Origin of the sequence: Kitasatospora sp. NPDC059973 (assembly GCF_042737525.1) — a bacterium.
Classification (GTDB): Bacteria; Actinomycetota; Actinomycetes; order Streptomycetales; family Streptomycetaceae; genus Kitasatospora.
The window spans coordinates 15,664-61,298 of the sequence record NZ_JBHWUI010000029.1 but is presented as its reverse complement, the minus strand read 5'-3'; the positions used below and the strand labels follow the sequence as shown (position 1 = coordinate 61,298).

The following is a 45,635-nucleotide window of genomic DNA, read 5'->3' as shown; positions in this document are numbered from 1 at the left end:
TCATCTTTCAAAAAAACACCCCCAACCCGGGGGGGGGGGCGCCCCGGGGCCCCCCCCCCCCGACGGCGTGGGGTCGCGGAGGCGATCAGGAGACGCTGAGCGCGGCGTCGTCGATCACGAAGCTGGTCTTGAGCGAGGCGTCCTCGGTGCCGGTGAACTTGACCGTCACCGTCTGGCCCGCGAAGGCCGACAGGTCGAAGGACTTCTGGACGAAGCCGGTGGCCGCGTTGGCGTTGGACAGGGTCGCCAGCGTGGTCGAGCCGGCCTGGACGGTCAGCTTGTCGTACGCGGTGGAGCCGGACTCGGCGGTGTCGACGTGCACCCAGAAGGAGAGCGTGGCCTTGCAGCCGGCCGGGATCGACACGGTCTGCGCCAGGGTGTCGGTGTGGGCGCTGCCGTAGCCGTCCAGCCAGGCCTTCCAGGAGCCGGCGTGCGCGGCCTCGCCGGAGGCGTTGTCGACGACGCCGGTGGACGCCGTCCACGGCGCGGCGGTGCCGGTCTCGAAGCCGCCGTTGCCGATCAGCTGGGCCGCGGTGCAGCCGCCGGTGGGCGGCGTGGTGGTGCCGCCGAGCAGCGCCGCGTCCAGGGCGTCGGCGATCGGGCTGCCCCAGCCGGTGACCTGGTCGTAGCCGGCCTTGGTGGAGAAGTCCTGGTTCTTGCCGGTGGTCACGTCGTGGAACGTGGTGCCGTAGCCGCTGCCGTTGGCGACGGCGTACAGCCGCGGGCTGGCCTCACCGAGGACGGGCTGCCCGGCCGCCTTGGCCTTCTGGTTGAACTGCGCCGCGTAGCCGGACCAGAGCGGGGCGGCCGCGCTGGTGCCGCCGTAGACCTGCCAGCCGCCGGCGGTGTAGATGGCGAAGCCGCTGGCCGGGTCGGCGTTGGAGGAGACGTCCGGGACGGTGCGCATGGTGCCGCTCACCCCGGTGCCGGTCTGCCAGCTCGGCTTGGCGAAGACGGTGGAGACGCCGCCGCCGGCGGTGCTCCAGGCGCTCTCGGAGGAGTAGGCGCTGCCGGAGACCTTGAGGTTGGTCCCGCCGACGCCGGTCTGGTGCGGGCTGGACGCGGGGAAGTCGACCGCCTTGACGGAGGAGCCGCTGGTGGAGCGGGTGCAGTCGCGCGAGCCGTCGTCGCCGGAGGCCGAGAAGATCGAGATGCCCTGGGCGGCGGCCTGCTTGAAGGAGTTGTCGACCGCCGTCATGGAGGAGGCGGTGGTGTCGGGCTCGCAGGAGCCCCAGGAGATGGAGATGACCGAGACCCGGTTGTCCGCGACGATCTTGGCGGCCATGTCGATCTCGCCCTGGTCGCTGTTGGGGGCCTCGTAGACCAGCTGGGTCGCCTTGGGGGCGACGCCGCGCACGATCTCGCTGTCCAGCTCGACCTCGCCCTGGCCCTCGCCGGGGGAGGAGTCGTAGTTGGCGCCGTCCACCGACACGGTGGAGACGGCCGGGCCGGTGAGCCCGTACTGGCTGTCGTAGGTCTTCAGGTTGGTGGAGCTGTAGCCGTCGAACTCCCAGAGCGCGACGCTGACGCCGGTGCCGTCGGCGCCGGTCTTGTTCAGGTTGTACGCGCCGTCGTACTGGCTCGGGCCGAAGCCGCTGGGGGCGGCGGTGACCGCGTTCGGTGCGGCCGGCGTGGACGGCTTCACGTTGCGGGTGGTGCGGACGGTGTGGTTGTTCAGGCCGGATATGCCCTGCACCACGCCGGCGAGGTCGGCCGGCACGGAGGCCGCCGCGTCGTTGGCGAAGAAGGTGCGCTGCTGCTGCGGGTCCAGGTAGGCGCTCTCGTGGGTGCCGAAGGCCTTGGCGATCTGCTCGGCGGTGCCGTGGGCGTCGACCACCTGGCGGTTGTCGCTGACGGCGGAGACGGTCAGGCCCTGGGCGGTCAGGTAGCCGCGGACCTGGTCGACGGCGGCCTGGGTCGGACCGAACCGGTCGGTGAACTGCTGCGGCGTCAGGTGGGTGCCGAACTCGGGGGCGCCGGGGGTGGCGATCGCGGCGAGGAAGCGGTCCAGCTCGGCGGTGTCGCGCAGCTTCAGGCTGACCGCGACGGAGAGCTGCTGCTCGGCGGGGACGTCGCCCTTCTTCTCGGAACGGGCCACCGCGGGGGTGACGGTGTTCGGCAGCGAGACGCGCGGCGCGGCGGCGTTGGGGGCCGGGGCGGCCTGCGCGGCGGTCACGCCGAGCGAGACCGCGGACAGCGGCAGGACGGCGAGTGCCGCGACGAGGGCGAGGGAGCGAGGGCGCACGGAATCCTCCTCTGGCCGGCATGTGGGGGCCGGCAGGGGCCAGGGCGTCTCTGGGGTGAAACGCTGGCTAGAACATGACAGAGCGGTTCCGGGAATTGGCTTATGGTCAAGCAATTCGTTGCTAAAGAACAGTCAACTGTGGAGAACGGAATGGAGGCGTCTTCATACAGTTAACGGCCGGAATTCACGCTCCGGACGGCCCCGATTCGGCGGCCGCGGGCGACGTAGAATCGGGTACCGGGCGAGACCGAGGGAGTATCCGATGACCGACCGGACGGCAGACCCGCGCGACCCCCGCCCGCTGACCGGCGAGCCGCTCGCGCTCGACCTGCTCAACACGCGGTGGGCGGGCAGCCCGGTGAACGACCTGCTGGACCGGCCGGACGGCTTCGGGATCTGGCTCTCCTCCGCCGGGCTGGCGGACCGCTGCCAGGCCGACGACGCGGGGCTCGTGGCGCTGCGGCAGGCCCGGGAGGCGCTCGCCGCGGCGGTCCGCGACCTGGACGCCCGGGGGGAGGTGACGGCGCCCGCGGCGGTCGGTCTGAACGAGGTGCTGCGGCACGGGCGGCTGCGGCGCGAGCTCGGTCCGGCGGGGCCGGCGGCGCACGTCGAGGTGGACGGGCCGCAGTGGCTGGCGGCCTGGCTGGCGGTCGACGACTTCCTCGACCTGCTCGCCCGGGGCGCCCTCCGGATCAAGAAATGTGCCCACGAGGCCTGCATTCTGCACTTCTTCGACACATCGCAGAACGGCCGCCGGCGGTGGTGCTCGATGGCGGTGTGCGGAAACCGCGCGAAAGCGGCCCGGCATTACGAGAAGGCGCGCGCCTAGGGTCGGCGGCGGGGGCGGTGAACCGCCCCCGCACGCGGTCCTCAGCTCTGGTCGGGGGCGCCGAGCCACTGGGTCAGTGCGGCGCGGACCTCGCCCTGGCCCGGGTCGACGGCGGCCCAGGCGGCGTAGCCGTCGGGGCGGACCAGCAGCACGGTGTCACGCAGCTTGCCGTGCGGGTCGGCCGGCGCGACGGTCTGCAGCCGGCCCGCCCACGGCTCGGCGGCGGGCAGCTGGTCATTGCTGACCAGCACGAACGTGCCCGCGCGCAGTGCCTCGTAGAGCCGCTCGGGCGCGGCCGGCCCGTCCTCCCGGGCCTCCTCCAGGGCGGTCAGCCGCAGGTCCGGCACGCGCCGGCCGGCCAGCGGGTGGGCGTCCTTCGGCGCCGCGTAGCGGATGCCGATCCCGGACACCGTCCGGGCGCCGCGCTCGGCGACCACGTCCAGGTGGTCGGCCAGCGTGGTGAGGGCGCCGCGCAGCACCCGGGTGGGCGCGGACTGGGCGAGGGCGAGCCGGATCAGCGCGCCGGAGGTGCGCAGCACCGACTTGCCGACCGGGTGCCGCTCGGTCTGGTAGGTGTCCAGCAGGGCGTCGGTGGCGTGGCCCCGGACGGCGGCGACGAGCTTCCAGGAGAGGTTGGCGGCGTCCTGGAGGCCGGTGTTCATGCCCTGGCCGCCGGCCGGGGAGTGGCAGTGCGCGGCGTCGCCGGCCAGGAAGACCCGGCCGGAGCGGTAGTTCGGCACCTGCCGCTCGTCGCTGTGGAAGGTGGAGCTCCACCGGGCGTCGTGCAGCCCGTAGTCCTCGCCGAGGGCGGTGCGGGTCATCTCGGCGATCCGCTCCAGCGAGGGCGGGGCGCCGTCCGCGTGCTGCTCGGCGCGGTCCCAGGCGATGACCCGGTACCAGCCGTCGCCGAACGGCGCGAGGAAGGCGAAGCCGCCCTCGCCGGCGCCGACGGTCAGCAACTCGTCGGGCGCGCGGTCCAGCCGGACGTCGGCCAGGACGACGGAGTTGACCACCGACTCGCCGGGGAAGGGGATGCCGAGCAGGTCGCGGACGGTGGAGTGGACGCCGTCGGTGCCGACCACGTAGGCGGCCCGGTGGGTCTCGGTGGTGCCGTCCGCGGGCGCCTCCCCGCCGCGGGCGCGGGGGCGGGTCTCGACCGTGACGCCCTCGGCGTCCTGCCGCAGCCCGACCACCTCGGCGCCGCGCAGGAGGGTCGCGCCGGCCTTCAGCGCGCGCTCCTGGAGGAGGCGTTCGGTGTGGTACTGCGGGGTGATCAGGACGAACGGGAAGCGGCTCGGCAGGGCGGCGAGGTCGACCCGGAGCCGGTCGAAGAGCCGCAGCGAGCTGAGCGGGCGGCCGGTGGCGATCAGGTCGTCGGCCAGGCCCCGGGCGTCCAGCAGCTCCAGGCTGCGGGCGTGCACCGCGAAGGCCCGGGTGAGGTTGGACTCGGTGTCGCGCTTCTCCAGGACGGTGACCCGGATCCCGGCGGTGGCGAGGTCCCCGGCCAGCAGCAGGCCGGTCGGTCCGGCCCCGACGATCAGGACGTCGGTGACGGTCTGCTTCGCGGTCATGTGTCAGCTCCCGGTGCTCGGACGGAGGTTGGACGCCGGTCCGGGCGCCCTCCCGGCCTCCATCATCGCTGGCGCGGGCGGGGCTGTGAATTCCCGCGGGACGGAACCGGGCCCCGGCGTGGCACCGCCGGGGCCCGGAACCGGATCGGCTCAGCTGTGGCGGCGGATCTCCACGGTGCGGAACCGGTTGGCGACGAAGGCGCCGTCGCAGTAGGCGGCGTTGGCGGCCGGGTTGGCGCCGGTGCCGTGCAGGTCGGAGAAGGCGGCGGTCTGGTTGGCGTACACGCCGCCGGTGAGGTTGAGCGAGAGCGAGACGCCGGAGTCGAGCGCGGCCTCGACCAGCGCGGCCTCGACCTCGGGCGAGGTGGTGTAGCCGGAGGCGGTCATCGCGCCCTGGGTCCGGACGGTGTCGCGCAGCAGCTCGACCGCGGCGGCGGTGGACTCCACCGCGACGGCGAAGGAGACCGGGCCGAAGCACTCGTCGCGCAGGACCGCGCGGTCGTCCGGCTTGTCGGCGTCCAGCTTGACCAGCGCGGGGGTGCGGATTGTCGCGGCGGGGAACTCCGTGGAGGTCACCACCCGCGGGGCGAGGGCGAGTTCGCCGTACTCGCCGCCGGCCGCGGCCACCGAGCGCTGCAGCACACCGGGGTTGACCACGGCGCCGAGCACGGCCGTGGCGCGGGCGTCGTCGGAGAGCAGGCCCTCGATCGCGCCGGCGAGGTCGGTGACCACCTCGTCGTAGGACTTGGCGCCCTGGTCGGTGTCGATGCCGGTGCGCGGGATCAGCAGGTTCTGCGGGGTGGTGCACATCTGGCCGCTGTAGAGCGAGAGCGAGAAGGCCAGGTTGCCCAGCATGCCCCGGTAGTCGTCGGTGGAGTCGACGACCACGGTGTTCACGCCGGCCTTCTCGGTGTACACCTCGGCCTGGCTCGCGTTCTCCTCCAGCCAGTCGCCGAAGGCGGTCGAGCCGGTGTAGTCGATCAGCTTGACCTCGGGGCGGACGGCGAGCGTCTGGGCGACGGTGCCGCCCTCGTGCTCGGCGGCCAGGCAGACCAGGTTCGGGTCGAAGCCGGCCTCGGCGAGCACCTCGCGGGCGGTCCGCACGGTCAGCGCGAGCGGCAGCACGGCGCGCGGGTGCGGCTTGACCAGCACCGGGTTGCCGGTGGCCAGCGAGGCGAACAGGCCGGGGTAGCCGTTCCAGGTGGGGAAGGTGTTGCAGCCGATCAGCAGCGCGAGGCCGCGCGGGACGACGGTGAACTCCTTGGTCATCACCAGCGGGTCGCGCTTGCCCTGCGGCTTGGTCCAGCCGGCGCTGGCGGGCAGCCGGGTCTGCTCGGCGTAGGCGTAGGTGACCGCCTCCAGACCGCGGTCCTGGGCGTGCGGGCCGCCGGCCTGGAAGGCCATGCCGTAGGCCTGGCCGGTGGTGTGCATCACCGCGTGCGCGAACTCGTGCGAGCGCGCGTTGATCCGGGCCAGGATCTCCAGGCAGACGGCGGCCCGGGTGAGCGGGGTCGCGGCGGCCCAGCCGGGCCGGGCCGCGAGCAGCGCGGCGATCAGCGTGTCCGCGTCGGCGTGCGGGTAGCCGATGCCCATCTCGACGCCGTACGGGGACGCCTCGCCGCCGATCAGGTCGCCGTCGGCCGGGTGGCCGTCGAGGGCGAACGGGAGGTTCAGCAGCGCCTCGAAGGCGGCCTTGCCGTCCGCGGCGCCGCTCTCGCCGTAGGCCTTCGGGAACTCGGGGTAGGGCGACCAGTAGTCGCGGGACGCGGCGGCGGCGAGCGCGGCGTCCAGGGTGGCCTGGTGGCGTTCGACCAGCTCGGCGACGAGGGGGTGGGTGACCGCTGCGGACATGGTGTGCGCTCCTCAGAGGGGAGGACGGGACACGTCACAGAGTAACCGAACGATCGGTCGGCTCAAGAGGGTGTGCGGATCGGATCCGGAGAACGCCCCGGGGGCGCGTCCGCAGCGGACGCGCCCCCGGGGCGGAGCGGGGTACCGGTCTACGGGATGCCGAGCTCGAAGATGACGTACCCGGCGTACCAGCCGGAGGCGATCGCGCCGGTGCCGAGCACCGTCGCCAGCACCGGCCAGCTCAGCCTGCGCATGGCCACCGCCAGGGCGATCAGCAGCGGGAAGGCCGGGAGCAGGTAGCGCGAGGTGTTGCCGAAGATCCCCAGGCTGCCCAGCACCGAGACGATGGTGGCCAGCGTGTAGGCGGTCAGCACCAGCGGCGGACGCAGCCGGACCAGCAGCACGATCAGCACCGGCAGGGTCAGCACGATCAGGGTGGCCAGCAGGTCGGTCACCGGCCAGGCGAACGGGTAGTCCGAACGGCCCAGCAGGACGCCGCGGATCGCCTCGAAGGTGCCATGGCCGAAGTCGAAGTAGTGCAGCCAGGCGTCGTGCTGGAGCTTGAAGTAGCCGCCCCACTCGCCCGTCCGCCAGCCCACCCAGCCGACGTAGCCGAGCAGGCCGAGCGGGGCCAGCAGCATCGCGGCCACCGGGCGGGCGACGCCGCTCCCCCGCCGGTACAGCTCGACCAGCGCGGCCAGGCCGACGGCGCCGATCAGGGCCGCCGAGGTCGGCCGGTTGAGGCCGGCGACCAGCGTGATCACACCGGCGGCGATCCACTGCCTGGTCATCACGCAGTAGCAGGCCCAGGCCGCCAGCGCGACGAACAGCGAGTCGGAGTAGAGCGCCCACTCGGCGCCGGAGCCCGGGGCGATCGCCCAGAGCCCGGCCGCGATCACGCCCGCGCGCGGGCCGGCCAGCTGGTCCACCACCGCGTAGATCCCGGCCGCCGCGAACAGCGAGGCCACCACCGAGACCAGCATCCCGGCGCCGTACAGGCCGAGCCCGGTGCCGTCCGAGACCAGCCGCATCAGCCCCGGGTAGAGCGGGAAGAAGGCGGCCGAGTTCTGCTCGACGGTGAAGCCGGGGAGGCCGCCCGGGACGGGGACCAGCGCGGGGTGGTAGCCGAACTGGGCGATCTGCTGGTACCACCAGCCGTCCCAGCTGGCCAGCACGTCCCAGGGGTTCGCGCCGCCGCCGAACCGCGGGTGCTTCTTGACGTAGTCGCCCGAGAAGGAGAGCAGCTTCATGAAGACGGTGAAGCCGATCAGCTTGAGCACCGCGTAGCACCACACGGCCGGCCCGAAGCGCAGGACCAGGGCGCGGCCGCGCTCGCGCCAGTCGGCCCGCGCCGCGTCCCCCGGCTCCTCGCTGCGCTGCTCGGGCACGTCGGAGGCGACTGCCGGTATTGCGCTCATGAGACTGGACCCCACCCTGCTGGCCGTGGACGCTGGTCCGCAGATTCTAGGCCGTCGGCCGCGCTGTTGGTGCGGACCAATGGACCCGGGCGCATCGGGCGCAGCGGGGCCGGGGATACTCGGAGGATGGCCGATCACACCACGCGTACCGCCTACACCGTGGAGTCGCTGCTCGCGGTGACCGTCGACGTCTTCAACGAGCGCGGCTACGACGGCACCTCGATGGAGGACCTCTCCCGGGCGGCCGGGATCTCCAAGTCCTCGATCTACCACCACGTCCGCGGCAAGGAGGAGCTGCTCCGGCTGGCCGTCGGGCGGGCCCTGGACGGGCTCTTCGGCATCCTCGCCGAACCGGGCGCGGTCGAGGGCCCCGCGGTGGAGCGGCTGGAGCACGTGGTGCGGCGCACCGCGGAGGTGCTGCTCACCGAGCTGCCGTACGTCACCCTGCTGCTGCGGGTGCGGGGCAACACCGTGACCGAGCAGTGGGCGCTGGAGCGCCGCCGGGACTTCGACCACCAGGTGGCCGAGCTGCTGAGGGCCGCCGTCGCGGACGGCTCGCTGCGGGCGGACGTCGAGCCGCGGCTGGCCACCCGGCTGCTCTTCGGCATGATCAACTCGATCGTGGAGTGGTACCGGCCCGGCGTGAAGGCGGCCGACGGCGTCGCGGACGCGGTGGTCCACCTGGCCTTCGACGGCCTCCGCGCCCGGTAGCACCGGGAGGGGCCGGGGCCGGAAGGTACCGCGCCAAAGGGCCACCCACCCGTCCCGAAAGGGCACCCGGCTCGGGCCCTCATCGGGCCCGGGGGACGCTTCACCGGTCCCCCAACGGTCACCCCGCCCGGGCACTGCCCGGGCCCGGGGGACGCTCCGCCGGGCCCTCAACGGTCACCCCGCCCTGGCACTACCCGGGCCCCGGGGACGCTCCGCCGGGCTCCCAGCCGGCACCCCGGCCCAGTGCGCCCCGAGCCAAAGGGGCGCGCCGGTGCCGAAAGGGAGAAGCGAGGACGCCCCGAGGAACGAGGGGCGTTGGAGCGCCGACCGTCGGCGCCGGGTCGAAGCGCCTCGGAGGCGAGCGGGCGAGGACACTGAGCGCCGACCGTCGGCGCCGGGTCGAAGCGCCCCGGAGGCGAGCGGGCGAGAACACAGCCCCGGAGGCGAGCGGGTGCCCGATCAAAGGGGCGGCACCTGGTCGGTCTCCTCGAAGACCAGCATGGTGCGGGTGCCGAGCACCTGGGGGATGGACTGGATGCTGCCCAGCACCAGTTCGCGCAGCGCGTGGTTGTCGGCGGTGTGCACCAGCAGCAGCACGTCGAAGTCTCCGCCCACCAGCGCGATGTGCGCGACGCCGGGCAGCTCCAGCAGCTGCTCGCGGACCGTCCGCCAGGAGTTCTGCACGATCTTCAGGGTGACGTAGGCGGATGCGCCCTGACCTGCCTTTTCGTGGTCCACGCGGGCGGTGAAGCCGCGAATGACGCCGTCCTCGACCATCCTGGATATCCGGGCGTACGCATTCGCCCGGGACACGTGCACCCGCTCGGCCACCGAGCGGATCGAGGCGCGACCGTCCTGCTGCAGCAGCCGCAGGATCGCCCGGTCGACACGGTCGAGTCTGGACGTCTGTTCAGCCGACATGACCCCCCACCCCCACGGATTGGACGCACTGCCACCAGTCGACCGCCACCCGGGCCGATTGTCCACCACCTTGTCACGCTTCTGGTCAAGATGAACAGACGACCGAACAATCGGTAGGGAGCCCCCGCTACCCCTGGAGGTGCCCGAGATGACCGTTCTCGATCACAGACACCACACGGCGGTGCCCGGTTGGCTGCCCGGGGCGACCGCCCCGCGCAGCGACCCGGCCCCGTTGCTTCCGGACGCCTCACCGGTCCGCGTGCTCGGCACCCCCGAGCTGGAGAAGTACGACCCCGCGCTGCTCCGCGAGCTGTACCGCCGCCTGGTGGTCGGCCGCCGCTACAACCAGCAGGCCACCACCCTCACCAAGCAGGGCCGGCTGGCCGTCTACCCGGCGTCCACCGGCCAGGAGGCCTGCCAGGTCGCCGCCGCGCTGGCGCTCGGCGAGCAGGACTGGCTCTTCCCGAGCTACCGCGACACCCTCGCGGTGGTCTCCCGCGGCGTCGACCCGCTGGAGGCGCTGACCCTGCTGCGCGGCAACGCCCACACCGGCTACGACCCGCTGGCCACCCGGACGGCGCCGCTCTGCACCCCGCTGGCCACCCAGGCCCCGCACGCCGTCGGCCTCGCGCACGCCGCCCGGCTCGGCGGCGACCCGGTGGTCGCGCTGGCGCTGCTCGGCGACGGCGGCACCAGCGAGGGCGACTTCCACGAGGCGCTGAACTTCGCCGCGGTGCTGAACGCCCCGGTGGTCTTCCTGGTCCAGAACAACGGGTACGCGATCTCCGTCCCGCTCACCGCGCAGTCCGCCGCGCCGACGCTCGCCCACAAGGCGGTCGGCTACGGGATACCGGGCCGGCTGGTGGACGGCAACGACGCGCCCGCCGTGCACAGCGTGCTGACCGAGGCGGTCGAGCGGGCCCGGACCGGTGGCGGCCCGACCCTGGTCGAGGCGCTCACCTACCGCGTCGAGGCGCACACCAACGCCGACGACGCCACCCGCTACCGGGACGACACCGAGGTGGCGGCCTGGCGGGAGCACGACCCGGTCCTTCTGATGGAGCGGCACCTGCGCCGGATCGGCCTGCTGGACGACGCCCTGGTGCAGGAGTCGGCCGACGAGGCGGAGGCTCTGGCGGCCCGGATGCGGGCCGAGTTCCACGCCGACGCCGAGCTGGACCCGATGGCGCTGTTCGCCCATGTGTACGCCGAGCCGACCCCGCAACTGCGGGAGCAGGAAGCCCAGTTGTCCGCCGAGCTGGCCGCCGAGGCCGAGGTGCAGCACCCATGAGCAACACCGCCCAACCGTCGCCCGCCGCCACCCTCGGCCGGCCCGCCGCGCGACCCGCCCCGGCCGGTCCGCGCACCGCCACCATGGCGCAGGCGCTCAACTCCGCGCTGCGGGACGCCCTGCGCGCGGACCCGGCCGTGCACGTGCTCGGCGAGGACGTCGGCGCGCTCGGCGGCGTCTTCCGGATCACCGACGGCCTGACCGCCGAGTTCGGCGCCGACCGCTGCCTGGACACCCCGCTGGCCGAGGCCGGCATCCTCGGCACCGCGATCGGCATGGCGATGTACGGGCTGCGCCCGGTGGTCGAGATGCAGTTCGACGCCTTCGCCTACCCGGCGCTGGAGCAGCTGTTCTCGCATGTCGCCAAGATGCGCAACCGCACGGCCGGGCGGCTGCCGCTGCCGATCACCGTGCGCATCCCGTACGGCGGCGGCATCGGCGGGGTCGAGCACCACAGCGACGCCTCCGAGGCCTACTACACCAGCACTCCCGGGCTGCACGTGGTCACCCCGGCGACGGTGGCGGACGCCTACGGGCTGCTGCGGGCCTCGATCGCCTCGGACGACCCGGTGGTCTTCCTGGAGCCCAAGCGGCTCTACTGGGGCAAGGCGGAGTTCGACCCGGCGGCGCCGGTCGAGCCGATCGGACGGGCCGTCCTGCGGCGGACCGGGACGTCGGCGGTGCTGATCACCTACGGCCCCTCGCTGCCGGTCTGCCTGGAGGCTGCCGAGGCGGCCAAGGCCGAGGGCTGGGACCTCGCGGTGCTCGATCTGCGCACCCTGGTCCCGTTCGACGACGAGACGGTCTGCCGGGTGGTGCGCTCGCTCGGCCGGGCCGTGGTGGTGCACGAGGCGACCGGCTTCGGCGGCACCGGTGCGGAGATCGCCGCCCGGGTGACCGAGCGCTGCTTCCACCACCTGGCGGCCCCGGTGCTGCGGGTCACCGGCTTCGACATCCCGTACCCGCCGCCGATGCTGGAGCACCACCACCTCCCCGGGGTGGACCGGATCCTGGACGCGGTCGCCCGGCTGCAGTGGGAGGCCTGAGGATGATGCCGGTCGTACGCGAGTTCACGCTGCCCGACCTCGGTGAGGGGCTCACCGGGGCGGAGGTGGTGCGCTGGATGGTCGAGGTCGGTGAGGTGATCGCCGTGGACCAGCCGGTGGTGGAGGTGGAGACCGCCAAGGCGGTGGTCGAGGTGCCCTGCCCGTACGGCGGGGTGGTCACCGCCCGGTACGGCGAGCCGGGCGAGGAGGTGGCGGTCGGGGCGCCGCTGGTGACGGTCGCGGTGTCGCCCGCCGTGGGCGCGCCGTCCCCGTCCGCCGAGGTGGAGCGTCCGCTGGTCGGGTACGGGGTCGCGGAGCCGGACAAGGGCGGCCGGCGCCGCCGGGTCGGGGCTCCGGCCACCGCTCCGGCGCCTGTTCCGGCGGCTGCTCCGACGGCCGTCGCCGCGCCGGTGGCCGTGGTGGCGCCCGCCGCTCCGCCGGCCGTGGCCGTGGCCGTCGCGCCGGTGGTGGTGCCGGTGATCTCGCCGCTGGTCCGGCGGTCGGCCCGGGAGCACGGGATCGATCTGGCGGCACTGACCGGCAGCGGGCCGGACGGTCTGATCATGCGCGCGGACGTCGAACGGGCGATCGCGGCGCTGGCCCCCGGCGGTACGCCGGCGGCGGTGCCGGTGTCCAACGGGGCGACCGCGCCGGCCGGGGCCGAGGTGGTGCCGCTGCGCGGTCTGCGCAGGGCGGTGGCCGAGAAGCTCACCCGCAGCCACCGGGAGATCCCGGCGGCGACCTGCTGGGTCGACGCGGACGCCACCGAACTGATGGCGCTGCGAAGGCAGTTGAATGCCACCCCCGGTCCGAAGGTGAGCGTGCTGGCGTTGCTCGCCCGGATCTGCACGGTGGCGCTGGCCCGCTTCCCCGAACTCAACTCCAGTGTCACCGAGGACGGTTCGGGCATCCTCCGGCACTCCGCGGTGCACCTGGGATTCGCCGCCCAGGGCGAGCGGGGCCTGGTCGTTCCGGTGGTGCGCGACGCCCAGCGGCTGAGCACCGAGCAACTCGGCGCCGAACTGGCGCGGTTGACCGAGTCGGCTCGGACCGGGGCGCTCACCCCGGCCGAGCTCACGGGTGGGACCTTCACCCTGAACAACTACGGGGTGTTCGGGGTGGACGGCTCCACCCCGATCCTCAACCACCCCGAGGCGGCGATGCTCGGGGTGGGCCGGATCGTCGCCAAACCCTGGGTTCACCAGGGCGAGTTGGCGGTGCGCGAGGTGACCCAGCTGTCCTTCACCTTCGACCACCGGGTCTGCGACGGCGGAACCGCGGGCGGCTTCCTGCGGTTCGTCGCGGACTGCGTCGAGCAACCGGGCATGCTGCTGCGGCAGTTGTGACCGGCGTCCGGGCGGTCGCCTTGGGTGGCTGCCCGGACACCCAGGGCGACCGCAGATCGAGCGAGAGTAGCGCGTACGGGGGGCGGGTGTCCGGCCTTCGCGCGATTTGTCGGATGAGCACTTCGGGCGTGCCACGCTGCCTAGGCGTCAGCAGGAACAAGCCAGGTGGTGGCACAGGCCGGCCGGAGGCGAAACGATTCTCTTGGGTACTCGAAACGTTGCGGTGAAGTCACGCAGAACTCTCCTGGTCCGCACCGGACACGGCTCGGCGGGAGCCGCGGCCGTCCCGGGGATGCCGGACTCCGGTCCGGAGCCGGCCCCGGACACCGTGCCGACCGCGGCGGCGCACGCCCCGGCGGCCGTCCCGCCGATGCCGCTGGACCCGCCGGACCTCCCGCCGGTCTCCGCCGCCCCGGCGCCGGTGGCTCCGCTGGTCCCGGCCCCCGCCGCGGCGCCGCGGGTGGCGATCCCCGACCCCCCGGCCCGGCCGCCCGCGGTCCCGGCGCCGTCGACGCCCGCCGGGCCGCCGGTGCCCGCCATCGAGCCGCTGTTCACCCGGGCCCCCGGCCTCAACTGGACCGCCGTGGGCGGCGATCCCGCCCGGCCGCCGGTCGCCCCCGCGACCGGCGGGGCGACCGCACCCGAGCCGGTGCCCGCCGCCGTGTCCGGCCCCGGGTCCGCCGCCGCGCAGCAGCCGCCCACCGCCCGGGACATCGAGCTGATCCGGGCCAGCCTGGCCGTGGTCGAGCCGGTCGCCGACCGGGCCACCGCGCACTTCTACGCGCTGATCTTCCTGCACCATCCCGAGGTCCGCGCGCTCTTCCCGGCCGCCATGGACGTCCAGCGCGACCGGCTCTTCCGCGCGCTGCTGATGGCCGCCCGCAGTGCCGGCGACCCGGAGGGCCTGCGCGGCTACCTGAGCGCCCTGGGGCGCGGCCACCGCCGGTACGGCACCCTGACCGGTCACTACGGACCGGTGGGGGAGTGCCTGGTGGCGGCGCTGGCCCGGTACTCGGGCAGCCGCTGGGACGCCGAGACCGAGCTGGCCTGGCGGCGGGTCTACCGGCTGGTCTCCTCGATCATGATCGAGGCCGCCGAGGACGACGCCCGCACCTCGCCGCCCTGGTGGCAGGCCGAGGTGGTCGGGCACGAGCTGCGCACCCCGGACGTCGCGGTGCTCACCCTCCGCCCCGACCAGGCCTATCCGTACCGGGCCGGGCAGTACACCAGCCTGGAGACGCCCTGGTGGCCGCGGGTCTGGCGGTACTTCTCGTTCGCCTCCGCGCCCCGGCCGGACGGTCTGCTGACCCTCCACGTCAAGGCCGTCCAGGCGGGCTGGGTGAGCAACGCGCTGGTGCACCGGGCCGCACCGGGCTCGGTGCTGCGGCTGGGCCCGGCGGCGGGCACGATGACCGTCGACCACACGTCCGGGGCGGACCTGCTCTGCCTCGGCGGCGGCACCGGGATCGCCCCGATCAAGGCGCTGGTGGAGGAGGTGGCCGAGTACGGCGCGGCGGGCCGCGCGGTGAACGTCTTCTACGGGGCCCGGCGGGCCGCCGAACTCTACGAGCTGGCGGCGCTGCGCGGGCTGGCCGAGCGCCACCGCTGGCTGTCGGTGCACCCGGTGCTGTCCGGGCCGGGGCCGCAGGCCGGTGGTCCGGTGCCGGGCGGCGGGCTGCTCACCGGTGAACTGCCCGAGGTGGTCGGCCGGTTCGGACCGTGGGCGGACCGGGAGGCCTTTCTTGGCGGGCCGGCCGCGATGGTGCGGCGCGGCGCCGGGGTGCTGCTGCGGGCCGGGGTGGCGCCCGAGCGGATCCGGCACGACCTGGTCGGCGATCTGGCGGCGGGCTGAGCCGGGAGCCGGACCGCCCGGCTCCTGCTCCGGCTCCTGCCCTGGGCCCTGGGCTCTGGGCTCTTCAGTCGAAGTCGGGGGCGAGCAGGGCCCGGACGCCCTCGATGTTGGCCGCCAGGTACGCCCGCAGGCTGGGCGGGACGACGTTGACCGAGGTGACGCCCTCCCGGGTGAAGGGCACCCGGACCACCTCGTACTCGCCGTTGGGCTCGTCCACCTCCGGCCCGTGCCGGCGGTCGAGGTCCATCGAGGCGAGCCGGCAGACGAAGAAGTGCTGGACCTTGACCCCGTGCGGGTGGAGCAGCGTGCCGTCGTCGTGGTGGGTGTGGCTGATGGTGTCGACGAAGGCGGGGACGAGGTCCACGACCTTGCCGCCGAGCTCCTCGTCCACCTCGCGGTGCAGGGCGTCGGTGACCGTGCGGTCCTCGCTCTCGACCCCGCCGCCGGGGGTGATCCAGTACGGGTGCGGGGAGCCGGGCCGGGTGCGTTTGATCAGCACGATCGAGGCCGGTCCGTGGGGATCGGCCGGGTCCAGCTCCAGCAGGATCGCCCGCGCGGTGCGTTTGACGACGGGTCGGGGCGGGGTGCGCATGGCCACCTCCGGGGCTGGAGCGTTGTGCGGGAGTCTCCCGCACGCCGACCGGCCCGAAACTCGTACTGCTCGGGTGCGTCCGTTCGGGGCGTGCTCACAGCGCCGATGGATCTTGGATAGCCAAGGTGGACGTTCACCTGATCTTCAAAATATCGAGCTGATCTCCATTGATACCTTCAATCCAAAGGAATTTGCCGATCGAACGGTCGGAGAGTGATTGCAGCCGCGCCCGGCCTGTGCTGCGATGAGCGACCAGCCACCCGGCCGGGCAGAACGAGAGGTACTGGCGCCATGCAGCACAGCACAGTCCAGGGCCACCTGGTGATGAGCCTCGTGGTCTCCACCGAGCTCTCCTTCCGCCTCGTGGTCGAGCTGGAGTACGACCCCGCCGACCCGTTCGCGGTCCGCCTCACCTTCCACCTGCCCGGCGACGCCCCGGTCACCTGGGTCTTCGCCCGGGAGCTGCTGTTCGACGGGGTCGACCGGCCGACGGGCGAGGGCGACGTGCACGTCCACCCGGTCGGCGAGGAGCTCTCGGAGGTCTGCGTCGTGCTGCGCTCCCCCGAAGGACACGCCCGGTTGCGCGCCTGCGCGGCGCCGCTGACCGCCTTCCTCGCGCGGACCGACCGGCTGGTGCCGAGGGGGCGGGAGCTGACCGGCGGCGAGATCGACGCGCAGCTCGCCGACATCCTCGGAGCCTGTGAGCGGTGACCGGTCGCCCGCCGGCGACGGTGGCGCGAAGGGGCCCGCCCCGGTGCGGAACCGGGTGCGGGCCCCTCTCGCGTGCCCGGGCACGCGGACGGCGGCGCGTCACTCAGTCGTCGTCGCCGAGCGCCAGGTTGAGGCCCCAGGAGACCAGGCTGATGATGAGCGCGCCGAACAGCGCCGCCCAGAAGCCGTCGACGTGGAAGTCCAGGTCGAGCTTGTCCGAGGCCCAGGAGGTCAGCCAGAGCATCAGGGCGTTGATGACGAAGGTGATCAGGCCCAGGGTGAGGATGAACAGCGGCAGCGAGAACAGCTTGACCACGGGCTTGATCAGCCAGTTGACCACGCCGAAGATCAGTGCGACGGAGATCACCGTCAGGGTCTTGCTCTGCCAGTCGTCGCCGGTCAGCGTGATCCCGGAGACGATCCAGGCGGCCACCCAGATGGCGGCCGCGTTGATAAGTGTCTTGATGACGAAACCCTTCATGGGGCCAGCGTCCCAGGCCGGTCGGGGCGGGGGAAGCGCCCGACCGGCATGTTTGGTGTTGAATGCCCCCTGGACCCGGGCCAAGGACGAGGAGGGGCACCCCCGATGAAGCTGTTCCGACTGGACGAACTCGACGCCGAGCGCGCCGCCAACGACGGTGCCTATCTGCGCTTCCTGCGCGAGCCGCGGATGTCCGCCGGGCTCTACGCGCTCTCCCCCGGCGCCACCGACCCGCAGACCGCGCACGCCCAGGACGAGATCTACCAGGTGGTCAGCGGCCGGGCCGAGTTGACCGTCGGGAACGAGACCACCACGGTGGCCCGCGGCACCGTGGTCTACGTCCCGGCGGGAGTGCCGCACCGGTTCCACCACGTCACCGAGGAGTTGCGGGTCCTGGTGGTGTTCTCCCCGCCGGAGGACTGACGGCCGGGGCCCGCGGCGGTCCGGCTAGGGTCGGGGCATGAGCCTGAGCCTGACGGAAGAACTCTGGGCGGCGATCGAGCCGATCTACGCCGAGATCCTCGACCACCCCTTCATCGGCGGCCTCACCGACGGCACCCTGCCGCGCGAGGCGTTCCGCCACTTCGTCGTCCAGGACTCGCACTACCTGCGCGACTACGCCCGCGCGCTCGCCGTCTGCGCCGCCAAGGCGCCCGGCGAGGAGGACGTGCGGGCCTTCGCGGACGACGCGGTCGGCGCGCTGGCGGCCGAGCAGGGCATGCACGCGGAGTTCATGACGGCCTTCGGCGCCGACGCCGAACAGGCCGCCGCCGAGCCGGTGCTGCCCACCACCCGGGCCTACACCAGCTACCTGCTGGCCACGGTGTACGGCGGCTCCTTCGCGGAGGCGGTCGGCGCCGTGCTGCCCTGCTACTGGATCTACGCCCGGGTCGGCGACCGGCTGCTGGCCGAGGGCTCCCCCGACCCGCTGTACGCCAAGTGGATCGCCACCTACGGCGACGAGGCCTTCCAGTCCGTGGTGCGCCGCGTCCTCGCGCTGGCCGACCGGCTCGGCGAGGAGATCTCCCCGGCCGAACGCCGCCGGGTGGTGGAGCACTTCACCACCACCTCGCGGTACGAGTGGATGTTCTGGGACGCCGCCTGGCGCGGCGAGACCTGGCCGGTCTGACACCCTCCGGGGCCGGCGTCCGGGCCGTTCCCCGAGCCGTTCCGGGGGCCTTCCCGGGTGCCCTTTCGGGCGCCCTCCCCCGGGTCTCCCCGGGGGCCGGAGTAGGGGTGATCTCCGGGTTCTCTCCGGGCCATCGGCCCTCGTTCCGACCCGTGCGTCACCGTACGATCGAAGTATCGAAGCAAGCGGGATGCGGCACCGGACGGCAGCCGGCCCGAGGGGAGAGAAGGAACGGACATGGCTGAGTTCTGGAAGTCGCTGCCCTCGTGGGTGCGCAACATCGTCGTTCCGGTGCTGGTGCTGATCCTGGCCTGGAACATCATCGGATTCGTCTTCGGCGTGGTGGGCGCGCTGCTGAGCCTGGTCATCAAGCTGCTGGTGGTGGTGGGGATCGCGGCCGCCGTGGTGATCCTGGTGAAGAAGGCCGCCAGGAGCTGAGCCGCCGGTCCCGGACGCCCGTACCCCCTCGGGGGTGCGGGCGTCACTCGTCGGCGGACGCGCCCCGGGCGGCGGTTCTGCACGGCGGTCAGGCTGATCCGGACGTCGCCGCCGGGGAGCAGCAGCAGTCCGTGCCGCACCCGTGCCAGCAGTTGGGGCGCGAGGTGCGGATCGCCCGGCCCGTAGACGGCGCGTGGGCGAAGGACGACGGCGCCCGCCTCCAGCGCGAGCCGTTCGGCGGCCGCCTTGGTGCGCCCGTAGGCGTTGAGGTGACCGCCCTCGGTGGGGTGGTGCTCCATGATCCAGGAGCGGCCGATCCGGGGGTCGTAGACGCTGGCGCTGCTCACCTGGACCACCGGACGGCCGGCGGCGGCGCGCAGCAGCCGGGCGGTACCGGTGACGTTCACGGCGTACTGCCCGGCCTCGCCTGCGGAGCCCCGGGGGAGGTCCGCGACGGCCGCGGCGCAGTGCACCACCAGGTCGGCGCCGGTCAGGTCGGGGTCGCCGGTGGTGGCGTCCCAGTGGACGTGGCGGCCGACCGGGCCGGCGCCGCCGCGCCCACCTGAGTACGGGTACTCAGGTGGGCGCGGGCGGCTACTCGACCGGGCCGGGAGCCGTCACTCCTCGACCGGGATCTGCTGGACGGGCACCACGACGGCCGCGCCGCCCGCGGCCGTCCCGGCCACCGACGGTACGGCGGCTCCGCCCGGCGCCGCGGTGTCCGGCGCCGGGCCGGGCTGCCCCGGCCCGTGCAGGGTGGTAAGCAGCTGGCGGGCCAGGCCGAGGCCGGTCCCGCCCATGGTGAGCGCCTTGGCGAACAGCTCGCCCACCCCGTCGGCGCCGTTGAGCAGCACCATGTGTTCGACGTTGCCGAAGGACTGCGCGGCGGCCAGCACGATGTCCGGCCACTTCTCCGCCAACTCCTGTGCCACCACGGCGTCCTGGTTCTCGGCGAGGGCGGCGGCCCGGGCCTGGATGCCGGCGGCCTTGGCGAGCCCGATCGCCTTGGCGGCCTCCGCGTCCGCCAGCCCGCGGGCCTCGGTGGCCGCGGCCTCGGCCTGCCCGGTGGCCCTGGTCGCCTCGGCCTCGGCCAGGGCGCGCAGCCTGGTGGCGTCCGCCGCGGCCTGGGCCGCGATCCTGACCTGGCCGGCCTCGGCGGCCGCCTTCAGCTCGGTCTCCTGGGCCTGGGCCTGCGCCGCCGAGATCCGCGCGTCGCGGTCGGCGTCCGCCCGGGTGCGGGTCTCGTACGCCTTGGCGTCGGCCGGCTTGCGGACCTCGATCTGCAGCTGCTGCTCCTTGCGGCGCGACTCCAGTTCGGCGACCTTCGTCTCCTGGACGACGACCTCCTGCCGGGAGGCGGCCTCGGCGAGCGGCCCGGCCTGCTGGGCGCGGGCGTTGGCGGTGTCCCGTTCGGCCTGGTAGGCGGACTGCTGGATGGCGCTGTTGCGGGTCGCCTCGGCCTTGCGGGCGGCGGCCTCCTGCTCCGCCTCGGTGGCCATCCGGTCGGCCGCGGCCTGGGCGATCCGGGCGTCCCGCTGGACGGCGGCGGCGTGCGGGATGGCGAGGTTCTTGATGTAGCCGGTCGGGTCGATGATCTCCTGGATCTGCAGGGTGTCGATGATCAGCCCGAGCTTCTCCATCTCCAGCCCGGAGGCGGCCCTGGTCTCCCCGGTGAGCCGCTCGCGGTCCCGGATCATGTCCTCGACGGTGAGCCCGCCGACGATCGAGCGCAGGTGGCCGGCGAAGACGTTGTGGACCCGCTGGCTGATCAGCTTCTGCTGGTCCAGGAATCGCCGGGCGGCATTGGCGATGGAGACGTCGTCGTCGCCGATCTTGAAGATCACCACGCCCTTGACCCGGACCGGGATGCCCTGCGTGGTGACGCATTCGACGTCCAGCTCGGCCTCGTTGAGGTCCAGCGAGAGCCGGCGGACGCCCTGCAGCCCCGGCGTGACGAAGGTCCCCCGCCCGGTGACGATCCGGAAGCCCAGGCCGTCCCCGACCCCCTCGGTCCGGTGCCGGGAGCCGGAGATGATCAGGGCCTCGTTGGGCTCGGCCACCCGCCACATGAGCTTGAAGAGCGTGACACCCACCAGCAGTACCCCGGCGGCGGTCCCGATGATGACGAACACCATGGTTCAACTCCCCCTTTCGGCACATGAGATGCGCCGACTCGGATTGTCCGCCCGGGACAACCGGAGGAGAAGGGATCGCACATGACCGTCCGTCACAACCCTGTCACGGCAGGATCGGTGCCACGTAGACGGTCCGGGGCGGGTGGTACTCGATCACCACCACGGGCGTGCCGACCGACAGCCGGTCACCCGGCACGGCGAGATAGGCGAGGAACGCCTCCGTGCCGCGGCGCTCCGGGACGTGCACCATCACCTCGCCGACCAGTCCCGCGCCCACCGCTCCGCTGACCCGCCCCGTGCTCCCGATCACTGCGCTCCTCCTTCGCCGCCCGCCCCGCGTGACTGCCAGTCTGCCCGCCCCGGAGCGCCGCGGCGCCCCGTCGTCCGGATCGCCGCCCGGGGACCCCCTCTGGACCAGCGGCGATCCGCTCGCTACGGTGTTGGACGTCATGCGCAGGCAACACCGCCTGCGGACACGGGAGCTCGGAGCACCGGGCTGAGAGGGCGCTGACCGGGACGTCGCTGGACGTGCCGACCGCTGCGCCGACCGCAGGAACCTGACCGGGTAATGCCGGCGTAGGGAGTAGAGGGTCTGATGACCACGTTCGACGCACAGCCGCAGTCTGCCCGGAACCAGGCCGCCGGAAGCGCGGCCACCGGCTACCCGACCCCGGCCTGGCGCAAGGCCTACCGCGAGGGGTCCCGCCCCGACCTGCGGGTCCCGTACCGCGAGGTCGTCCTGACCAACGGCCGGACCGTCCCGCTCTACGACACCTCCGGCTCGTACACCGACCCCGCCTACGAGGCCGACGTGCGGCGCGGCCTGCCGCCGCTGCGGGACGCCTGGATCCGCCAGCGCGGCGACGTCGAGGAGTACGACGGCCGCGAGGCCCGCCCGGAGGACGACGGGATCAAGCACACCTCGCCGCGCGGCGGGAACCTGCGCAACCTGGACGCCGTCTTCCCCGGCCGCCCGCGCCGCCCGTTGCGCGGCCGGTCCGGCGCCTCCGTCACCCAGCTCGCCTACGCCCGGCGCGGCGTGGTGACGCCGGAGATGGAGTTCGTGGCCCTGCGCGAGGGCCTGGACCCGGAGTACGTCCGCGCCGAGGTGGCGCGCGGCCGCGCCGTCATCCCGGTCAACGTGAACCACCCCGAGGTGGAGCCGTCGATCATCGGCACCAACTTCCTGGTGAAGATCAACGCCAACATCGGCAACTCCGCCGTCACCTCCTCGATCGAGGAGGAGGTGGAGAAGATGACCTGGGCCACCCGCTGGGGCGCCGACACCGTCATGGACCTCTCCACCGGCCGCAACATCCACACCACCCGGGAGTGGATCCTGCGCAACTCCCCCGTCCCGATCGGCACGGTGCCGCTCTACCAGGCGCTGGAGAAGGTCGACGGCCGGGCCGAGGAGCTCAGCTGGGACGTCTACCGGGACACCATCGTCGAGCAGTGCGAGCAGGGCGTCGACTACATGACCGTGCACGCCGGCGTGCTGCTGCGGTACGTGCCGCTGACGGCCCGTCGCAAGACCGGCATCGTCTCGCGCGGCGGCTCGATCATGGCGGCCTGGTGCCTGGCCCACCACCGGGAGAACTTCCTCTACACCAACTTCGAGGAGCTCTGCGAGATCCTCGCGAGCTACGACGTCACCTTCTCGCTCGGTGACGGCCTGCGCCCCGGCTCGATCGCCGACGCCAACGACGAGGCGCAGTTCGCCGAGCTGCAGACGCTGGGCGAGCTGGGCCGGATCGCCCGGGAGCGGGACGTCCAGGTGATGATCGAGGGCCCGGGCCACGTCCCGATGAACAAGATCAAGGAGAACATGGATCTCCAGAAGGAGATCTGCGACGAGGCGCCGTTCTACACCCTCGGCCCGCTGACCACGGACGTCGCCCCCGGCTACGACCACATCACCTCGGGCATCGGCGCCGCGATGATCGCCTGGTGGGGCACCGCGATGCTCTGCTACGTCACCCCCAAGGAGCACCTGGGCCTGCCCAACCGGGACGACGTGAAGACCGGCGTCATCACCTACAAGATCGCCGCCCACGCCGCCGACCTGGCCAAGGGCCACCCCGGCGCCCAGGCCTGGGACGACGCCCTCTCCGACGCCCGCTTCGAGTTCCGCTGGGAGGACCAGTTCAACCTGGCCCTCGACCCGGAGACGGCCCGTGAGTTCCACGACGAGACGCTCCCCGCCGAGCCCGCCAAGACGGCCCACTTCTGCTCGATGTGCGGCCCGAAGTTCTGCTCGATGAAGATCTCCCAGCAGATCCGCGCCGAGCACGGCGACGGCTCCTCCGCCGTCGCCTCGGACTACGACGCCGAGGCCCTGGCGGGCATGCGGGCCAAGTCCGAGGAGTTCGCCGAGCAGGGCAACCGGGTCTACCTGCCGATCGCGGACTGACTCTCCACCGACTGCACCGGCCCGCGTCCCGTGGGGGGAGTCGCGGGCCGGTGCGCTTTCACGTCGTCGGATGTCGTCGGACGTCCCGGGGGGGCCACGATCGGCGCCGGCCGGGTCGTCCGCCGTCGCCGCGAGATCCGCGGGGTTTGCCGGGTTTCGTCGGGGTCAGTGCCGTCGGCGGGCCGCGGCTCGTCCGCTTCGCCTCACCAGGATGACGAGTGCACCGCCCAGGGTGAGGGCGGCCGTCGAGCCGACCAGGAGGCCGATCGATCCACCCGAGCCGGTGGCGGCGAGTGCCGGCCCCGACTCATCCGGGTGCTGCACGGGACCGCCCTGCACGGGAGCGCCCGGTGCGTTGCCGCCCTGACCGTTGCCGACCTGCACGGAGCCGCCCGGCACGTTGCCGTGATGGCCGTGGTCGTTCCCGTGATGACCTTGCTCATGACCACCGTGACCCTGGTCGCCGTGCCCCGGCCCGCCGTGACCGCCGTGGCCGCTTGGAGACTGGGACGGCCCTGCCGGTCCTGCCGGTCCTGCCGGGCCTGTCGGGCCTGCGGGTCCTGCCGGTCCTGCGGGGCCGGGAGAACCGGGTGCGCCGGGTGAGCCGTTGGCTCCGGGTGAGCCGTTCGCGCCGGGTGAGCCGTTGGCTCCGGGTGAGCCGTTCGCGCCGGGGAGTCCGTTGGCACCGGGTGAACCATTGGCACCCGGAGCACCAGGTGCACCGGGAGCTCCTGGGGCGCCGTTGGGGCCGGGGGCACCAGGTGCACCAGGGGCGCCGGGTACGCCGGGAGCGCCGTTGGGGCCGGGCGAACCAGGTGCACCGGGAGCTCCTGGGGCGCCGTTGGGGCCGGGGGCACCAGGTGCACCGGGAGCTCCTGGGGCGCCGTTGGGGCCGGGGGCACCAGGCGCACCAGGGGCGCCGGGTACGCCGGGAGCGCCGTTGGGGCCGGGCGAACCAGGTGCACCAGGGGCGCCGGGTACGCCGGGAGCGCCGTCGGGGCCGGGCGCACCGGGCGAGCCGGCCGGACCGGCGGGTCCAGTCGGACCGGTGGGTCCGCTCGGACCGGCAGGACCGCTCGGACCGGCAGGACCGCTCGGACCAGCAGGACCGCTCGGACCGGCAGGACCGCTCGGTCCGGGCGGGCCGACGGTGCAGGCCGCCCTCGTGATGGTGTTGTCGTCCAGCGTGACGGCCCCCGTGCGGGCCAGGGCACGGCCTTCGATCACCGAGGCATGGTTCACGGTGATGGACGTCATGGCGAGGATGTTGCCCTTGAAGAAGGAGCTGACGTCGATGGTGGCGGAGCTGCCCACCTGCCAGAACACGTTGCAGGGCTGCGCCCCGTTGACCAGGCTGACGACGCTCGACGGCGCCGTGATCAGGGTGGAGGCGATCTGGAAGATGAAGACGGCACTGGGGTCGCCCAGGGCGTCGAGGGTGACGGTCCCGGTGAGGTTGAGCGACGACGTGGCCTTGTAGACGCCGGGCGTCAGCGTCAGTCCGCCGATGTCGCCCGGAGAGGTCAGGCTGGCGGTGGGGGCCCGGCCCGCGGCGTCGTTGTAGGCGATGACCAGGTCGGACTGGGCCTGTGCGGCCTGGGCGTCGTTGACGTGCTGGACGCCGTTCACGATCCCGGGCGGAAAGCCCGTCACGCTGGTGCCCGGGCTGAGGCCCAGGTCTCCGTTGATCACGCTGGGGCCGGTGTTGGTGACGGTTGAGGCGGCCAGGATCGCGTAGCTGGTGTCGGTCCCCAGCGTCACCGGTGCCGTGGCGGCGTGCGCGGGGCTCGCGACCAGACCTGCTGTCGCCAGCAACGTGAGTCCGGAGAGCAGGACGAGCGCCCCCGTGAGGCGGGAGCGTCGGCGCCCGCTGTCGGGTGGGGCGGGCGGAATGGCATCGACTGCCATGGGACGGGACCCTTCTTGTCGTTGTTGAGCTCCGTCACCCGGAAAGAGGTGTTTCGGAGCGCTGATGGTGAGTTCTGGTCGGCCCACAAGCCCTCGTACGTGCGCCGGGGCGCCACGGGCGTCACCCCGGGAGGGCCGCAGAGCGACAGTTCGCCAGGGATGGTGATGCACCGTCACCAACTCAGTACACCGTGCAACAACAACATGAGAAGGAAAGAATAATAAAGATGCAAAAGGGTGAAGTGATGGCGCCGTCGGGGTATCTTCACCTCTGCCCGGCGAGTCGTTTGCCTACGTACTCAACGCCGCGTACAGAGCCGTGGCTTCAGCTCCGGTCGGTTCCTCCGGATCCGGCTACGCTCACGGAGTCCGACGTCGTCCCCGCGTGGGGCCGGTGGACCCAAATGCCGTCGTAATCCTCCCCTGCGTGGCTTCCACGCCTTAGCAGTACCGTTTTTCCTCTTGGCCGCGCCCAGGGTGGTGAAATGACGTATCGCTCGGGGGATCGAGTCGTTGGCCTGCATATGAACGACCCAATGAATCGGCAGGGCGGGCTGCTCGCGGCGACCGAGGGCGACGCCGGTACCGTGGCCGAACGTTGCCGCCTCGCCGGCGGCCTGCTCCGAGTCACGCTCGGAGAGCTGCGCGAGGAACTCGGATACCGCAGGCTCGGCAAGTACGTGCTGGACGAAGTGGCCGAGAGCCTCGCGGCGGAGGGTCTCGGCTGGTTCCCGGCCTGGCGGCTGTCGCCGAGGGAGAACGCCGAACCGCGCAAGGAGCACGAGCTGTGGGTGTTTCTGCGGGACGACGGTCTGCGGTGCCAGGTCATCGACGCGATCCAGGCCCCCGACGGGTTCGACGTCCCCACCGTCCTGAACGGTCTGCTCGCCGACCGCCCCCGGGGCCTCTCCCCGGAGCGCAAACTCGGCCTCATCCGCGAGATCCTCGGGCTCTGAGCGGCCGTCACTCCGGAGGTCGGCGGGGCGGGGCCGGAGGGTACGCCCGCCGGGGTGACCGCGCCGCGCCGACCCGTCCGGACGGTCAGCCGACGGGGTGGGGGGCCGTCAGGCCGGCCACGCGGTCGGCGGTGAGGATGCCGAGGAGGTAGCCGTCATCGTCGATGACCGGCCAGATCGCGAGGGACTTGATCCTCATCGTCAGCGCCGCCAGGCCGAGGGCCATCCCGGGCCAGGCGAACGGGCCCCGCTGGTGCGCGGTGTCGCGCAGCGCGGTCCGCTCGGCGTACCAGGAGCGGGTCCGGAACGAATCGAGACCGGCTCGCGTCACCAGCCCCTCGCAGCGGCCGTTGTGGTCGCGGACCAGCAGGTAGGCGACGCGGGCACCGCGGAAGATCTCGTTGGCCCGGTCGACGGTGATGTCGTCGGCGATCTGGTACTCGTAGGGCTCCATCGCGTCCGACACCGTGAGGCCGTGGCTCGCGGACTGTGCGTACTGGGTGGTCATGACGTCGACCCGACCCGCCTCCGGGCGGTTCTGCGCCGCCCGGCGCTGTCCTGCACCCAGAACGAAGCCGGAACGGGGACCGGATGCGGAAGGCCCTGGATGAAGCCCAGGTTACTCCGGTCGGGCCCGGCCCGGCGGGGTCCGGAGCAGTCTCGGGAAGGGGCCCAGGACGCCTCGCACACGTGGGGCGCGGCGGGGAACCACACGCGGGCGGAGGAGCCACTCAACCTGGGCCTGCCCGACCGGGACGAGATCGCCGCCCACGCCGCCGACCTGGCCAAGGGCCACCCCGGCTCCCAGGTCTGGGACGACGCGCTCTCCGACGCCCGCTTCGAGACCCGCTGGGAGGGCCAGTTCAACCTGGCCCTCGACCCGGAGACGGCCCGTGAGTTCCACGACGAGACGCTGCCCGCCGAGCCCCCGAGACGGCCCACTTCTGCTCGATGTGCGGCCCGAAGTTCTGCTCGATGAAGATCTCCCAGCAGATCCGCGCCGAGCACGGCGACGGCTCCTCCGCCGTGGCCTCGGACTACGACGCCGAGGCCCTGGCCGGCATGCGGGCCAAGTCCGAGGAGTTCGCCGAGCACGGCAACCGGGTGTACCTCCCGCCGGCGGACTGAGCCCACCGACCGCGCACCGTTCCGTGACCCGAAGGGGGAGTCGCGGACCGTGCGCTTCCGCGTCCGGGCGACCGCACCGGGATCGCGGTGCCCGGGCTCGCCGTCGGGGCGGAATGCACTTGACAGCAGCATGTTGATCACACGAACGTGTGCTCCGCCGTTCTGGCGCCATCGCGTGAATCATGGGGGAACCACCGTGCGAAGAGCACGTATTCCGGCTGCAGTCGTTCTGGTCCTGTCGGTCACCGGGGCGATCACCTCGGTCGCCACCGCGAGCGCCGACGCCACCGACCTGTACGTGGACAACAAGTCCGCGTCCTGCTCCGACTCCGCGCCCACCGCGGGGGGCCAGGGCACGCCCTTCTGCACCATCGGTGCCGCGACGGACGCCGTCCGGCCGGGGCAGACCGTGCACATCGCGGGCGGCGACTACAACGAGCCGATCGCGCTCACCCGCTCCGGGACGCCGACGGCGCCGATCACCTTCGTCGGGACGCCCTACACCGAGGACCCGGCGGGCCGGGGGACGGTCCTCGGGGAGTACGGGGGCCTCAGCAACGTCGTCGCCCTCACCGGCGTCCACGACATCGTGGTCCGGCACCTCTTCGGGCGCTCCGGCCGGGAGGCCGTCCTGGTCACCGACTCCAGCCGGGTCAGCCTCGACGACCTGGTCGTCTACAGCTCCGGCTGGGACAGCACGGTCGACACCGGGTACCCGAGCGCGCGGATCACCGGTGCGAGCAGCGACGTCACCCTGAGCCGCAACGACATCAGCGCCTCGCACGCGGGTGGCGTCCAGGTCGACGCCGGAGTGCGGCACGCGGTCCTGACGACCAACTACCTCAGCTCCAACTCGGGCGTCGGGGTGCGGATCACCGACGCTCCGGACGCGGTGGTCACCGGCAACACCGTCCAGGCCTCCTGCGGGCCGCTGGTCGAGCTGGCCGGGGCGTCCACGGGCGCGACGATCGAGAACAACGTGCTGGACGGGGACGAGAACGGCCGTCCGAGCTGGGGCGGCTGCGCGTCCACCGGACACGAGGACCTCTCGGTGTCCGCCGGCTCGACCGCGGGGACCAAGGCGGACTACAACCTCGTCACCACGCTGACGCGGACGCCGTACAGCTGGGCGGGCCGGACGTACACCACGGTCGCGCAGTTCCAGCAGGCCTCCGGCCAGGGCGCGCACGACCTGTCCGCCTCCCGCGCGGACCTGCTGCGGCCCGACTCCCCCGCCGTCGACTCGGCCGACGCCACCGCGCCCGGCACGCTCACCACCGACGGGCGCGGCAGGCCGCGGGCCGACAATCCGCTGGTCGCCGACACCGGGACGGGTGTCGGCTACTACGACCGGGGCGCGGTCGAGGCGCAGGACCCGCTGGCCGTGTCGCTGAGCGTCCCGTCGGCCCCGCCGGCCGGCCAGCCGCTGACCGCCGTGATCAACGGCCGGGTCGATTCGCCCTGGTCCCCCGCGACCGCCACGCTGGACTTCGGCGACGGCAGCGCCCCGGTCGGCCCGGTCACCTTCCCGGCGCGGCACGACTACGCCCCGGGGACCTACACCGTCACGCTGACGGCGACCGACGGCCTGGGCCTGACGAAGACCACGTCCAGCCGGGTCACGGTCGCCGCTCCCGGCCCGGTCCGGCCCGCCCTCGCGCTGTCGCCCTACAACACGGGCGGCCAGGAGGTGCTGGCCGACGGCACCGCGACGGTCAGCCCGTGGCCGGTGGCCACCCGGAGCTTCGACTTCGGTGACGGCACCGCGCCGGTGGTGGGGAGCGCCACCACCGCGCGCCACTCCTACGCGAAGCCCGGCACGTACACCGTCACCCACACGGTGACGGACGACCACGGCCGCTCGGCCTCGATCACGTACCCGGTCTCCGTGGCCACTCCGATCGCCGGCCGCTGGACCACCGGGCAGCCCGCCACGGTGGCGTTCTACCGCAACGGCGCGCTGACCCCGCTGACCACCAACGCGCCGACCGGCCAGGGCGAGCGGATCTACCTCGGCCAGGCCGGTGACACGCCGGTCGCGGGCGACTGGGACGGCACCGGGCACGACCAGGCGGGCATCTACCGGCCGGGTTCGAGCACCTTCGGCCTGCGACACCAGGACGGCAGCGTCACCGCCGTGCCGATGGGCGACCCGGGCGACGTCCCGGTCCCGGGCCGCTGGGACGGCAACGGTCACGCGCAGCTGGCCGTCTACCGTCCGAGCACCGGGGCGTTCATCGTGCGGCACGACGACGGCAGCTTCAGCAGCGCCGTCTTCGGCGACGCCGGCGACCTGCCCGTGGTGGGCGACTGGGACGGCGTCGGCCACACCCAGCTGGGGATCTACCGGCCGGCCGAGGGCCTGAAGGGCCTCGGTGTCTTCGCGCTGCGGCACGACGACGGCAGCGTCTCCACCGCCGGCTTCGGCGCGCCCGGCGACCTGCCGATCGTGGGCGACTGGAGCGGCACCGGCCGCACCACCTACGGCGTGTACCGGCCGTCCGAGGCCCGCTTCCTGCTCAGCCGCGCGTACACCGGGCAGTCCGACATCGACTTCGTCTACCCGAACGTGTAAGGCGGCACGGCCGGGGCCGCCATCGGCCCCGGCACCCCCGCCGGATGTCGGCCGAGGGCACGCCGGACCCCTGTACCGGCGTGTCCTCGGCCTGTTCGTGGGCCGGGTCCGGCGCTCAGGAAGCGTCCTCGGGGTACCAGCGGAGTTCGACGGTGTTGCCGTCCGGGTCCTGCACGTAGACCGAGGTGGCGCTGCCGCGGGCGCCGTAGCGGGGGACGGGGCCTTCGAGGACGGTGAACACGCCGGAGTCGATGACCTCCTGCCAGTCCAGGGGGTCGACGGTGAGGCAGATGTGGTCGACGTTGGAGCCGCCGCGCTCGCGGGCGGTCAGGTCGATGATGGTCTCCGGGCTGACCCGCACGGAGGGGAACGAGACCTTGCCGGCCCGCCACTCGTCGACGCGGACGGGGGCCAGACCGAGCAGGCCGGCGTAGAAGTCCAGCGAGCGCTCGACGTCCCGGACGTTGAGGACGAGGTGGTCGAAGGCCTTGACGCGGACGGCGCTCACTGGGGACTCCCGGGGTGGGGCGGGCGGGTTGACGTGCTTCCATGATCGGACCGCCCCGGGCGGGGGATCAACGCTCGATCGGTCCAGGATCGTTCACCGGAAGTAAACGATGGGAGCCGGCCGTGTGGGAGCGCCACGAGATCGAGGCGCTGCTGACGCTCGCCGAGGAGCTCCACTTCGGGCGGACCGCCGAGCGCCTGGGAGTCAGCACCGGCCGGATCAGCCAGGTGATCGGGAAGCTGGAGCGGCGGATCGGCGCCCGGCTGTTCGAGCGCACCAGCCGGACCGTGCGGCTCACCGCGATCGGGCAGCGGCTGGCCGGGGACCTGGCGCCGCTGGCCGCCGGGATCGACGCGTCGGTGCGCCGCGCCGTCGACGCCGGGCGCGGGGTGACCGGGGAGCTGCGGGTCGCCTTCCTCGGCGAGTGGACCGCGCCGGTGCTGCTCAGGGCCGTGCGGCTGTTCACCGAGCGCCACCCGGGCTGCCGGGTGGACGTCCGGGAGGTGCAGCTGTTCAACTCCCGGGCCAGCCTGCTGGACGGCTCCGTCGACCTCCTCATCGCGGCCTTCCCGTTCGACGGGATGGCCCGCGGGCCGGCGCTGATGGAGGAGCGGCGGGTCCTGGCGGTGGCCGCCGGGCACCCGCTGGCCGGGGCGGAGTCGGTCTCGCTCGAAGTCCTCGCCGAGTACCCGGTGGTGCAGTACCCGGCGGTCACCTCGGTCGAGTTCAAGCGGGACCGGACCCCGGACCGCACGCCGGCCGGTCTGCCGGTGCCCAAGGGGCCGGTCGGCAACACCTTCTCGGAGATGCTCTCGCTGGTGGCGATGGGCCGGGGCGTCCTGCCGGTGGGCGAGCACTCCCGGCGGTACTACCCCCGCCCGGACGTCGCCTACGTGCCGATCCGCGACGCGTCGCCGATCGAGCGCGGGCTGGTCTGGTTGGAGAGCAACACCACCGAGCGGGTCCGCGCGTTCGTCCGCGCCGCGACGGACGCCGGCGCGGGGGCGGACGCCGGCGCGGGGGCGGACGCGGGGGCGGACGGCGGTGCCGGTCCCGTGACCGCGCCGGCGAACTGACGCCGAGTGGGCCGGCCCGCCCGTCCCCCGGGGTCAGACCTCGTCCGGCCCCGTGAAGCCCGGCCCGGTGTAGCCGGGGCCGGTGAAGTCCGGGGTGCTGAAGGAGGCCGTGCGCGGCTCCCGGCCCTGCGGGTCGGTGAGCCCCTCGGCACCGGGGCTGGTGAAGCCCGGACCGCTGTAGCCGGGGCTGCTGAAGTCCGGGCGGGCGGTGTCCGGGCGGGCGGTGTCGGGTTCGGCGCCCGGTCCCGGTATGCCCGGCGCCGTCGTGGGGTCGGCGCGCAGGGCGGTGTGCAGGTAGGGCAGCAGCGCCCGCTCGCGCAGCGCGCGCTGCCAGTCGCGCCGGGCGTCGGCGAGTTCGGCGGCGAGGTCCGGGTCGGTGCCGGGGGGCGTCGGGGTGCCGGCGCCGTCCCGCAGGGCGGTGAGGATCAGCCCGACGATGCCCACCGCCATCGCGACCACGCCGGCCGCCAGCGCCAGCCAGCCGGCGGTCAGCAGCGAGCGGGCCAGCCGCAGCTCGGGGTCGGCGGCCCGCAGGGTGTAGCCGATCAGCAGCAGGACGAGTGCGGCGGCCCAGGCCAGGATCGGGGTGAGCACGGTGAGCACCGGGAAGAGCCCGGCGCCGCCGTTGGCGGAGCGCAGCTGGGTGAGCAGGCCGGGCGCGCTGGGCTCGCCGCTCCGGGCGGGCGGTGGTGTCTCCCGCAGGCTGTCGCGGAGCCGGAGGTAGTGCGTGTACTCGGTGGCCGCCGCGGCCGCGACGCTGTCGGCGGCGCGCAGGGCCTTGATGCGCAACTGGTCGGCGGTGAGTGCGCCGGGCGTGCGCAGGGCGGTGAGGACGGTGCCGTCACGCAGTGCTTCGTCGAGGAGGCGCTCGTAGTCAGGGCGGTCCTCGGCGAGCAGGTGCGGGGCGTTGTTCATGGGGACCCCGTTCATGCCAACCCCGTTCGCTCCGTCGCGGTGCACGGAGACGGGTAGGGAGACGGGCCGTCACACGGGCGGCCGGGTGTGGTGTGCCCTCGATGGTAGGGGTGGTCACGGCCGCGCAGACAGTAAGTTTCCGGAATTTCGCGCCCCGGGCCGCGCGTGCGCTACGGCCCGGGCGCCGGGAACGGGTGTTCGCCCTGGGGTCGGTGGGGCGGCCGGGGGGTCAGATCGGCAGCCGTGCGACGAGCAGTCGCCCCTCCATGGTGACCCCGCCGTCCATGGCCACGGCGAGCTCGTCGGCGTAGACGTACGGGCCCGGGATGTGCGGCGGCGCGCCGTCGTCGGCGTGCACCGCGCCGGTCAGGTACGGGATGGGGCTGTGGCCGTGCACGATCCGCGCGCCGCCGTAGGTGTCGAGCAGCTCGTGGGCGGCCGTCGGGCCGCCGTCGCCGCGGAACGCGAAGCGCTTGGTGAACCGGCGGAAGCAGTCCCACCACTCGTCGACGCCCTCGTCCGCGAGCAGGTGGTGGACGGCGTCGTTGACCTCGGCGATGGAGTCGCCGTACTCCAGGTACGCGGTGGTGTCGGAGTGCAGCAGCAGGTGGCCCTCCTCCAGCGCGATGGCGGGCAGCCGGGAGAGCCAGCTGATGTGGTGCGTCTCCAGGCGGTCCAGGTCGTGCTGCTGGCCGCCGTTGAGCCGCCAGGCGGCCAGGAAGGAGGCCGTCCCGGCGGTGGACTGGACGGGTTCGTCGCCGTACCGGGCGGCGCCCAGGAAGAGCAGTTCGTGATTGCCCATCAGGGCCCGGCAGTAGCCGCCCGCGGCGGCGGCCTCGGCGGCGAGCTGCATGACCAGGTCGATGACGCCGATGCCGTCGGGGCCGCGGTCGGTGAAGTCGCCGAGGAACCAGATCCGCGAGCGCCCGGCGGCCCAGTGGCCCTCGGCGTCGATCAGGCCCTGGTGGCGCAGTTCGGCGAGCAGCTCGTCGAGGTAGCCGTGCACGTCGCCGACCACGTAGAGCGGGCCGGGCGGCTCGTTCGGGGCGGGCGCGGGGTACGGGTGGTAGGGCAGGCCGGGCTCGGGCAGCGGGGGGCCGAGCTCGATGGTCGGCGGGTCGTCGTTCTGGTGCGCGGGCGAGGGCCGGTCCGGCAGGGTCGGCTCGTACCCGCCGTGCTCGGTCTGCGCGGCGTGCGGGTGCCCGACGTCGTGCGGGTGTCCGGCGGCCGGCCAGTGCTGTTCGAGGTACCGGGCGCCGCCGTAGCCGCTGTAGGTCTCCGACTCGTAGGCCGCCTCGGCGTACCCGGTCGGCTCGGGTTCGTAGTAGGTGCCGAAGGGCAGCACGTCGAGGTCCGGCTGGTGGCGGGGGCCTGAGTCGGGGTGTTCAGGCCCGGGGAAGCGGTCCTCGGGTGTCATTCGCCCATCATAGGAAGACCACTCTCCCGGCGTCGTCACCTGGTGGGTATCCAATCCTCCGGAGCGTCAGCCGGGCGGTCCGTCAGGTCCGTTTTGTCCTGGCTAGGTATGGTCTAGACCGCAAGATGATCACCTGCGGCCGTCCGTGGCGATGCGTGCCGGTCCGTGACAGGATCATGCCGAGCCAGGAGCCCGGGACCGGCCGCCGCACCGGTGCTCGGCCCACGCACCGGCCCGGGCACCGGCTCGGGCGGGCTGCCTGACCGCCCGGGCCGGTCCGCGCACCACCGTCGGCCCCTACACCTCGCCCGGCGGGCGCGGCGGGCTGACGGTGGTGCGCGGACTCCGCCGTTGGGAGGACGCGCGGACGATCAGCTCGGTGGGCATCAGCGTGCCGGGCGGCGGCCCCGTCCCGGCGGTGCGGAAGCGGGGCGGGAAGAGCCGGGCGATGTCGACGCCCGTCCCGGAGTCCACCCCCTCGATGGCGTCGATGAGCAGGTTGACCACCGTCGTCCCGATCCGCCGGGGCTTGAGCGAGAGCGTGGTGATCGGCGGTTCGGTGGTCGCGTACACATCGCTCTCGCTGCAGCAGACCAGCAGCAGGTCGTCCGGCACCCGCAGGCCGTACCGCCGGGCGGCGGCGAGCAGGTCGGTGCCGTTCGGGTCGAAGAGCCCGTAGACGGCGTCGGGCCGGTCCGGGCGGGCCAGCAGCCGGTCGGCGGCGACGGCCCCCGCGGCCGGGTCGTGCGCCGGGTAGGTCTCGTAGACCGGCTCCTGGCCGACCTTGGCGCACCAGCCGAGGTAGGCCTCGGTGGAGAGCCGGGTGTAGGTGTCGGTGCTGGTGCCGGTGAGCAGGCCGATCCGGCGGGCGCCGGCCTCGGAGAGGTGGTCGAGGATGCCGAGCACGGCGGCCTCGTGGTCGTTGTCGACCCAGGCGGTGACCGGGCAGTTGCCCGGCTTGCCGTCGCTGACCACCGGGACGCCGGACCGGTACAGCTCGCTGACCAGGGGGTCCTGGTCGGGCGGGTCGATCACCACGGTGCCGTCCAGGGCGATGTTGCCCCAGACGTCGTGCCGGGAGGAGGCGGGCAGCACCACCAGGGCGTAGCCGCGGCCGAGCGCGGCGCTGGTGGCGGCGCGGGCCATCTCGGCGAAGTAGGCGAACTCGGTGAAGGTGAACGGCTCTTCGCCGTAGGTGGTGACGGTCAGTCCGATCAGGCCGGAGCGCCCGGTGCGCAGGGTTCGGGCGGCGGCCGAGGGGCGGTAGCCGAGGCGCTCGGCGACTTCGCGCACCCGGCTTCTGGTCTCGTCGGGCAGGCGGCCCTTACCGTTGAGCGCGTCGGAGACGGTGGTGATCGACACTCCTGCGGCTGCTGCCACATCCCGGATGCCGGCCCGCTCCAGACGCCGCGAGGTGGTGGGTCGCCGACCGCTCTGGTTGGCTGCTGCTGTCATGGCGGACCGATCGTATGGCTCCTGACAAGGGTCTGTGACCGGCGCATCGGGGGTCCTTGGAGATACGTTTCTCCAAGAGTGAGCCCGTGTGCGCCCCTTCGATACCCGCACGAAACCAGCCGTCTTACCTCTGACATGTGCCAAAGGAACCCTGCAGAATGGCTGATCTGCGCCAGTAACCCGACCGGGCATCTCACTCCTACGGGTGAGCCGCGGTCGGTATCGTTCAGGGCACCCGACCGGGGTGGTCCGGTGCGTTGCGAGATCCCGGGCACGGCGGCGATCCCGTCCGGCGCGGGAGCGGACGCACCAGCGGGCCCGACGCAGTGGGCCCGACGGAGAGAGAAGGAGAAGGACCGTGAGTGGAACGGCAGCGCAGGGGCCTCGGCTGAGGTCGAGCCTGGACGGCATCCCCACCTACAAGCCCGGCAAGCCCGCCGGCGCCGACGCCTACAAGCTGTCCTCCAACGAGAACCCGTACGAGCCGCTGCCCGGCGTGCTCGAAGCGGCGGTCGCGGCGGCCGGCTCGCTCAACCGGTACCCGGACATGGCGGTCACCGAGCTGACCGCCGAGCTGGCCCGGCGCTTCGACGTCCCGGCCGAGCACATCGCCACCGGCACCGGCTCGGTCGGCGTCGCCCAGTCGCTGATCCTCGCCACGGCCGGCCCGGGCGACGAGGTGATCTTCGCCTGGCGCTCCTTCGAGGCCTACCCGATCATCACCCAGGTCGCCGGCGCGACCCCCGTCCCGGTGGCGCTCACCGCGGGCGGCGACCACGACCTGGACGCGATGCTGGCCGCGGTCACCGACCGCACCCGGCTGATCTTCGTCTGCAACCCGAACAACCCCACCGGCAACGTGATCCACCGCGCCGAGCTGGAGCGCTTCCTGGACGCGGTGCCCGCCGACATCCTGGTGGTCGTCGACGAGGCGTACATCGAGTTCATCCGCGACGCCGACGTCCCCAACGGCATCGACCTCTACCGCGACCGCCCCAATGTCTGCGTGCTGCGGACCTTCTCCAAGGCGTACGGCCTGGCGGGCATGCGGGTCGGCTTCGCGATCGCGCACGAGCCGGTGGCGAACGCGCTGCGCAAGACGGCGGTGCCGTTCGGCGTCACCCAGCTCGCGCAGAACGCGGCCGTCGCCTCGCTGCGGGCCGAGGAGGCCCTGATGGTCCGGGTCGACGCACTGGTCGAGGAGCGCACCCGGGTGGTCGCCGGGCTGCGCGCCCAGGGCTGGGAGATCCCGGACTCGCAGGCCAACTTCGTCTGGCTGGCGCTCGGCGAGCGCTCCCAGGAGTTCGCGGCGGCCTGCGCCGACGCCGGCGTGATCGTCCGTCCGTTCCCGGAGGGCGTCCGGATCTCGATCGGCGAGGTCGAGGGCAACTCGATCTTCCTCACGGTGGCCGAGGCGTTCCGCAAGACGATCGACGGCTGACCTCGTACGGACACCGGCTTCACCAGGGGCGCACCGCTCGGCGGTGCGCCCCTGCGTCGTCCTGTCCGGGTGCTGTCCTGGTGCTGGCCGGGTGCTGCCGGGTGCGGTCCCGAGTCGGTGCCGGGCAGTGCTCGGGAGCGCGGTCGAGCTCGTGCTGGACTCCGCCGGCGAGATCTCCGAGATCGTCGAGGCGGGCCGGGTGAAGCAGGTCGTGACGCCGTCGTCCGACGGCAGTGGCGGAGTGGGGAGTCGGCGGGTCCGACTTCCCACTCCGCCGGTCGGGCGGGGCACTCATCCCCGCCGCAGGAAGAGCGCCGAGGCGAGGGCGGCGAGTAGCACCAGCGCGGTGTTCACGGCGATCGCCCAGGTGACCCCGGTGAGCACGGTGGTCCCCGCGGCGGCCGCGGTGGCGACCGCGCTCATCACCGGGGTGCCCAGGGTGATGCCGACCTGCTGGGTCATGGTGGCGACCCCGGTGGCCAGCCCCTGCTCCTCGTCCGGCAGGCCCGAGGTGGCCGTCACCATGAAGCCGACGATCGCCAGCATGTTGCCGACCCCGCCGACGAAGGTCGCCGCCAGCAGCAGGCCGAGCCAGGCCCGGTCGGCGCCGAGCAGGAGCAGCGCGGCGGTCGCGGCGGCCTGCACCAGGAATCCCGCGAGCAGCGCGCCCCGGCTGCCGAGCCGCCCGATCAGCCGCGGCGCGACCACACCGCCGAGCACGGTGCCGGCACCCAGGACCCCGAAGGCCAGGCCGGTGGCCAGCGCGGAGAAGCCCAGCACCCGCTGGAGGTAGAGGGTCAGCAGGAAGACCAGCGAGGTCTCGGTGGCGAAGGCCAGCAGGCCGGCCGCGTTGCCCCAGACCACCGTGCGCCGCCGCAGCACCCGGACCGGCACGAGGGGCGAGGCGGCGGTCCGCTCGACGAACCAGAACGCCACCAGCAGCGCCGCGCCCAGCCCCAGCGAGCCGAGCGCGAGCGGGTCGCCCCAGCCGTGCTCACCGGCCGCCGTCAGTCCGTGGACCAGGGCGAGCAGGCCGCCGGTGACGGTGACCGCCCCCGGGAAGTCCATCCGGACCTTCCCGGCCGGCCGGCTCTCCGCGATCAGCCGGGGCGCCACCAGCAGGACGGCCAGGGCCACCGGCACGTTGACGAAGAACGCCCAGCGCCAGCTCAGCAGGTCGGTGAGCAGCCCGCCGAGCACCGCGCCCGAGGTGAAGCCGGCCGACATCAGCGCGCCGTTCAGGCCCAGCGCCCGCTCGCGCAGCGGGCCCTCCGGGAAGGCGGTGGTGAGCAGCGCCAGCCCGGCCGGCGTGACGGCGGCGGTGGCCAGGCCCTGCGCCACCCGGGCGGCCAGCAGCAGCTCCGGGGTGGTGGCCAGCCCGCCGACCAGCGAGGAGACGCCGAGCACGGCCAGGCCGATCAGGAACACCCGGCGCCGCCCGAAGAGGTCGGCGACCCGTCCGAACAGCAGGGTGAAGCCCGCCGCGCTCAGGGCGAAGGCGGTGGCGATCCACTGCAGGCTGCCGAGTCCGAAGCCGAGACCCTGGCCGATCACCGGCAGGGCGACGTTCAGGATCGAGAAGTCCACGGCCAGCATGAACTGGGCGGCCAGCAGCACGACCAGGACGAGTCGCTGCCGGCCGGTCATACCGGCTGGTGTGCGGGGGAGGGCTGGTGCTTCGGACAGGGTGGCGGTCATCGCTCCGCTGCCTTTCGCTCGACGGGGTGTTCCGGGTACGGCAGCAGCCTGCTGGGCCGCGCCGGGGGTACCCAGACCCCCGCGGAGGGTGGCACTGGCAGGGACAGGCTCGGCGCCGCCCGGCGGTGTTCACTGGAGGCATGACCGCACCCGAGACACCGTCAGCGCAGCAGCCCCGGTCGGCGGAGAGGCCGTCGCCGGCCCTCTCCTCGGCGTCGTCGGCCTCCCTGGCGTCGTCGGCGGGGGCGGAGAAGCCGAGCGAGCTGGGCGAGTTCCTGCGCACCCGCCGCGCCCGGCTGCGACCCGAGGACGTCGGGCTGACCACGTACGGCAGCCGGCGCCGGGTGCCCGGGCTGCGGCGCGAGGAGCTGTCCCAGCTGGCGGGCGTCAGCATCACCTACTACACGCGGCTGGAGCAGGGGCAGAGCCGCAACGTCTCCGACGAGGTGCTGGACGCCATCGCCCGGGCACTGCGCCTCGACGGCGACGAGCACGCCCACCTGCGCAACCTGGCCCGCCCGGGCCGGCCGGCGAAGGGCCGCCCGGCCGAGCGCTTCGAGCGGGTCCGGCCGGCGGTGGGCCGGCTGATCGCGGCGATGGCCGACGTCCCGGCGGTGGTGGTCGGCCTGCGCAACGAGGTGCTGGCCTGGAACCCGCTCGGCCACGCACTGCTGGCCGGGCACCTGGACGCGGCGGCGCCGGACTCGCCGGCGGCGCGCCCCAACCTCTCCCGGCTGCTCTTCCTCGACCCGCGGACCCGGGAGCTCTACCCGGGCTGGGAGACCGAGGCCCGGGCCCAGGTCGCCTTCCTGCGGCTGGCCGCCGGGCGGCACCAGGAGGACCGGCAACTGGCCGAGGTGATCGGCGAGCTGTCGATGAAGAGCGCGGAGTTCGCGGCGCTCTGGTCGCGCCACCCGGTGCACGACTGCCTGTTCGGCACCAAGGAGTTCCACCACCCGGTGGTCGGGGACTTGACGCTGGACTTCGAGGCGCTGCCGCTGCCGGAGGCGTCCGGGCACCGGATGCTGCTCTTCAGCGCGGTGCCCGGCTCGTCATCGGAGGCCGGTCTGCGGTTGCTGGCGGCCAGTGCGGCGGCCTCGGGGTGGGCGTCGGGGTGGGTGTCGGGTCGGGCCTCGGCGGACCGGGAGCCGGTCGAGGACTGAGCCCGTCGTCACCCGGGAACGACGAGGGGCCCTGCCTCCGCACCGCCGTGCGGGGGCAGGGCCCCTCTGGTGCTCCGTGGGCCGGTCAGCGCTGGGGACGCAGCCGGCGCACGGCGATCAGGACGCCCGCGCCGAGCGCGACGAAGGCGGCGGAGGCAGCGGCGAGGAAGCCGTTGGGGGTGCCGGCGCCGGTCTGGGCGAGCTCGGGGGTGCCGGCCGGGGCGGTGGTGGCGGGGGCGGTGGTGGCGGGGCCGGTGGTGGCGGAGGCGGTCGGCGTGGCCTTGGGGGTGGCGGGGGTCTGGGTCTTGTCCTCGACGGGCGCGACGGGGGCGGCCGACTTCGGGGCGGCGGGCTTGGCGGTCGGCTTGGCGCTGGTCGTGGGCTTGGCGGCCGGCTTCGCGGTGGTCGCCGGCTTGGCTGGGGCGGGGGTGCGGAGCACCTTGTAGGTGTGGGAACCACTCTGCTCGATGGGGTAGCCGTCGGCCTTGCCACCGAGGTAGACCTGGAAGCTCTTCAGGTCTGCGGCGGCGTTCGCCGAGACGGAGACGCGGAAGGCGAAGTGGGTGGCGTGGCCGTCGGTGAGCTGCTTCGTCTTGAGCGAGCTGGTGTCGGCGATGATCGTGGGGTCGCAGCCGTGGCGGAGGGTGAGCTTCTTCCAACCGCTGTGCTCGCTGGCGGCCTCGACGGTGAAGTCCTCCAGCCGGTTGGAGCCTTCCGGGTTGTAGATCGCGATGACGGGGGCGACGTTCTCGTAGGGGGCGCCGGTGAAGTTGCCGACCTCAAGGCCGATCTCGGCCTTGGCTCCGCCGGCGGTGATGCTCTGGCCGTCGGGGGTCATGAAGAACCCGGCGCCGAGGGTGCCCTGGTGGGCGGAGGCGGGGGTGACCGGCTTGGCCTCGGCGGCGGCCGTGTTTCCCGAGCCGCAGGCCCAGGAGGCCTCGGCGGTCATCAGCTGGACGGAGCCGGCGAGGACGACGGTGGCGGCGACGGCGGCGAGCCGGCGGCGGCCCGAGGTGGCGGTGACATTCTTCGCGAAAGAGGGCATAACGGACTTGCGCATGACGTGTTTCCCCAGGGTCATGGTGCTGACGGTGTGTGAAGACGACCGGCCCCGCTGTCAGCGGTAGCGCCCCCCGGCCTCGCCGGTCTCGCTCTCCGTGCCTTCATCCGTATAGACGCGCATCCCGGCCGGTGGTTGCAGGTGGGTTCGGAGTTATTTTCGGAACCTTTCGCGCGGGCCGGTGACGGGCGTGGAGTACCGGCGATCACTGCGGTCGAAGACCGGAGAGGCTCTCGCCCGGTGGGCGACGAGGGCCTCAACGTGCCGGCTCGGGCGGATGTGCGGTGCCGGCCGGGGTGGGGTCGCTTCGATGGCGGATATCGGGGCCGTGGCGGCCGGGCCGGCCACCGCCCGGGGCGTGTGCTCCCGCGCCTACCGCTTGACGATCCGGTCGAGGACGGCGGCGAGGCGTTCCTTGACCGCCGCCCCGTGGGGGAGGGCCTCCGGTGCGGCATCGGTGTTCGGTGCCCGCACGCCGCGGTCCGCGAGGACGTAGAGCAGGCGCAGCGTGCGCAGGCAGTTGCTGAGGTGGGCGGGCACCGGGGTACTGAGGCGGTCGGCCCCGAAGCGGGCGGCGACCGGGTCCAGCCACGTGGTCGCGTCGGACTCGCTCAGATCGGGCCGGGTGAGCACCCGGGCGACCGCCCGCGCCAGCCGGTCGTCCTCCAGCTGGTCGAACACGTGGTCGGTGGGCGCCGTCAGCCGCGCGGCGGCGAGGTGAAGCATCCGCACCGGATCCACCTCGGGGTGTCGGCCGAACCGGTCCAGCAGGTCCGCGCCGTGCGCGACGGCGTGGAGCCAGCCGAGCTTCTCGTCATGGCCGCGCAGGTCCGTCTCCGCCGGGTACCACCGCTCGAACGCGTCCACCCAGCCGGCCTCGAAGTCCCCCTTCTCCACCAGCATGTCGAGGACGAGGGGGGCGAAGGTGCGGGCCTGGATCTGCGGGTCGAGGAAGCGGGCGGCCATCTCGTCCCCCAGCGCCAGCCGCCGGGGCCCGTCGATCACCCCGCGCTCGATCCAGGTCGCGAGGACGGCGTACGGCGCTCCGTCCCGGACGTCCGGATCGGGGTCCGCCAGGGCGCCGGAGAGTTCGCGGACCAGCTCCTCCAGTGGCCGGTCGGCGGGTACGGCACAGTCGGTGGCTTCGATCCTGCTCCAGTCGGTCACGGCGGGCAGGATAGGTCCGAACCGGCTCGCCGCACCGGGAATTTCCGTGCGGTGGCGGCGAGGCCCCTGCCCGGGTGGGCGGGGGCCTTCGCTTTGCCGCTGCTAGGTGGGTATGCGGTGTCGGCCGGGGGTGGGGGGTTGCTGTCGGATTTCGGGGCCGTAGTGGCCGGCCTGGCGGGCGATCCAGGCGTATTCGGTGGTGCCGTCGGGGCGGGTGCGCAGTTCCCAGCGGCCGTGGGGGGTGATGGGTTTCGGCGCGAGGGTGTGCTGGTCGTCGTTGACCTTGAGGGCGGTGATGACGCCGAGGGTGACGGTGGTGAGGGCGAGGGCGAGGAGGGTGAGGAGGGCGGCGCCGATGAGGAAGTCGGCGGTGCCGGTTCTCATCGGCGGATTCCCAGGACGCGGTGGCCGAGGTGGGCGGCGAGGTCGTGGAGGAGTTCGTGGGCCTGGTCGTGGGTGAGGGGGAGGGCGAGGTGTTCGCCGGGGCCGGTGTGGATGTCGAGGTCGACGGCGAGGCGGAGCTGGACGGTGGCGTCGGGGGCGTGTTCGACGCTGAGGTAGGCGACGGTGGTGCGTTCGGTGTGGATCGCTTCGGTGACGAGGGGGATCAGGACTCCCACGGCTCGTTCCTCTCGGTGTCGCGGAGCAGGTGGAGGAGGTTGAGGAGGGTGGCCACGGGGGCGTTGCCGAAGTCGACGAGGATGCGGCCGTCGACGGTGCCGCCCACGGTGGTGGCAGAGCCCCACTGGATGCCGAACCTGGCGCCTCGGGTGTGGAGTTCGCCGAGGAGGGTGGTGATCTGGGCGTGGGTGTAGTCGCGCATGCGGGGGTCGTCGGGCGCGATCGGGGTGCGGCGGGTGGTGCTCACGCGGCGGCGTCCAGTTCGAACCAGACGCGCTTGCCGTGCTTGCGGGGGTCGGTGCCGAAGCGGTGGGTGAGGGAGCGGACGAGGTGCAGGCCCCGGCCGGAGAGGGCGTAGGGGTCGGCGGGGGTGCGGGGTTCGGGGAGGTGGGGGTTGTCGTCGGCGACGGAGACGCGCAGGGTGTGGTCGCGCAGGAGGACGACGACGAGCGGGGCGGGGCTGCCGCCGTGGCGCCAGGCGTTGATGTAGAGCTCGCAGAGGGCGAGTTCGGCGTCGTGGATGAGGTCGTCGGGCCAGCCGGCGAGGTCGAGGGCCTCGCGCAGCTCCTCGCGGGCGGCGGACCAGTCGGGCGGTTCGGGCAGGGTGAAGGCACACATGAGGGACCTCCGAAGAGAGGCGGAGTGGAGTGGGGTGGGGCGGAACCGGCGGATACGTCGCCGTGAGCCAGGCCGGAACGGGACTGGGAGTGCCGCGTACGGCTGCTCTGCGGTGCGCGGGCAGCAGGCGCCTACTGCCCTGGGAACAGGCGTTACTGACGATCCATCGGATCGATGTGAGACGACCGTAGCGCACAGGAACCTAAATTTTGGTAGTTCGCGAGGAAGTTCCCCCTCCCGTGTGATCGGTTGACTCTGCGCGCGGGTCACACGGCACACTGGTCTCACGAAACGCCGAGAGGACGTCATGCCCGGTCGCCCCAACCCGACTCTCCGCCAACGCCGTTTGGGTGCCGAGCTGCGACGGATGCGCGAACAGGCGGGCCTCGGCGGCAGTCAGCTTGCTCGTGTACTCGGCGTGAGTCCCACCCAGGTGACGCAGATGGAGAGCGGGAAGACCAGCGTCAACGTTGATCGGCTCCACACGATCACGGCAGCCTGTAACTACACCAATCAGCCGCTCATCGGCGCGCTTGCCGAAATCATTGCCTCACGAGGGAAGGGTTGGTGGGAGGAGTATCGCGGCCTGATCCCCAGTGCCTTCCTTGAATCTGCAGAACACGAAGACTTCGCTGCAGGGACCGTCAAGGTTTGGACGTCCGTATTCCTTCCAGGACTCCTGCAGACCAGTGAGTATGCGCAAGGTATGTTCACTCGGAAGATTCCTGGCCTCACACCTCATGAGATCGAGCTGCGCACCTCCTTTCGCAGAAAGCGGCGAGACACCTTCCTTCAGAGTCCTGGTAAGAAGCTGGAGGTGTACGTCCACGAGTCCAGCCTGCTCACGCGCTTCGGCGGCACCGATGTGCTGCGAGAGCAACTCTTTTGCGTGGTCGATGACTCTGCCAGGGCCAACGTGAGTGTCCGTGTGGTCCCCTTCGGCGTGCACACCCACCCAGGCCCGATCGAGAGCATCCTCTACAGCTTCGGAGCGGTTTCCGAACTCGATACAGTTGAAATGGAGTCCTCGCGAGGCCCCATGTTCTTCGATGCCCCAGATGAACTCGAATCATATCGCAGCACTTTTGACCGCATCGAGAGGGCGGCTCTCACTTGTGAAGAATCGCGAGATCTGATCCAACGTACAGCGCGAAGCTTGAAGGACTAAAGATGTCCCAGAATCAATGGCAGAAGTCTTCGTTCAGCAGCTCTAGTGATAACTGCATGGAGGTGCGCACCGTCGACGGCATGGTCGAACTCCGTGAGTCCGACAGCGGCGAGATCATCGTCCGTACCACGCCCCTGAAGTTCGCCAAGTTCGTCCAGGGCGTCAAGGCCGGCGAGTTCGACCACCTCACGACCTGACCGGACAGCGCCCCCTCGCTCGACCCGAGCGAGGGGGCGCCTCCAGCCGATCCACCCCATTCCCACCGACAGGTCCCAGCTCCGGGTCACCCCGCGTTGTACTCCGTGAAGGGAACCGACAGCGACATGGCGAGATCCCGCCAGTGCCGGAACTGGTCGATGTCAGGGCTTTCCAGAAGCTCTCGGCCGATCTGCGTGCCGTCCGGGAGACCAGGATTCTCCTTGCCGGTCAGATCGAGGATCCTGATGTCCTCCCCGGCTTCGACGTTGTAGGCGTAGGCTGCGAATTCGTACCGCAGGTAGTCGGACAACGGCCGGGTGAGTACATGCACCTGAGCGATCCTACGTCCCGTAGCACGGTAGTTCCGCACACGGGTGAGCCACCACGCTGTGGACTTCATAGGTCCCACCCTCATCGGCGAAGGCCTCAGCCCGGAGAACAAGCCGACTCGGAGTAGGAAGTCGGTGGATCCGACTTCCCATTCCGCCCCCTCGCAGGGGAAGGGCCGCGAGCATCCTGATCCGATCCCGATCAGCCGAGCTGATCGGGATCGGGCGTCATGTGTGGTCGTTTGCATATTCGAGGAACGGCACCGAGTTCGAGATCGCCAGCCGCCTCAACTCTCTGCATTCTCCGCTTCGTTCATCGACCAGCTCGCGGTTGAGCTGCGTTCCGTCCGGGCGGAAGTTCAGGTGGATGACCGAGGACTCGTCGAACATCCACCAGTCCTGGTCCGGGATCCCGAAGTCCTGCTCGGTGGCGTCGAGGATGCGGATGTCCTCGCCGGCCGCGATGTTGCCGGGGATCCCCCAGGTGAACTGGTACCGCTGGTAGTCGGTCAACGGCTCCCGCACCACCCGGACCCGGCCGATCGTCCTGCCGCTGATGACGAAGCCCTGGACCCGTCGGTGCCAGGCCGCGTTGTGCTCGGCCGGCTTCGGTTCGCCGCGCAGGAACCGCGCGAGGTTCTCGGCCTCGCGCGGCATGGTGTACGCCGGCTGGGCCTCCAGCCGGAACGCATCCTGGCGATACCCGTCGAAGTGTTGGCGCCACTGGTCACCATCCAAGAGCACGGACAGCCTCCTCAAGGACGCTTCGGGGAATCTCCACTGCGGACTCCTCAACCGGCACGCGGAGGGCTTCGAAGTGATCGCCTTGGACCACGAAGGTGCCACGATCGGTGGCATAGACGTTCGGGCAGTCGTCGTCATCGCAGTTGGGCCCGTTGAACGTGCCCGTCAGTCGCGTCAGGTTCGGGGTCTGGGTCATGCTGTCGCCCCCTCAGATGGGCTCACGCGAGCCCTTGGATACGAAGTTAGGGAGAGTGGGACCAACTGTTCACGCTGACCAGGCCGGTATTCCCGTCTCGGACTAAGAATCAAGGTCTGCAGCCTGGCAGTCACTGGCGAGCATTCAGCTACGGGAGGTGGGCGCCTCGGATGCGGTAGGGCGATCCCGGCTGCGGAGTGGGGGGTGGGGGGGGGGGGCCAGACCCCCCCCCCCGTAGACCAGGCGGCCGCGGGGGTCAAGTGGGGGGGCGCGGTGAATTGCGCGGTGTTGGGGGGGGGGGGGTACGCGGCCCC

General features: G+C 72.8%; 43 protein-coding genes, 2 pseudogenes and 1 riboswitch. Of the genes and pseudogenes, 19 read left to right on the top strand and 26 right to left on the bottom strand.

Annotated features, from left to right (window positions below; all coding sequences use genetic code 11):
* Positions 1–85 precede the first annotated feature (85 nt).
* A complete protein-coding gene (locus tag ACFWA9_RS11215) occupies positions 86–2,245 on the bottom strand; it encodes a protease pro-enzyme activation domain-containing protein (protein ID WP_380385651.1) in 2,160 nt (719 codons plus the stop codon).
* Positions 2,246–2,507: 262 nt separating this feature from the next.
* On the opposite strand from ACFWA9_RS11215, the gene ACFWA9_RS11210 reads away from it, so the two are divergent.
* Positions 2,508–3,074: a CGNR zinc finger domain-containing protein gene (locus ACFWA9_RS11210; RefSeq protein ID WP_380385648.1), complete on the top strand. Its 567-nt coding sequence runs from the start codon at positions 2,508–2,510 to the stop codon at positions 3,072–3,074.
* A 41-nt stretch (positions 3,075–3,115) separates the two neighbouring features.
* On the opposite strand, the gene ACFWA9_RS11205 is transcribed toward ACFWA9_RS11210, so the two are convergent.
* The 3 genes from ACFWA9_RS11205 to ACFWA9_RS11195 form a co-directional block, all read right to left on the bottom strand.
* Positions 3,116–4,645: an FAD-dependent monooxygenase gene (locus tag ACFWA9_RS11205; RefSeq protein WP_352294996.1), complete on the bottom strand. Its 1,530-nt coding sequence runs from the start codon at positions 4,643–4,645 to the stop codon at positions 3,116–3,118.
* Positions 4,646–4,795: 150 nt separating this feature from the next.
* Positions 4,796–6,496, bottom strand: a complete 1,701-nt coding sequence (gene paaN, locus ACFWA9_RS11200; RefSeq protein ID WP_380385645.1) for a phenylacetic acid degradation protein PaaN — start codon at positions 6,494–6,496, stop codon at positions 4,796–4,798.
* Positions 6,497–6,645: 149 nt separating this feature from the next.
* The gene (locus ACFWA9_RS11195; RefSeq protein ID WP_380385642.1) at positions 6,646–7,914 is read right to left on the bottom strand and encodes a hypothetical protein; all 1,269 of its coding nucleotides are present in this window, start codon (positions 7,912–7,914) and stop codon (positions 6,646–6,648) included.
* 126 nt (positions 7,915–8,040) lie between these two features.
* On the opposite strand from ACFWA9_RS11195, the gene ACFWA9_RS11190 reads away from it, so the two are divergent.
* Positions 8,041–8,625: a TetR/AcrR family transcriptional regulator gene (locus ACFWA9_RS11190; protein WP_329488849.1), complete on the top strand. Its 585-nt coding sequence runs from the start codon at positions 8,041–8,043 to the stop codon at positions 8,623–8,625.
* A 459-nt stretch (positions 8,626–9,084) separates the two neighbouring features.
* Here the strand turns inward: ACFWA9_RS11190 and ACFWA9_RS11185 are convergent, their stop codons facing one another.
* A complete protein-coding gene (locus ACFWA9_RS11185; protein WP_329488850.1) occupies positions 9,085–9,546 on the bottom strand; it encodes an Lrp/AsnC family transcriptional regulator in 462 nt (153 codons plus the stop codon).
* Positions 9,547–9,694: 148 nt separating this feature from the next.
* On the opposite strand from ACFWA9_RS11185, the gene pdhA reads away from it, so the two are divergent.
* From pdhA to ACFWA9_RS11165, 4 genes are all read left to right on the top strand, one after another.
* On the top strand, positions 9,695–10,837 hold the full coding sequence (gene pdhA / locus ACFWA9_RS11180; protein ID WP_380385639.1) for a pyruvate dehydrogenase (acetyl-transferring) E1 component subunit alpha: 1,143 nt from the start codon (positions 9,695–9,697) through the stop codon (positions 10,835–10,837).
* An 83-nt stretch (positions 10,838–10,920) separates the two neighbouring features.
* On the top strand, positions 10,921–11,883 hold the full coding sequence (locus ACFWA9_RS11175; protein ID WP_329492182.1) for an alpha-ketoacid dehydrogenase subunit beta: 963 nt from the start codon (positions 10,921–10,923) through the stop codon (positions 11,881–11,883).
* 5 nt (positions 11,884–11,888) lie between these two features.
* Positions 11,889–13,229 (top strand): dihydrolipoamide acetyltransferase family protein, encoded by a 1,341-nt coding sequence (locus ACFWA9_RS11170; RefSeq protein ID WP_380385658.1) that lies wholly within the window; start codon positions 11,889–11,891, stop codon positions 13,227–13,229.
* A gap of 223 nt (positions 13,230–13,452) precedes the next feature.
* Entirely contained in the window at positions 13,453–15,081 is a 1,629-nt protein-coding gene (locus ACFWA9_RS11165; RefSeq protein ID WP_380385636.1) for a globin domain-containing protein, read from the top strand.
* A gap of 64 nt (positions 15,082–15,145) precedes the next feature.
* On the opposite strand, the gene ACFWA9_RS11160 is transcribed toward ACFWA9_RS11165, so the two are convergent.
* On the bottom strand, positions 15,146–15,673 hold the full coding sequence (locus tag ACFWA9_RS11160; protein ID WP_329488853.1) for an NUDIX hydrolase: 528 nt from the start codon (positions 15,671–15,673) through the stop codon (positions 15,146–15,148).
* A gap of 291 nt (positions 15,674–15,964) precedes the next feature.
* On the opposite strand from ACFWA9_RS11160, the gene ACFWA9_RS11155 reads away from it, so the two are divergent.
* Positions 15,965–16,384 (top strand): SsgA family sporulation/cell division regulator, encoded by a 420-nt coding sequence (locus tag ACFWA9_RS11155; RefSeq protein ID WP_380385632.1) that lies wholly within the window; start codon positions 15,965–15,967, stop codon positions 16,382–16,384.
* 103 nt (positions 16,385–16,487) lie between these two features.
* Here ACFWA9_RS11155 and ACFWA9_RS11150 read toward each other — a convergent pair whose 3' ends face one another.
* The gene (locus ACFWA9_RS11150) at positions 16,488–16,865 is read right to left on the bottom strand and encodes a phage holin family protein (protein WP_380385629.1); all 378 of its coding nucleotides are present in this window, start codon (positions 16,863–16,865) and stop codon (positions 16,488–16,490) included.
* 105 nt (positions 16,866–16,970) lie between these two features.
* Between ACFWA9_RS11150 and ACFWA9_RS11145 the strand changes: the two genes are divergently transcribed.
* The 3 genes from ACFWA9_RS11145 (at position 16,971) to ACFWA9_RS11135 (ending at position 18,432) form a co-directional block, all read left to right on the top strand.
* Positions 16,971–17,288 (top strand): cupin domain-containing protein, encoded by a 318-nt coding sequence (locus tag ACFWA9_RS11145; protein ID WP_329488856.1) that lies wholly within the window; start codon positions 16,971–16,973, stop codon positions 17,286–17,288.
* Between the two features lie 37 nt (positions 17,289–17,325).
* Positions 17,326–17,994, top strand: coding sequence for a thiaminase II (gene tenA / locus ACFWA9_RS11140; protein ID WP_352295008.1), 669 nt, complete (start codon positions 17,326–17,328; stop codon positions 17,992–17,994).
* 237 nt (positions 17,995–18,231) lie between these two features.
* Positions 18,232–18,432: a DUF5326 family protein gene (locus ACFWA9_RS11135; RefSeq protein WP_329488858.1), complete on the top strand. Its 201-nt coding sequence runs from the start codon at positions 18,232–18,234 to the stop codon at positions 18,430–18,432.
* A 164-nt stretch (positions 18,433–18,596) separates the two neighbouring features.
* Here ACFWA9_RS11135 and ACFWA9_RS11130 read toward each other — a convergent pair.
* The 3 genes and pseudogenes from ACFWA9_RS11130 to ACFWA9_RS11120 all read right to left on the bottom strand — a co-directional run.
* Positions 18,597–18,905, bottom strand: a pseudogene (locus ACFWA9_RS11130) (NAD-dependent epimerase/dehydratase family protein); the annotation flags it as partial.
* A 144-nt stretch (positions 18,906–19,049) separates the two neighbouring features.
* Positions 19,050–20,567, bottom strand: a complete 1,518-nt coding sequence (locus ACFWA9_RS11125) for an SPFH domain-containing protein (RefSeq protein ID WP_380385625.1) — start codon at positions 20,565–20,567, stop codon at positions 19,050–19,052.
* Positions 20,568–20,670: 103 nt separating this feature from the next.
* Positions 20,671–20,877, bottom strand: coding sequence for a hypothetical protein (locus ACFWA9_RS11120; RefSeq protein WP_329488866.1), 207 nt, complete (start codon positions 20,875–20,877; stop codon positions 20,671–20,673).
* Between the two features lie 155 nt (positions 20,878–21,032).
* Positions 21,033–21,167: riboswitch (TPP riboswitch) on the top strand.
* Between ACFWA9_RS11120 and thiC the strand changes: the two genes are divergently transcribed.
* Positions 21,163–22,980, top strand: coding sequence for a phosphomethylpyrimidine synthase ThiC (gene thiC / locus ACFWA9_RS11115; protein ID WP_380385622.1), 1,818 nt, complete (start codon positions 21,163–21,165; stop codon positions 22,978–22,980). Its footprint overlaps the riboswitch before it by 5 nt.
* 165 nt (positions 22,981–23,145) lie before the next feature.
* On the opposite strand, the gene ACFWA9_RS11110 is transcribed toward thiC, so the two are convergent.
* Positions 23,146–24,888 (bottom strand): ice-binding family protein, encoded by a 1,743-nt coding sequence (locus tag ACFWA9_RS11110; protein WP_380385619.1) that lies wholly within the window; start codon positions 24,886–24,888, stop codon positions 23,146–23,148.
* A 536-nt stretch (positions 24,889–25,424) separates the two neighbouring features.
* On the opposite strand from ACFWA9_RS11110, the gene ACFWA9_RS11105 reads away from it, so the two are divergent.
* Positions 25,425–25,844 (top strand): hypothetical protein, encoded by a 420-nt coding sequence (locus ACFWA9_RS11105; RefSeq protein ID WP_380385616.1) that lies wholly within the window; start codon positions 25,425–25,427, stop codon positions 25,842–25,844.
* A gap of 85 nt (positions 25,845–25,929) precedes the next feature.
* On the opposite strand, the gene ACFWA9_RS11100 is transcribed toward ACFWA9_RS11105, so the two are convergent.
* Positions 25,930–26,352 (bottom strand): CBS domain-containing protein, encoded by a 423-nt coding sequence (locus tag ACFWA9_RS11100; RefSeq protein ID WP_380385613.1) that lies wholly within the window; start codon positions 26,350–26,352, stop codon positions 25,930–25,932.
* Between the two features lie 38 nt (positions 26,353–26,390).
* Here ACFWA9_RS11100 and ACFWA9_RS11095 point away from each other — a divergent pair.
* Positions 26,391–26,972: pseudogene (locus tag ACFWA9_RS11095) on the top strand (phosphomethylpyrimidine synthase ThiC); the annotation flags it as partial.
* Between the two features lie 196 nt (positions 26,973–27,168).
* Complete coding sequence (locus ACFWA9_RS11090; RefSeq protein WP_380385610.1) at positions 27,169–29,547, top strand: PKD domain-containing protein; 2,379 nt, start codon at positions 27,169–27,171, stop codon at positions 29,545–29,547.
* Positions 29,548–29,662: 115 nt separating this feature from the next.
* On the opposite strand, the gene ACFWA9_RS11085 is transcribed toward ACFWA9_RS11090, so the two are convergent.
* Positions 29,663–30,055: a VOC family protein gene (locus tag ACFWA9_RS11085; protein ID WP_352295022.1), complete on the bottom strand. Its 393-nt coding sequence runs from the start codon at positions 30,053–30,055 to the stop codon at positions 29,663–29,665.
* Positions 30,056–30,177: 122 nt separating this feature from the next.
* On the opposite strand from ACFWA9_RS11085, the gene ACFWA9_RS11080 reads away from it, so the two are divergent.
* Positions 30,178–31,131, top strand: coding sequence for a LysR family transcriptional regulator (locus tag ACFWA9_RS11080; RefSeq protein ID WP_380385607.1), 954 nt, complete (start codon positions 30,178–30,180; stop codon positions 31,129–31,131).
* 33 nt (positions 31,132–31,164) lie between these two features.
* On the opposite strand, the gene ACFWA9_RS11075 is transcribed toward ACFWA9_RS11080, so the two are convergent.
* The 3 genes from ACFWA9_RS11075 to ACFWA9_RS11065 form a co-directional block, all read right to left on the bottom strand.
* The gene (locus ACFWA9_RS11075; RefSeq protein WP_380385604.1) at positions 31,165–32,061 is read right to left on the bottom strand and encodes a hypothetical protein; all 897 of its coding nucleotides are present in this window, start codon (positions 32,059–32,061) and stop codon (positions 31,165–31,167) included.
* A gap of 214 nt (positions 32,062–32,275) precedes the next feature.
* Entirely contained in the window at positions 32,276–33,463 is a 1,188-nt protein-coding gene (locus ACFWA9_RS11070; RefSeq protein ID WP_380385601.1) for a metallophosphoesterase, read from the bottom strand.
* A gap of 297 nt (positions 33,464–33,760) precedes the next feature.
* Entirely contained in the window at positions 33,761–34,918 is a 1,158-nt protein-coding gene (locus ACFWA9_RS11065; RefSeq protein WP_078879728.1) for a LacI family DNA-binding transcriptional regulator, read from the bottom strand.
* A gap of 358 nt (positions 34,919–35,276) precedes the next feature.
* Here ACFWA9_RS11065 and hisC point away from each other — a divergent pair, with 358 nt between their 5' ends.
* Positions 35,277–36,359, top strand: a complete 1,083-nt coding sequence (gene hisC, locus ACFWA9_RS11060; protein WP_352295028.1) for a histidinol-phosphate transaminase — start codon at positions 35,277–35,279, stop codon at positions 36,357–36,359.
* A 291-nt stretch (positions 36,360–36,650) separates the two neighbouring features.
* Here the strand turns inward: hisC and ACFWA9_RS11055 are convergent, their stop codons facing one another.
* Entirely contained in the window at positions 36,651–38,057 is a 1,407-nt protein-coding gene (locus tag ACFWA9_RS11055) for an MFS transporter (RefSeq protein ID WP_380385596.1), read from the bottom strand.
* 140 nt (positions 38,058–38,197) lie between these two features.
* Between ACFWA9_RS11055 and ACFWA9_RS11050 the strand changes: the two genes are divergently transcribed.
* Complete coding sequence (locus tag ACFWA9_RS11050; protein ID WP_380385594.1) at positions 38,198–39,220, top strand: helix-turn-helix transcriptional regulator; 1,023 nt, start codon at positions 38,198–38,200, stop codon at positions 39,218–39,220.
* Positions 39,221–39,305: 85 nt separating this feature from the next.
* On the opposite strand, the gene ACFWA9_RS11045 is transcribed toward ACFWA9_RS11050, so the two are convergent.
* The 6 genes from ACFWA9_RS11045 to ACFWA9_RS11020 form a co-directional block, all read right to left on the bottom strand.
* Positions 39,306–40,280, bottom strand: a complete 975-nt coding sequence (locus tag ACFWA9_RS11045; RefSeq protein ID WP_380385591.1) for a hypothetical protein — start codon at positions 40,278–40,280, stop codon at positions 39,306–39,308.
* Positions 40,281–40,652: 372 nt separating this feature from the next.
* Positions 40,653–41,447, bottom strand: coding sequence for a DUF2785 domain-containing protein (locus ACFWA9_RS11040; RefSeq protein ID WP_380385588.1), 795 nt, complete (start codon positions 41,445–41,447; stop codon positions 40,653–40,655).
* A 102-nt stretch (positions 41,448–41,549) separates the two neighbouring features.
* Positions 41,550–41,831, bottom strand: a complete 282-nt coding sequence (locus ACFWA9_RS11035) for a hypothetical protein (protein ID WP_380385585.1) — start codon at positions 41,829–41,831, stop codon at positions 41,550–41,552.
* Positions 41,828–42,067 carry a hypothetical protein gene (locus ACFWA9_RS11030; RefSeq protein ID WP_329488882.1) on the bottom strand — a complete coding sequence of 80 codons (240 nt, stop codon included), beginning with the start codon at positions 42,065–42,067 and terminating at the stop codon, positions 41,828–41,830. Before ACFWA9_RS11030 ends, ACFWA9_RS11035 begins: the two co-directional genes overlap by 4 nt.
* Positions 42,055–42,315, bottom strand: coding sequence for a hypothetical protein (locus ACFWA9_RS11025; RefSeq protein ID WP_380385582.1), 261 nt, complete (start codon positions 42,313–42,315; stop codon positions 42,055–42,057). Before ACFWA9_RS11025 ends, ACFWA9_RS11030 begins: the two co-directional genes overlap by 13 nt.
* Complete coding sequence (locus ACFWA9_RS11020; RefSeq protein WP_359834087.1) at positions 42,312–42,686, bottom strand: ATP-binding protein; 375 nt, start codon at positions 42,684–42,686, stop codon at positions 42,312–42,314. Before ACFWA9_RS11020 ends, ACFWA9_RS11025 begins: the two co-directional genes overlap by 4 nt.
* Positions 42,687–42,993: 307 nt before the next feature.
* Between ACFWA9_RS11020 and ACFWA9_RS11015 the strand changes: the two genes are divergently transcribed.
* Both ACFWA9_RS11015 and ACFWA9_RS11010 read left to right on the top strand, forming a co-directional pair.
* Positions 42,994–43,854: a helix-turn-helix domain-containing protein gene (locus tag ACFWA9_RS11015; protein WP_380385579.1), complete on the top strand. Its 861-nt coding sequence runs from the start codon at positions 42,994–42,996 to the stop codon at positions 43,852–43,854.
* Positions 43,855–43,856: 2 nt separating this feature from the next.
* Entirely contained in the window at positions 43,857–44,051 is a 195-nt protein-coding gene (locus ACFWA9_RS11010; protein ID WP_352298593.1) for a DUF397 domain-containing protein, read from the top strand.
* An 86-nt stretch (positions 44,052–44,137) separates the two neighbouring features.
* Here ACFWA9_RS11010 and ACFWA9_RS11005 read toward each other — a convergent pair whose 3' ends face one another.
* From ACFWA9_RS11005 to ACFWA9_RS10995, 3 genes are all read right to left on the bottom strand, one after another.
* Positions 44,138–44,452, bottom strand: a complete 315-nt coding sequence (locus ACFWA9_RS11005) for a DUF6879 family protein (RefSeq protein WP_380385576.1) — start codon at positions 44,450–44,452, stop codon at positions 44,138–44,140.
* A gap of 157 nt (positions 44,453–44,609) precedes the next feature.
* Complete coding sequence (locus ACFWA9_RS11000) at positions 44,610–45,125, bottom strand: DUF6879 family protein (protein WP_380385573.1); 516 nt, start codon at positions 45,123–45,125, stop codon at positions 44,610–44,612.
* Positions 45,109–45,321 (bottom strand): hypothetical protein, encoded by a 213-nt coding sequence (locus ACFWA9_RS10995; protein WP_380385570.1) that lies wholly within the window; start codon positions 45,319–45,321, stop codon positions 45,109–45,111. Before ACFWA9_RS10995 ends, ACFWA9_RS11000 begins: the two co-directional genes overlap by 17 nt.
* Between the last annotated feature and the right edge of the window lie 314 nt (positions 45,322–45,635).

Bases quoted from the DNA above. Each gene is read 5' to 3' on its own strand.
- ACFWA9_RS11210 (WP_380385648.1), top strand. From the start codon at position 2,508: ATGACCGACCGGACGGCAGACCCGCGCGACCCCCGCCCGCTGACCGGC.
- ACFWA9_RS11205 (WP_352294996.1), bottom strand. From the start codon at position 4,645: ATGACCGCGAAGCAGACCGTCACCGACGTCCTGATCGTCGGGGCCGGA.
- paaN (WP_380385645.1), bottom strand. From the start codon at position 6,496: ATGTCCGCAGCGGTCACCCACCCCCTCGTCGCCGAGCTGGTCGAACGC.
- ACFWA9_RS11195 (WP_380385642.1), bottom strand. From the start codon at position 7,914: ATGAGCGCAATACCGGCAGTCGCCTCCGACGTGCCCGAGCAGCGCAGC.
- ACFWA9_RS11190 (WP_329488849.1), top strand. From the start codon at position 8,041: ATGGCCGATCACACCACGCGTACCGCCTACACCGTGGAGTCGCTGCTC.
- ACFWA9_RS11185 (WP_329488850.1), bottom strand. From the start codon at position 9,546: ATGTCGGCTGAACAGACGTCCAGACTCGACCGTGTCGACCGGGCGATC.
- pdhA (WP_380385639.1), top strand. From the start codon at position 9,695: ATGACCGTTCTCGATCACAGACACCACACGGCGGTGCCCGGTTGGCTG.
- ACFWA9_RS11175 (WP_329492182.1), top strand. From the start codon at position 10,921: ATGGCGCAGGCGCTCAACTCCGCGCTGCGGGACGCCCTGCGCGCGGAC.
- ACFWA9_RS11170 (WP_380385658.1), top strand. From the start codon at position 11,889: ATGCCGGTCGTACGCGAGTTCACGCTGCCCGACCTCGGTGAGGGGCTC.
- ACFWA9_RS11160 (WP_329488853.1), bottom strand. From the start codon at position 15,673: ATGCGCACCCCGCCCCGACCCGTCGTCAAACGCACCGCGCGGGCGATC.
- ACFWA9_RS11155 (WP_380385632.1), top strand. From the start codon at position 15,965: ATGCAGCACAGCACAGTCCAGGGCCACCTGGTGATGAGCCTCGTGGTC.
- ACFWA9_RS11150 (WP_380385629.1), bottom strand. From the start codon at position 16,865: ATGAAGGGTTTCGTCATCAAGACACTTATCAACGCGGCCGCCATCTGG.
- ACFWA9_RS11145 (WP_329488856.1), top strand. From the start codon at position 16,971: ATGAAGCTGTTCCGACTGGACGAACTCGACGCCGAGCGCGCCGCCAAC.
- tenA (WP_352295008.1), top strand. From the start codon at position 17,326: ATGAGCCTGAGCCTGACGGAAGAACTCTGGGCGGCGATCGAGCCGATC.
- ACFWA9_RS11135 (WP_329488858.1), top strand. From the start codon at position 18,232: ATGGCTGAGTTCTGGAAGTCGCTGCCCTCGTGGGTGCGCAACATCGTC.
- ACFWA9_RS11125 (WP_380385625.1), bottom strand. From the start codon at position 20,567: ATGGTGTTCGTCATCATCGGGACCGCCGCCGGGGTACTGCTGGTGGGT.
- thiC (WP_380385622.1), top strand. From the start codon at position 21,163: ATGACCACGTTCGACGCACAGCCGCAGTCTGCCCGGAACCAGGCCGCC.
- ACFWA9_RS11110 (WP_380385619.1), bottom strand. From the start codon at position 24,888: ATGGCAGTCGATGCCATTCCGCCCGCCCCACCCGACAGCGGGCGCCGA.
- ACFWA9_RS11105 (WP_380385616.1), top strand. From the start codon at position 25,425: ATGAATCGGCAGGGCGGGCTGCTCGCGGCGACCGAGGGCGACGCCGGT.
- ACFWA9_RS11100 (WP_380385613.1), bottom strand. From the start codon at position 26,352: ATGACCACCCAGTACGCACAGTCCGCGAGCCACGGCCTCACGGTGTCG.
- ACFWA9_RS11075 (WP_380385604.1), bottom strand. From the start codon at position 32,061: ATGAACGGGGTCCCCATGAACAACGCCCCGCACCTGCTCGCCGAGGAC.
- ACFWA9_RS11070 (WP_380385601.1), bottom strand. From the start codon at position 33,463: ATGACACCCGAGGACCGCTTCCCCGGGCCTGAACACCCCGACTCAGGC.
- ACFWA9_RS11065 (WP_078879728.1), bottom strand. From the start codon at position 34,918: ATGACAGCAGCAGCCAACCAGAGCGGTCGGCGACCCACCACCTCGCGG.
- ACFWA9_RS11055 (WP_380385596.1), bottom strand. From the start codon at position 38,057: ATGACCGCCACCCTGTCCGAAGCACCAGCCCTCCCCCGCACACCAGCC.
- ACFWA9_RS11050 (WP_380385594.1), top strand. From the start codon at position 38,198: ATGACCGCACCCGAGACACCGTCAGCGCAGCAGCCCCGGTCGGCGGAG.
- ACFWA9_RS11045 (WP_380385591.1), bottom strand. From the start codon at position 40,280: ATGCGCAAGTCCGTTATGCCCTCTTTCGCGAAGAATGTCACCGCCACC.
- ACFWA9_RS11035 (WP_380385585.1), bottom strand. From the start codon at position 41,831: ATGAGAACCGGCACCGCCGACTTCCTCATCGGCGCCGCCCTCCTCACC.
- ACFWA9_RS11020 (WP_359834087.1), bottom strand. From the start codon at position 42,686: ATGTGTGCCTTCACCCTGCCCGAACCGCCCGACTGGTCCGCCGCCCGC.
- ACFWA9_RS11015 (WP_380385579.1), top strand. From the start codon at position 42,994: ATGCCCGGTCGCCCCAACCCGACTCTCCGCCAACGCCGTTTGGGTGCC.
- ACFWA9_RS11010 (WP_352298593.1), top strand. From the start codon at position 43,857: ATGTCCCAGAATCAATGGCAGAAGTCTTCGTTCAGCAGCTCTAGTGAT.
- ACFWA9_RS11005 (WP_380385576.1), bottom strand. From the start codon at position 44,452: ATGAAGTCCACAGCGTGGTGGCTCACCCGTGTGCGGAACTACCGTGCT.
- ACFWA9_RS10995 (WP_380385570.1), bottom strand. From the start codon at position 45,321: ATGACCCAGACCCCGAACCTGACGCGACTGACGGGCACGTTCAACGGG.